46 protein-coding genes are annotated in these 57,671 nt (G+C 37.3%); 20 read left to right on the forward strand and 26 right to left on the reverse strand.

All coding sequences use genetic code 11. The annotated features are described in order from the left end of the window. Positions 1-1,399 (reverse strand): Ig-like domain-containing protein (locus AAZR93_RS20405; protein WP_434720903.1); only part of this gene is annotated, 1,399 nt, incomplete at its 3' end. A 208-nt stretch (positions 1,400-1,607) separates the two neighbouring features. Here AAZR93_RS20405 and AAZR93_RS20410 point away from each other — a divergent pair. The 6 genes from AAZR93_RS20410 to AAZR93_RS20435 are packed head-to-tail and all read left to right on the forward strand — an operon-like array spanning position 1,608 to position 7,857. Beyond that, the gene (locus tag AAZR93_RS20410; RefSeq protein ID WP_294101443.1) at positions 1,608-2,069 is read left to right on the forward strand and encodes a hypothetical protein; all 462 of its coding nucleotides are present in this window, start codon (positions 1,608-1,610) and stop codon (positions 2,067-2,069) included. Beyond that, complete coding sequence (locus AAZR93_RS20415; protein WP_434720904.1) at positions 2,020-2,937, forward strand: hypothetical protein; 918 nt, start codon at positions 2,020-2,022, stop codon at positions 2,935-2,937. Before AAZR93_RS20410 ends, AAZR93_RS20415 begins: the two co-directional genes overlap by 50 nt. Positions 2,938-2,940: 3 nt before the next feature. After that, entirely contained in the window at positions 2,941-4,164 is a 1,224-nt protein-coding gene (locus AAZR93_RS20420) for a TolC family protein (protein WP_434720905.1), read from the forward strand. Beyond that, entirely contained in the window at positions 4,154-5,404 is a 1,251-nt protein-coding gene (locus AAZR93_RS20425) for an HlyD family efflux transporter periplasmic adaptor subunit (protein ID WP_434720906.1), read from the forward strand. The genes AAZR93_RS20420 and AAZR93_RS20425 overlap by 11 nt, the downstream gene beginning before the upstream one ends. Before the next feature lie 4 nt (positions 5,405-5,408). Then, positions 5,409-5,885 carry a hypothetical protein gene (locus tag AAZR93_RS20430; RefSeq protein ID WP_336428609.1) on the forward strand — a complete coding sequence of 159 codons (477 nt, stop codon included), beginning with the start codon at positions 5,409-5,411 and terminating at the stop codon, positions 5,883-5,885. Next, positions 5,872-7,857 carry an ATP-binding cassette domain-containing protein gene (locus AAZR93_RS20435; protein WP_434720907.1) on the forward strand — a complete coding sequence of 662 codons (1,986 nt, stop codon included), beginning with the start codon at positions 5,872-5,874 and terminating at the stop codon, positions 7,855-7,857. The genes AAZR93_RS20430 and AAZR93_RS20435 overlap by 14 nt, the downstream gene beginning before the upstream one ends. An 84-nt stretch (positions 7,858-7,941) precedes the next feature. On the opposite strand, the gene gntU is transcribed toward AAZR93_RS20435, so the two are convergent. From gntU to gntR, 3 genes are all read right to left on the reverse strand, one after another. Next, the gene (gntU, locus tag AAZR93_RS20440; RefSeq protein WP_294101424.1) at positions 7,942-9,300 is read right to left on the reverse strand and encodes a gluconate transporter; all 1,359 of its coding nucleotides are present in this window, start codon (positions 9,298-9,300) and stop codon (positions 7,942-7,944) included. Positions 9,301-9,302: 2 nt separating this feature from the next. Continuing rightward, a complete protein-coding gene (gene gntK / locus AAZR93_RS20445; protein WP_336428606.1) occupies positions 9,303-9,839 on the reverse strand; it encodes a gluconokinase in 537 nt (178 codons plus the stop codon). A 435-nt stretch (positions 9,840-10,274) separates the two neighbouring features. Continuing rightward, entirely contained in the window at positions 10,275-11,270 is a 996-nt protein-coding gene (gene gntR, locus AAZR93_RS20450; RefSeq protein WP_434720908.1) for a gluconate operon transcriptional repressor GntR, read from the reverse strand. 202 nt (positions 11,271-11,472) lie between these two features. On the opposite strand from gntR, the gene AAZR93_RS20455 reads away from it, so the two are divergent. The 8 genes from AAZR93_RS20455 (at position 11,473) to AAZR93_RS20490 (ending at position 20,049) form a co-directional block, all read left to right on the forward strand. Continuing rightward, positions 11,473-12,528, forward strand: coding sequence for an ABC transporter substrate-binding protein (locus AAZR93_RS20455; RefSeq protein ID WP_336428603.1), 1,056 nt, complete (start codon positions 11,473-11,475; stop codon positions 12,526-12,528). Further along, positions 12,525-13,529: a FecCD family ABC transporter permease gene (locus AAZR93_RS20460; protein WP_336428601.1), complete on the forward strand. Its 1,005-nt coding sequence runs from the start codon at positions 12,525-12,527 to the stop codon at positions 13,527-13,529. Before AAZR93_RS20455 ends, AAZR93_RS20460 begins: the two co-directional genes overlap by 4 nt. Further along, on the forward strand, positions 13,526-14,305 hold the full coding sequence (locus tag AAZR93_RS20465) for an ABC transporter ATP-binding protein (protein ID WP_434720909.1): 780 nt from the start codon (positions 13,526-13,528) through the stop codon (positions 14,303-14,305). The genes AAZR93_RS20460 and AAZR93_RS20465 overlap by 4 nt, the downstream gene beginning before the upstream one ends. Further along, positions 14,305-15,123 carry a class I SAM-dependent methyltransferase gene (locus AAZR93_RS20470; RefSeq protein WP_434720933.1) on the forward strand — a complete coding sequence of 273 codons (819 nt, stop codon included), beginning with the start codon at positions 14,305-14,307 and terminating at the stop codon, positions 15,121-15,123. The genes AAZR93_RS20465 and AAZR93_RS20470 overlap by 1 nt, the downstream gene beginning before the upstream one ends. Then, positions 15,120-15,965: a ModD protein gene (modD, locus tag AAZR93_RS20475; protein ID WP_294101414.1), complete on the forward strand. Its 846-nt coding sequence runs from the start codon at positions 15,120-15,122 to the stop codon at positions 15,963-15,965. Before AAZR93_RS20470 ends, modD begins: the two co-directional genes overlap by 4 nt. A 134-nt stretch (positions 15,966-16,099) precedes the next feature. After that, the gene (locus AAZR93_RS20480; protein ID WP_434720910.1) at positions 16,100-18,109 is read left to right on the forward strand and encodes a TonB-dependent receptor plug domain-containing protein; all 2,010 of its coding nucleotides are present in this window, start codon (positions 16,100-16,102) and stop codon (positions 18,107-18,109) included. A gap of 461 nt (positions 18,110-18,570) precedes the next feature. Beyond that, positions 18,571-19,569: a winged helix-turn-helix domain-containing protein gene (locus tag AAZR93_RS20485; RefSeq protein WP_294101412.1), complete on the forward strand. Its 999-nt coding sequence runs from the start codon at positions 18,571-18,573 to the stop codon at positions 19,567-19,569. Next, positions 19,570-20,049: a FidL-like protein gene (locus AAZR93_RS20490; RefSeq protein WP_434720911.1), complete on the forward strand. Its 480-nt coding sequence runs from the start codon at positions 19,570-19,572 to the stop codon at positions 20,047-20,049. Between the two features lie 104 nt (positions 20,050-20,153). Here the strand turns inward: AAZR93_RS20490 and AAZR93_RS20495 are convergent, their stop codons facing one another. The 7 genes from AAZR93_RS20495 to AAZR93_RS20525 all read right to left on the reverse strand — a co-directional run bounded on the left by AAZR93_RS20495 (position 20,154) and on the right by AAZR93_RS20525 (position 26,563). Next, the gene (locus tag AAZR93_RS20495; RefSeq protein WP_434720912.1) at positions 20,154-21,011 is read right to left on the reverse strand and encodes an MrpH family fimbial adhesin; all 858 of its coding nucleotides are present in this window, start codon (positions 21,009-21,011) and stop codon (positions 20,154-20,156) included. A gap of 65 nt (positions 21,012-21,076) precedes the next feature. Next, positions 21,077-21,607 (reverse strand): fimbrial protein, encoded by a 531-nt coding sequence (locus tag AAZR93_RS20500; RefSeq protein WP_434720913.1) that lies wholly within the window; start codon positions 21,605-21,607, stop codon positions 21,077-21,079. Continuing rightward, the gene (locus tag AAZR93_RS20505; protein ID WP_434720914.1) at positions 21,607-22,098 is read right to left on the reverse strand and encodes a fimbrial protein; all 492 of its coding nucleotides are present in this window, start codon (positions 22,096-22,098) and stop codon (positions 21,607-21,609) included. The genes AAZR93_RS20500 and AAZR93_RS20505 overlap by 1 nt, the downstream gene beginning before the upstream one ends. An 11-nt stretch (positions 22,099-22,109) precedes the next feature. Further along, a complete protein-coding gene (locus AAZR93_RS20510) occupies positions 22,110-22,601 on the reverse strand; it encodes a fimbrial protein (RefSeq protein WP_434720915.1) in 492 nt (163 codons plus the stop codon). 10 nt (positions 22,602-22,611) lie between these two features. Then, on the reverse strand, positions 22,612-23,349 hold the full coding sequence (locus tag AAZR93_RS20515) for a fimbria/pilus periplasmic chaperone (protein ID WP_434720916.1): 738 nt from the start codon (positions 23,347-23,349) through the stop codon (positions 22,612-22,614). Positions 23,350-23,382: 33 nt separating this feature from the next. After that, a complete protein-coding gene (locus tag AAZR93_RS20520; protein ID WP_434720917.1) occupies positions 23,383-25,872 on the reverse strand; it encodes a fimbria/pilus outer membrane usher protein in 2,490 nt (829 codons plus the stop codon). A 97-nt stretch (positions 25,873-25,969) separates the two neighbouring features. Then, on the reverse strand, positions 25,970-26,563 hold the full coding sequence (locus AAZR93_RS20525; RefSeq protein ID WP_294101398.1) for a fimbrial protein: 594 nt from the start codon (positions 26,561-26,563) through the stop codon (positions 25,970-25,972). A gap of 969 nt (positions 26,564-27,532) precedes the next feature. Between AAZR93_RS20525 and zur the strand changes: the two genes are divergently transcribed. Next, positions 27,533-28,048 (forward strand): zinc uptake transcriptional repressor Zur, encoded by a 516-nt coding sequence (zur, locus tag AAZR93_RS20530; protein WP_434720918.1) that lies wholly within the window; start codon positions 27,533-27,535, stop codon positions 28,046-28,048. A gap of 272 nt (positions 28,049-28,320) precedes the next feature. Here zur and lexA read toward each other — a convergent pair whose 3' ends face one another. Next, a complete protein-coding gene (gene lexA / locus AAZR93_RS20535; protein WP_434720919.1) occupies positions 28,321-28,938 on the reverse strand; it encodes a transcriptional repressor LexA in 618 nt (205 codons plus the stop codon). Positions 28,939-29,074: 136 nt separating this feature from the next. Beyond that, the gene (locus AAZR93_RS20540) at positions 29,075-29,449 is read right to left on the reverse strand and encodes a diacylglycerol kinase (RefSeq protein ID WP_434720920.1); all 375 of its coding nucleotides are present in this window, start codon (positions 29,447-29,449) and stop codon (positions 29,075-29,077) included. 126 nt (positions 29,450-29,575) lie between these two features. On the opposite strand from AAZR93_RS20540, the gene plsB reads away from it, so the two are divergent. Beyond that, positions 29,576-32,092 (forward strand): glycerol-3-phosphate 1-O-acyltransferase PlsB, encoded by a 2,517-nt coding sequence (gene plsB, locus AAZR93_RS20545; RefSeq protein ID WP_434720921.1) that lies wholly within the window; start codon positions 29,576-29,578, stop codon positions 32,090-32,092. A 105-nt stretch (positions 32,093-32,197) separates the two neighbouring features. Here the strand turns inward: plsB and ubiA are convergent, their stop codons facing one another. The 3 genes from ubiA to pgi form a co-directional block, all read right to left on the reverse strand. Then, positions 32,198-33,052 (reverse strand): 4-hydroxybenzoate octaprenyltransferase, encoded by an 855-nt coding sequence (ubiA, locus tag AAZR93_RS20550; protein WP_434720922.1) that lies wholly within the window; start codon positions 33,050-33,052, stop codon positions 32,198-32,200. A gap of 36 nt (positions 33,053-33,088) precedes the next feature. Further along, the gene (gene ubiC, locus AAZR93_RS20555) at positions 33,089-33,610 is read right to left on the reverse strand and encodes a chorismate lyase (RefSeq protein WP_294101383.1); all 522 of its coding nucleotides are present in this window, start codon (positions 33,608-33,610) and stop codon (positions 33,089-33,091) included. Positions 33,611-33,856: 246 nt separating this feature from the next. After that, positions 33,857-35,503 (reverse strand): glucose-6-phosphate isomerase, encoded by a 1,647-nt coding sequence (gene pgi / locus AAZR93_RS20560; protein ID WP_434720923.1) that lies wholly within the window; start codon positions 35,501-35,503, stop codon positions 33,857-33,859. Between the two features lie 354 nt (positions 35,504-35,857). On the opposite strand from pgi, the gene lysC reads away from it, so the two are divergent. Continuing rightward, positions 35,858-37,234, forward strand: a complete 1,377-nt coding sequence (lysC, locus tag AAZR93_RS20565) for a lysine-sensitive aspartokinase 3 (protein WP_434720924.1) — start codon at positions 35,858-35,860, stop codon at positions 37,232-37,234. Between the two features lie 142 nt (positions 37,235-37,376). Here the strand turns inward: lysC and AAZR93_RS20570 are convergent, their stop codons facing one another. The 3 genes from AAZR93_RS20570 to metH form a co-directional block, all read right to left on the reverse strand. Further along, complete coding sequence (locus AAZR93_RS20570) at positions 37,377-38,855, reverse strand: tetratricopeptide repeat protein (protein ID WP_434720925.1); 1,479 nt, start codon at positions 38,853-38,855, stop codon at positions 37,377-37,379. 205 nt (positions 38,856-39,060) lie between these two features. After that, a complete protein-coding gene (locus AAZR93_RS20575) occupies positions 39,061-39,651 on the reverse strand; it encodes a hypothetical protein (RefSeq protein WP_294350028.1) in 591 nt (196 codons plus the stop codon). Positions 39,652-39,718: 67 nt separating this feature from the next. Beyond that, positions 39,719-43,405, reverse strand: a complete 3,687-nt coding sequence (gene metH / locus AAZR93_RS20580; RefSeq protein ID WP_434720926.1) for a methionine synthase — start codon at positions 43,403-43,405, stop codon at positions 39,719-39,721. Positions 43,406-43,614: 209 nt separating this feature from the next. On the opposite strand from metH, the gene iclR reads away from it, so the two are divergent. Next, the gene (iclR, locus tag AAZR93_RS20585) at positions 43,615-44,445 is read left to right on the forward strand and encodes a glyoxylate bypass operon transcriptional repressor IclR (RefSeq protein WP_294101364.1); all 831 of its coding nucleotides are present in this window, start codon (positions 43,615-43,617) and stop codon (positions 44,443-44,445) included. 63 nt (positions 44,446-44,508) lie between these two features. Here the strand turns inward: iclR and AAZR93_RS20590 are convergent, their stop codons facing one another. The 3 genes from AAZR93_RS20590 to AAZR93_RS20600 all read right to left on the reverse strand — a co-directional run bounded on the left by AAZR93_RS20590 (position 44,509) and on the right by AAZR93_RS20600 (position 47,448). After that, positions 44,509-45,402 carry an N-acetylmuramoyl-L-alanine amidase gene (locus AAZR93_RS20590; protein ID WP_434720927.1) on the reverse strand — a complete coding sequence of 298 codons (894 nt, stop codon included), beginning with the start codon at positions 45,400-45,402 and terminating at the stop codon, positions 44,509-44,511. A gap of 537 nt (positions 45,403-45,939) precedes the next feature. Continuing rightward, positions 45,940-46,209: a helix-turn-helix domain-containing protein gene (locus AAZR93_RS20595; RefSeq protein ID WP_294101358.1), complete on the reverse strand. Its 270-nt coding sequence runs from the start codon at positions 46,207-46,209 to the stop codon at positions 45,940-45,942. A 447-nt stretch (positions 46,210-46,656) separates the two neighbouring features. Next, entirely contained in the window at positions 46,657-47,448 is a 792-nt protein-coding gene (locus AAZR93_RS20600) for an N-acetylmuramoyl-L-alanine amidase-like domain-containing protein (RefSeq protein ID WP_434720928.1), read from the reverse strand. Between the two features lie 341 nt (positions 47,449-47,789). Here AAZR93_RS20600 and edd point away from each other — a divergent pair, with 341 nt between their 5' ends. Together edd and AAZR93_RS20610 are read left to right on the forward strand one after the other, a co-directional pair. After that, the gene (gene edd / locus AAZR93_RS20605) at positions 47,790-49,640 is read left to right on the forward strand and encodes a phosphogluconate dehydratase (protein ID WP_434720929.1); all 1,851 of its coding nucleotides are present in this window, start codon (positions 47,790-47,792) and stop codon (positions 49,638-49,640) included. Positions 49,641-49,664: 24 nt separating this feature from the next. Beyond that, positions 49,665-50,306: a bifunctional 4-hydroxy-2-oxoglutarate aldolase/2-dehydro-3-deoxy-phosphogluconate aldolase gene (locus AAZR93_RS20610; RefSeq protein WP_294350019.1), complete on the forward strand. Its 642-nt coding sequence runs from the start codon at positions 49,665-49,667 to the stop codon at positions 50,304-50,306. 504 nt (positions 50,307-50,810) lie between these two features. On the opposite strand, the gene aceK is transcribed toward AAZR93_RS20610, so the two are convergent. The 4 genes from aceK to metA form a co-directional block, all read right to left on the reverse strand. Beyond that, positions 50,811-52,550 (reverse strand): bifunctional isocitrate dehydrogenase kinase/phosphatase, encoded by a 1,740-nt coding sequence (gene aceK / locus AAZR93_RS20615; RefSeq protein ID WP_434720930.1) that lies wholly within the window; start codon positions 52,548-52,550, stop codon positions 50,811-50,813. Between the two features lie 111 nt (positions 52,551-52,661). Then, positions 52,662-53,969, reverse strand: a complete 1,308-nt coding sequence (gene aceA, locus AAZR93_RS20620; RefSeq protein ID WP_294101347.1) for an isocitrate lyase — start codon at positions 53,967-53,969, stop codon at positions 52,662-52,664. Between the two features lie 56 nt (positions 53,970-54,025). Next, complete coding sequence (gene aceB, locus AAZR93_RS20625) at positions 54,026-55,624, reverse strand: malate synthase A (RefSeq protein ID WP_434720931.1); 1,599 nt, start codon at positions 55,622-55,624, stop codon at positions 54,026-54,028. A 365-nt stretch (positions 55,625-55,989) separates the two neighbouring features. After that, on the reverse strand, positions 55,990-56,919 hold the full coding sequence (gene metA / locus AAZR93_RS20630) for a homoserine O-succinyltransferase MetA (RefSeq protein WP_434720932.1): 930 nt from the start codon (positions 56,917-56,919) through the stop codon (positions 55,990-55,992). Positions 56,920-57,671 lie beyond the last annotated feature (752 nt).

The raw sequence follows: 57,671 nt of genomic DNA on the forward strand, positions 1-57,671 counted from the left end.
AAGAATGTGCGCCCTGCCCAAGTGGGGTTTGAATATCTATCGACCAATTCCCCTTTTCATCCGCGATGGTCGAGTAAACTTGACCGCCAATGGTGATTTGAATATCAGCATGCGCTTCCGAGTGCCCTGATAATGTCGGGGTGGTTTGATGAGTGAGAAAGTCGGGTCGACCATTTAGTTGCAGGGTTGTCGGCAACAATGTCGTTTTAATCTGCACGGACTCAGTTAATGTTTTGCTGTTGCCGGCCACATCCGTAGCCGTTACTTGATATATTGCCTCTCCATCTACCAGTGGCTTTTCAACACTAATGCGCCATATACCTTGCGTATCCGTAATTGTCTGTAATGTTTGCCCTGCAATGGTTAATGTAACTCGACTACCCGCTTCTGTTTTTCCTGAAAAAGTAGGGAGCTTATTATTGGTTAATTTATCCCCTAAAACGCCACTATCCGAATGCTCATCTAAACAAACAAAAAGGCTATCTAACCGCGTATCAACCGTAAATTTGCCGCTCACCGTAACGGGTTTATCCACTCCGTTTGATGCCATCAGTGTATATTCATAGAGATCATCTTTTAAAGGGTGGATCATCTTTAGTGACCAATTACCATCTTTATCTGCTTTGATAGGGTATTTCACGCCATTAATCGATAAGTGAGCCTGGCTATCGGGAGAAACAATTCCGATAAATGTTGGGGTGCTAGTACTCGAAATATTGTCGTTTTTTTTCCCAGACTCTTCGCTTAATTCCCCTCGAATAAAAGCCTGAATCTTTGGATTAACGATCAATGGAGTGATAGGTGAATTATTTGCAGGTTGAGAAGAAGATGATGATGAAGAAGAATTGCCTTGGGTGGTCGTGAGTACAGAGGGCGAAGAAAAAGAGATATCATTTGAGGTATCTTGATTTTGTTTTTCTGATTTTTGATTTAATTGTTTTTTCACTTCCGTTAATTTTGTAAGTGACGAGCTCAATAATGCCTCTTGTTCAGCTTTTTCTGATGACAGCATATGAAGTGTTTGCTCGAGTTTTTGGTTCTGTTGATTTAGCTCTGCCAGCTTATCCCCAAATACTTTCTGTTCGTTAACCCCTTCATCATTATTATTTGACATATTCTGGCTATCAGCAAACTCAACAGTATCACTCGTAAACTGCTCTTTGATATAAACCGCATCAGCACCGACATTTAATGTTATAGATGATAAAATTTCATCTTGTGAAAGAATAGTCCCTTGCTCAGTCGATAAGCTCATATTACCTAAAATAATTTCAGACAATCCATTTTTAATAACTTCAATGGAGCCGTCAGGCTTCGTTACGATTAAATCAAGCCCCTGTACTTTAAATTTTTTAATTTCTATATTTTTTGATTCAATCGAGCCAATTTCATTAATCATATTCTATTTCATTATGTTAAAAGTGGATTATTCAGCTAATAATAGTTAGCCGTCATCAATGAAATTATTATATACCTTTAATTAACGATAATATTTCAGCTAACAGAAATTGGTCTGATACTCCTTTCTTTTGAGCTTAAACTCAAGTGAGTTAATTTAAATAGCGATTATAATATAAACCTAAATTAATAATGGCATTGAAACTATAATGATAGAAGAAGATGATGATGACAGCTCAGATGAAGAACTAGCACCTATGGTTGATGGGTTAAGTGGAACGCTATGTATCATAATTTTAGTCTCCATGGTATTTATTTTTAGCGGAATGAAAACCGCAGAAACCTATATTAATTATGGTGAATTAAGATTTGAAGAGACTCAAATAGACCTACAAAAAAAACGAATTTATTTCAAGGGGGGAATTCATTTATCAAACAGTGAAATATCCTTGCTAAACAATGAAATAATAAAATCAAAGAATGAAAAAATAATAATAAGCAGTTATATAAATGATCGAATAAGCCACAGCAAAGAAAAAAGCACCTATAACCTTCTTTATATGGCATCACTAATTAAAAATTTGGGAATTAATAAGGAAGTTGTTCTAAAACAAGGAACAAGTGAATATTGCCCAGGTTGGAACTCATGTATTTATTGGGATTATAAATAAAATGTATTATCTTGGACTATTTTTTTATGCCGCAACACTTCTCGCTTGTTTTTTATTACAATCAGTACGAGAAATGATTCAGCAATGTTTACTACTCGCTCCAGAAATAAGCTACACTATGATTGGAATTTATATTTACCCTCTCATTATTTTTTTATTTCATCGCTTATGTAATAAAAATAAGCAAAGTAACTATATACTCCTTTCAAACCAAACAAAGCTATCCGCATCGGTAACTGTGTCATTAGGATTAATCGGTACTTTTATTGGATTAACAGGGATGATCACTGCTATTTCAGCATCACTTGGAGGGGATGGAGATATTTCAGAGAAAATGAATGCCATGATTTCATCTATCTCTATGGCGCTTAATTCAATGTCTTTTGCATTCTTAACATCCATTCTTGGCGTCTCTATTTCAGTATTGCTACTAGTAAGTTTGAATTTCTTTCACTTTTTCTATCAAAAAGAAAGTAAAAAAATAAAAGAAAAAACAGCAACATATACAGAAGAGCTCAATAATATCCAAGAAACACTGAATACATTACAAAAAGTGAATATAAATATAGCGCAAAAAGTGATTTCCACATCTGAAAATAACGATCTAGCTAGTGAAATTTCAGAACATCTCTTAACTTTATGCACCACAGCACAACAAAATTTATCGGTTTTAAAATCAATAAAAACGGCTGATGACGACTGGAAAATAAAATTAGCCACCTATTTATTGGAAGAACAAATAACTCGAAAAACGGAGAATGAAAAAATATCAGAGGAAATGTCAAGAATTGAACACACCACGCAATGGCTAAAAGAAAACACCATTGAAAGCAGAAAAAAATTATTAACACTATTATCAATGGAGTAGCACATGCGTACTAAGAATATCACTTTAGGGTTATTATTTGGCCTATTATCATCAAGTTATAGTATAGCTACTCAGGATGTTGAAAGCTTTCACTCCTTCATTAATCGTGTATTAGAAAACTCAAACCCGATCAAAATAAAAACATTAGAGTTGGAAGCTGAAAACCTCAAAGCCAAACAGACAGATTATTATTACCTTCCGAAAATATCAGCTTCAGGAAAAATAAAAAATAGTGATAGCAGTGTAAGTAACAACATTACTGCAACTTCGTTGGTATATGATAGTACATTAAGTCATCGCTTCAATGAAAAAAACCTAAGATTAAAAGTTTCAGAGCTATCACTAAATAAAGAAAAAGAAGAGCTTTATGCATCTACAACTAATAATCTAATTGGAATTTATTATCTCAATGAGCTAACTAAAACAACAGCTAATCTAAATAGTGATGCTAAAAATATTTTCAAGCTAATTACTCATCGATATAAAAGTGGTATAGCTAAATACAGTGATGTAGAACAGGCTTCTTTGTTAATCCAACGAATTGAAGCAGAACTACAAAATATAGAAAGAGAAATTGAACAATATAAATCAAATGTTGAACTTTCATCGGGAATTATTTTTCCGCCTGAAGGTGTTAAAATTCCAAAAGTCTTACTAAAAAACCTAGAATCTACCATTATTGATAGTGAGAATACTCAGCAAAATACCGAATATAATATGCTACGTATGCAAGCTGATACCATGAGAGAAAATGCTTATCAGCAAAACTCTTTCTTTAATGTTAGTCTCATCGCCGAAGAACGGTATCTTGATCAAACCAGAAATCGTAACGAGTCTTACATGGGCATGGAGGTAAAGTTAAACGTTTTTGATATAGATAAAGTACTCAATGAAAAATCTCAACTAAAATTATATGAAGCAACAAAAACTAAAGCTGATTATAAATATAAGGAATCAGCCGCAAAAATTAAAAATCTAAAATTGATATCTAATTCAAATACAGCAGAGTTATCCGGATTGCAACAGCAACGTAAAACGATGCATTCTATTATTAAAAGTCAAAAAAGAGAATATGAAATATCGCAATCTTCTTTCTATGAAATGGTAAATACTTTATTTGATATGCTAACAATGGAGAAACGCATTGCTGAACTTATGATCGAAGATATGAAAAATAAGATGGAATACATCCATTTAACAGGGAAATTAATCGAAATTGAAAATTAATTTTAAAAAACCGTATCAATTATCTAAAAAAGTAAAAATACTAATTGGTATAACATCTATATTTATCGGTTATATACTATTAGCTAAAATTGAAATTTCTTCACCAGGGGAAGGTATCATCTCTGGGGTATCAAATAGATTAGAGATAGTAAGCCCTGCATCTGGATTTATCAATCAATTTAATATTAAAACAGGGGATAAGGTAAATAAAGACCAAATTTTATTTTCCTATACAAATTTAGATGTATTTCATCAAGAAAAAACATTAACTAATTTAGTCGATTTTTCTAATGAGCAAATTAATGAGTTAGAAGAAAACAAAAATTTGTTGAATAAAATTCTTGATGGGGAAATTAGTAATGAGTCTGAATATTTTTCAGTCTCAAGTAGCTTAAAAAGCAAAAAATTAAGTGCATACAGAGAATTATATGAATATATTCTATTACATATGGAAGTAAACAATTTAAGAGCTAAATATATTGCACAAATTAAAGAATCAAGTGAATTAGAAAATCAAATTAATATTTTGAAAAAAAAAGAGATTCTACTAAAAAATGCACATGCTCCTGAAATTGAAAAATTGAATAACAATGCAGATATCAGTAGAACGAATGCCCTTATGACAACTGGCGAATTAAATTCTCAAGGATTATTACGAGAAATCGCACTGTCCGAAAAAAAATATACTGCTCGTCTTATCAATGAGATTCAAGAAAATGAAACTCAGCTCAATAGACTCAAAAAAGAGAAATTAGAAAATAGTGGGCAGATGGAACTATTGAGAAATAAGATAAGGGCAAACAGTGTGTTATCGCCAGCCAATGGTATTGTATTAAGCATTGAAAAAGATTTAGAAAAAGGCTCATATGTTGAAGCATCAAATTTAATAATGGTTATTAAAAAACAACAAAATGCTAGAGTTATTGAAGGTAAAATACTGGCAAAATACCGTCCTTTTATTACACTTCAGCTCTCTGCAAAAATAGTTGTGAATTCCCCTGGATTTAAAAAAATCATTCACGGAAAAGTGACTAAAATTAGTGCTGACTCCTTTAATGACCGTGAAAAAATGAATCAAGAACGTTTTTATTCCGTACAAATTACACCAGAGCAGGATACGATGATCTTGCCGGAACACGATGGCTTGCCTGTCATGATCTATATATCAAGTAAAAAAATCTCTGTTCTTAATTATTTAACCGCATTAATTAGCGATAACATTACATTTAACGTTTGGTGACCCCATGCTAGGTTTTATCTCTGCATTATCCGCTGCTGTGGCAACCATGACCTTATTGATGGCGGTACTTCTTGCCAATGTATTATCGAGCACCATGGCTGCCGAACAAAATAAAGGAAAAGCTACATTGATGGGAATTGAAGACGATAAACTAGAAGATTCCACAGAAATCAATAATAGCAATAACGATAGTAATAGCCGTAATTATGGAGGTGGCAACGGTAATAGCATGATAAAATCATTAACATTTAGCCATGATACATTAAAGCTAATTGATAATAATAAAGTTAAATCTATTGATGTCTATTGCAGCTATGGCAATAATATATCTTTAGATGCCGCGATGACTTACACCATTTATAATACGATCTTAATTAAAAAAAACACACCGAACATTTCGATTAAAGCCTTAAAACCTGTTGAAGATAGTGACGGTGTTAATGCTTGCTTCCTTAAAAGTGAAGAAAATGAAAGAAAGTAATTTCCATGATATAATTAACCAATACTTTAAGATATTAGGAGAGCCTTTTACCACTCCTGCAATTTCGTATGATAATAAATATATTCTGAATCATATCAACGAGTTTATTGATAACGATTTCTTTACTTATCAATATATCCAAATTATTGATTTCAGTGAGAAAAAACTACCTTTACTCTTCATTATGGAGATAAAAGATGGAAAATATATTATCATCAAAAATCAAAGTGGTCAGTTGACTAACTTAACAACCGAACTAGCTATAACACCACAACTAATTGAAAGTAAAAATTTATTTTCATTTTCTTCTCATGAAAAAAAACTTAGTGAAGATAGTATATATCAATCGCTACTCAACCTAACACCAAAGTCTAGTTTATTCTCATTACCTTTAATTGTGTTTGCGCTGCTACTGCCATTATACTCAAACCTTTTTAACTCTCGGTTAGTCTATAGCGAATCTGTAAGTTCTTTATTGTATATCAGTTTTATTTTCATTTTCGTTATTGGCTTAGAATTTTTTATCAAACATATTATTCACGAACAAAACATTAAAAAAATAAAGCTTAACATTGGTATTTTTAATCGCTATTTTGTCAATTTATTAAAACAGGCTAGCTGTAAAAGTGCCTCCATAAAAATCAGAACAACAGAAGCCTCTATTTTACAATTATGGGAAATCAAGCCTCAAATAATTTATGATGTTGGATTAGCCATTTTATTTTCCTTTTGTATTATTGGCATGTTAGGCCTATATTCGCTATTACTACTCGCCTACTATGCAGGGTTTATTTTTCTATGTTTGCACATTCGTTTTCGTTCATATAAAAATATGTTACGCGCTAATAGTCTTAACTATGAAAAATCAGCAATGTACTACTCCTTAGAACAAAAAAAGCACGAGCTTTGTTTTGCTAATAATACTCATTTTAAACAATATATTAATGTAAAAACTAATGAAGATGAAAAAATAAAATTAAAGCTTAACGAAGCTAATCATCATTGGATGGAAGTTATCAAGGTAAATACATTTTTGTCCATGATAGTCATGTATATAGCCAGCTATTTGGCTATCGGAGATGGTAGTTTAAGCTTAGCTTCGGTGATTGCTGTTATGATAATTAATGGTCGTCTTTCAAGTTCCATTACAGGCGCTATTAACCGCTTATTTATGGTAAAAACACATCTATTTCACATTAAATCGAGCATTAATCAATTAACAACTAACCCACGGGTCCACTTCAAAGTTAATGGCATAACAACAGATTCTGTGGCGCATTTCAGTGCAAAAAATCTTACGATTAACATTAACGGTAAGACCATTATTAATCAGCTCGATATTGAAGCTCATTCAGGCGATATTATTGGTATTACGGGTGTCTCTGGATCGGGAAAAACATCATTAATAAAAGCACTTTGTGGCACATCAGCACACTCATCAGGTGATATTACGATCAATGATGTCAATATCGATGAAATTTCTCAGTGCTTTTTCGCAGAAAAAGTTTCCTACCACAGTGGTGTCTCGACATTTATTCATGGCAGTATCCGTGATAATTTTAATTTCCACGGTGTTTTTGATAATTCGATGATTATTCATATCACCAAGTTATGTTGCCCAACCTTACCCATTAGTAAAGAAACTTTGGATGATACCTTAATTAATGATGTCGCCGCCTCTACTGGTGAAAAGCAAAAATTACAGCTTGCACTTACATTACTCAAGAAACCAGAAATTATCTTTCTCGATGAGTCTACTTCATTTATGGCATCCCATGATGCACTCGAATTTCTTAATTTAATGAAAAAAGAATTTGAACTAGATAATGCGATTATTTTCTTTTCTACCCACGACGTAGGATTAACGCCATTTTTTACACGGCATATTGCGTTATCCTCATGCAACGTTAAATCCATTAATATTGCACAACGGTACAATGAAATTATTATTCCTAAAATCACCCTAGGGTAATAAGCAAAAAACGCCTACTTAACAGTAGGCGTTCTAATTTAAAGAGTTTAACTCAGCTAATTTTTAATACTCTCTAGAACAGGGTTATAAGAATGCAAAGAAAATCATTCCCACAATCGCCCCCGTAGTACCTAAAATAGTTTCCATTACAGTCCAAGTTTTTAATGTTTGAGCCTCAGTTGCACCTGTAAATTTACCAAACAACCAAAACCCTGAGTCATTAACATGACTGAGGATCAAAGATCCACCCGAAATACAAATAGCTAAAGCCGCTAACTGAGCACCAGAATAACCTAGCTCACTAATCACAGGTAAAACTAAACCGACCGTCGTTAAACAAGCCACAGTCGCAGATCCTTGGATGACACGGACAGCCCCCGCTAATACAAAACACGCGATAGCAATTGGTAAACCTGCACCAATCAACGAATCCCCTAACGCAGGGCCTACGCCGGAGTCCACTAAAATTTGTTTAAATACGCCACCAGCACCGGTAACAAGCAGGATAATACCAGCAGGTTGAATTGCAGCTGAACAAATCTCCATTACTTTTTCTTTGTTCAAGCCGTAACGGAATCCCAAACCATAGATAGCTAACAAACAAGCTAATAATAATGCAGTAAATGGATGACCAATAAACTCTAGCCAATGTTCTAGATTTGAACCTTTCTCAACTAAATGTGTACCAATCGTTTTTAAGCCAACTAACACGAGTGGGAATAGCACTAAACATAAGCTGAATGCAAAACTCGGCATTCTACCTTGTTCTGTTTTTGGTGCCTGATAATCCGCAGGAATATCAATATGAACAAATTTACTGATAAAACTACCGAAAAAAGGACCCGCTAAAATCATACTTGGGATCGCAGCGCAAAGACCAATTAAGATCATCCAACCATAATCAGCACCCATTTGTGAGGCCACCAACATAGGCGTTGGTCCCGGCAATAGGAATGCCGCAGCCGCCGCAACCCCAGCAAATAGTGGTATCGCAAGGCGAACAACGTTGTGACCCGTACGATTTGCTACCGCAAAAACAACACCAATCAATAAAACAATTGCCACATCGAAAAAAAGTGGTAATGCACAAATTAATCCAGCCACACCGACCGCATAGTGCGCTCGCTTCTCACCAAAAAGATTCAGAAGCTTATTTGCTACCTGATCAAGCGCACCAGTCTCATGTAAAATCTTACCAAACATAGCACCGAGTGCGACAACAATAGCCAGAAAACCGAGTGTACCTGCCATGCCTTTTTGCATTGTTTCAGTGATATCTTGTACTGGCATACCGGAAAATAGACCCGCACCGATAGAGACTATCATTAATGCAACAAATGCATGTAAACGCGCGTACATCACTAAAAATAAAAGTAAAACGACCGAACCTACAGCGGTCAATACCAATGTCATGGTGCTTAATGTTTCAACAGTTGTGTTCATGGTCAGCCCTCAGTCATAACATGACGAATTGCAGAGCAGGTGTTCGCAATCACATCTTCTAAAGATGGACGAATATCAACAGCATGAACATCTGTTTCTTCTGCACTTGGTTCTTGTAACGTATCAAATTGGGATTTCAACATTTCAGGTTTAAAAAAATGCCCTTTACGCGCTTTCAATCTCTCTTCGATGACAATCGCATCACCTTTCAAGTAGATAAAATAAAGATTTTTATTATCTTCTCGTAAAATATCGCGATAACTTTTTTTCAACGCAGAACAAACTACTAAAGAAACTGCATTGGTTCTTTGCATCGCGAAAATCGCGCTATTAAGCGCAACTAACCAAGGTTTACGGTCATCATCATTTAATGCCTGTCCTGACGCCATTTTTAAGATATTCGTTTTAGGATGCAAAAAATCGCCATCTAAAAAAGCCGCATTTAATTGTTGTGCGACACCGTTAGCAACCGCGGATTTACCGCTACCCGATACCCCCATTAAGACAAATGTATAGTTTTGATTTTGGGTATCACTCATAGGAAACTCCTCAGGTATTAAAATGGTCTTATCTATTTTTATTTATAAACCGATACAAATGTTACCGGTAACAAGTTACGGGTAACATTATCATCAGTAGGGCATTATTTAGCAATTAAATTGGCGAAGAAAAAAACAGTTCTGTGATAGTTATCGCAATAATATAGAGGATGCCAAGATATGCGTTTTTAACAATTTGAAGTTCAACAAATAAAGCTATCGTAAATAATTCACGCCACAACGCGAAATATGACGGATAAAACTACCCTAAGTAATATGAATTAATAATTCATATTATAACCTGATCTTTATCCTAAATAATTCATGTTCTAGCTAGGCGCCAATCGAGCTAATCTCTGGGAACATACATAAGTATGTGACTAGAGTTAGCGAGTGCAGGCAACAACGCTACAGCGCGAAGTATGACGGATAAAATTAGATGCTTTCGCCTGTTAGAAGAAAAAACCCCACATCAAAATGCGTCGCCGCCACCTTCTTACCTGACATTCTAGCCAACAGCATTTCCGCTGCTTTGCGACCCATTTGGTCACGAGGGGTTAAAATACTGGCGAGCTTTGGCGTCATAACTTGGCCGACATCATGGCCGTGAAAGCCTGATATTGCTAGATCCTTCGGAACATTTATACCTAAGCGTTGGCATTCAAAAATTGCCCCGATTGCAAGGTCATCATTGGTACAAAATAGCCCATCGGTATCGGGATACTTTTCTTTGCAACTGTGTAGTAACTGCGCGCCCAACGAATAAGAAGAACTCTCTTGCGTCATCACATTACGCGGCTCAAGCTTGGCATCAAGCATCGCTTGTTCATAACCTTTTAGACGAATAAAGGTTCTTTCATCATAACGTGCACCTATATAAACCACTTTTCGACAACCACGAGCAATCATGGCATGCGTCATTTGGCGAGATGCTTCAAAATTATCAATCCCTACCGCAATGTCTAAACAAGGAGAGACGCTATCCATGATTTCGACAACAGGAATACCTGCGGTTTTTAACATCCGAAGTGTGCGGTCGGTATGCGTTCGCTCTGCTAAAATAACGCCATCAATATTATAAGAAAGTAACGATGTTAAACGTTCTTCTTCTTTTTCTGGCAGATAACCATAGTGAGCCAACATTGTTTGATAACCATGTTTGTCGGTAACAGCTTCAATTCCGCGGATCACTTCCGCAAAGACTTGGTTAGTCAATGAAGGAAGCAATACTCCAATGGCATGGCTAGTTGCATTGGATAAAATATCGGGCGCTTTATTCGGAATATAACCAAGTTCATCAACTGCTTGGGCAATTTTACCACGCAGTGATTCAGAAACTTGTTCAGGGTTTCGTAAAAAGCGACTCACAGTCATTTTGGTGATACCGACACGATCGGCAACATCCTGCAAAGAGGGTCTTCTATTCTTCATATATCCAATATAATCAACAATGCACCATTTCTATCGCTATGGTCTGCTATCTTTTTCCGGATAGCAATCTTTGTTCCTGATTTACATCACATAACTGTCGATTTTTTCTAACAACCCCACTTTTATAGTTGACTCTCAGCCATGACTCCGTTAATTTTCGCGCTATATACCAATAAATACAGCGCAATGATAATCACGTACTATGGCAATCAATCGAAGACACTTTATTAAGTCCTGCGTTACCCTTAGCGCATTTTACTGCTTACCTAGTTTTGCCAAAACGCATAGCAAAATCGAAGAAGCTTTCTTTGGTAAGCGCCCTATTTCTATTGAAATTCAGCGTGTTATCAGTGCGGGACCTCCATCTGACTTGCTTCTTTTCGCTCTCGCCCCTGAAAAAATGGTTGGGTTTTCCTCTATTTCACTGAAAAAAGGCGATACAGGGTTCTTTGCTCAGCAATGGCTTAATCTTCCCATTTATGGTCGACTAGCAGGGCGTGGCAGCACACTTTCCCTAGAAAAATTATTGTCTTACCGTCCAGATTTAATTATTGATACTGGCAATATTGATGAAACTTACCGTTCTCAAGCACAAAAGGTCGCAAAACAGACTGGTGTTCCTTATTTATTAATCGCGGGTAGTTTGCAAGATTCCCCGCAGCAATTACGCCAGCTCGGTGAGATACTCGGCGTGGAGCCGCAAGCTGAAAAGCTCAGTTTCCTTGCCGAGCAGTATTTATCTGATGCCACTCAATTTGCACAACAGAATCAATTGCCTAAAACTGAGCAAACTAAACCCCTCAGTTTTTATCTTGCAAGAGGGGCGAAAGGGTTACAAACAGGCACTAAAGGCTCAATTCATACTGAAGCAATTGAAATCCTCGGGTTACGCAATGTTGCCGACATCCCTGGTTTTAGTGGGCTCACTGAAGTTTCTATGGAACAGCTGTATGACTGGAACCCTGACATCATTATAACTCAATATAATGAAGCCGTTGAATTCATCAACACCTCATCACTATGGACAGGTTTGAATGCCATCAAATCTCGTCAACTATATGTCTTTAGTGGCGTTCCTTTTGGTTGGATTGATGGCCCTCCTGGCATAAATCGTCTTTTAGGTATGCGCAGGTTACAAAGCCATTTTGATAAAAAAATCCAAGAAACAATTCGGCAAGATATTCAGCAATTTTATGACTTATTTTACCATTCACTACTGACTGATGCACAAATAACCCAGCTAATGGAAATGTCATGAATGGCACAGTAAAACGCCTATTGCTGCTGATTATTTTACTTATCAGCCTCACTATTGCACTGACAAATGGCAAATATTCGCTCTCCCTTGAAGAGCTATATCATTTATTTACCAATGAGTTTACTGCATCAGCCACAAGTGATGACCCGCGCAACGGAACCGTTTTTTGGCAAATTCGTTTTCCGCGCACACTTGCGGCCATTTTAATTGGTGGCGGATTGGCGATTGCTGGAGCGGCTTATCAAGGTATGTTTCGTAACCCGCTGGTCTCACCGGATATTTTAGGGGTTTCAGCAGGTGCAGGCGTGGGGGCGGTGATTGGCATTTTCTTTGGTCAATCCTTAATTTATATCCAACTCGCTGCATTCGTTGGTGGGCTTATTACTGTTGCTCTGGTTTGCTTTATTGCTCGATTTGCCCGTCAACATGACCCTATTTTGTCGCTTGTTTTAGTCGGTGTCGCTATCAGCGCCCTTTGTGGCTCCGCGATTTCACTGATGAAAATATTAGCCGATCCTTATACCCAACTTCCTTCAATTACTTTTTGGTTATTAGGGGGATTATCTTCAATTACCCAAGAAGATTTGATTGCGGTTTTACCTCTAATGGTTATTGGTATCATTCCATTGCTTTTATTACGCTGGCGAATGAATTTACTCAGCTTATCCGATGAAGAAGCCAAAAGCCTCGGGGTTAATGTGAGCTTAATCCGCGCAGTATTTATCGTTTCTGCCACACTAATTACCGCCAGTGCCGTTTCTATTGCCGGTATCATTGGTTGGATAGGATTGATCGTGCCACACATCACCAGAATGATAGTGGGTGCTAACTTTCGCTATCAGCTGCCCGCATCAATGATTATTGGTGCAATCATGTTGCTTATTACCGATACACTGGCTCGCACCATTGCTTCGATAGAGCTTCCGCTCGGAATTTTGACCTCCGCTGTCGGCGCCCCCTTCTTTTTAGCTATTTTATTGCAAACAAGGCGGGTTAAATGACGATTCTATCCCTTAAAAATGTCTCTATTGGCTATCATCACCAAGCCATTATTGAGGGAATTAATCTTACGTTGCCCAAAGGTGCGATTACTTGCCTATTGGGTGCTAACGGTTGCGGAAAAACCACATTAATGAAGACCATTTTAGGCCTTCTTCCTGCCATTTGTGGTGATATTTATTTAAAAAATAAATCAATTAATTCGCTAAAACAGCTAGACATCGCGAAAGTGATTGCTTACGTACCTCAAGCTCACGATACCCCATTTACGTTCACCGTTATTGATATGGTGGTTATGGGACTTACGCCGCATATTTCTTTATTTTCACTACCCGGCGAGAAAGAGAAAACCTTAGCCATCCAACAACTCAATAAGTTAGGTATCGAACACCTCTCTTCACGCCTATATAGCACACTTAGTGGGGGTGAAAAACAACTCGTATTGATTGCTAGAGCCTTAATCCAAAACCCATTATTGTTGATTATGGATGAGCCAGCAGCAAGCCTCGACTTTGGTAACCAAATTCGCCTACTCAAGCAAATAGAACAATTAAAAGCCCATGGCATCACCATATTTATGTCCACCCATCACCCGCAGCACGCTGCGGCCATTGCTGATAATGTTATTTTGCTTGATAAACACCAACAAGCTAGACAAGGTACATCAAAAAGTATGTTAACACTCACTAACTTGTCAGCACTCTATTCAGTGGATGAGCAAAGTATCATGGCTCATTTCCAGCTTCCATCAACCTTGATTTGTGAAGGCCAAAAATGATGTTAATTCACCAGTTAAATTTTGCACACATGTACCAACAACATATGCAGCAAGCTCAGCGCTCGCGTAAAGAACCTGAACATTGGGATAAAAAAGCGCAGCAAATGGCACAAAATTGTGCCAATCCAAATGATCCTTATTTATTACGTTTTCGTGAATTGATGGACTTTACTGGCGCACAAACTTTATTGGATGTGGGTTGTGGACCCGGTTCAGTGAGCTTATGTCTCGCAAACCAATTTCAATCAGTTATGGGTATCGACTACAGCGGTGGCATGATTGAAATGGCTCAACAGCGCGCAAACGAAATGGATATCCATAATGCGAGCTTTAAGAAATTAGCATGGGAAGACAGCTGGGAAGCGCTCCCGAAATTTGATATCGCCGTCGCTTCACGCTCAACATTGGTTGATGACTTAAAAACAGCGTTATTAAAACTTAACCGTCAGACTAATTTACGGGTTTACACCACCCACACGGTCAATCCAACCTTTATTGATGAAAATATTATTCGCGAAATTGGCCGTGAAGTTATTAGGCTCCCCACTTATATTTATGCCGTGAATATTCTGCATCAGCTAGGTATTCATGCCCGCGTCGATTTTATTAAAAATCCCACTAAAAGTGGCTTCGACAGCTTTGCCGCTTTTGCCGATAGCGTAAATTGGTCGTTAAAAAACCTTACCGCTGAGGAAACTGAAAAACTCCGCCATTATTACGATGCGCAAACTGCTTCAGGCAAACAAATCCCCTACCCATCTCGTGATTGGGCAATGGTCTCTTGGGACGTTATTAATGAATCGGAACTCACCTTATGATTTATTTACCTGACTCATTAATTGACCAACTGCTCTTGGATGATATTCAGTATGGGGATCTCACAACCCGTTCCCTTGGATTGCATTCACAACAAGGCACCATGACATTTACCTCAAAAGAAGGCGGCTGTGTGAGTGGCATTGCGATTGCTGAACGCATGTTGGCAAAACTTGGTATCAGTACCCAATGCTTCTTTCAAGATGGTCAAATTGTCGAGCCTCAAAGCCTGTTGATCCGTGCGTCAGGTACCGTTGAAGCTCTGCACCAAGGCTGGAAAGCAGTACAAAATATACTAGAATGGTGTGGTGGCATCAGCCACTATACCCATCAAATGGTCAATATTTTAAAGCAATATCAACCTGATGGACAATTAGCTTGTACTCGTAAAACTATCCCTAATACCAAACCTCTTGCACTCACTGCAATTATTGCAGGTGGCGCCATCATACATAGGGCTGGCAGTGCAGAAAGTATTTTGCTGTTTACTAATCATCGAAATTGCTTAACGGAACCAAATGATTGGCGGTCTCATATACAAACTTTAAAAACAGCCGCACCAGAAAAACAAATTATTGTTGAAGCAGATAATCGCGAGCAAGCGGTGTTAGCTATTGAAGCTGGAGCCGATATTATTCAATTAGATAAGTTGCCTACAAAGCAAATTGAGCAATTACAATCGATTATCCGAGCCCAGAATAAATCATGCCGTCTTTCGATTGCTGGCGGTATCAATCTACAAACTATCGCTGAGTATGCACAGACAGGCGTTTCTCTGTTAGTAACTTCAGCCCCTTACTATGCTGCGCCGAGAGATATAAAAGTTCATATATTCAAACAATAATTACTAAAACACCATTTGAAAAAATAGCCTAGCTAACAGAGCTGGTTATTTTTTCATTTATTTAAACGCACAACTCGTTATATATAAAATTATACATCGATATCATAAGTAAAAAACAAAACTGGAAATCAATAATGAAAATAAAACAAATAACCTATTTAGTCGGGATGGCTTTATTCACAGCACAAGGTCATGCTGCAAGTGATGTAAAGACCGAAACAAATCGTGATGTCATGTCGGTGTGGAGTACCCCTCTCGCAGCTGACGCAAATGTCATCACTGAATCTAAAATGAAACAGCTTAATAAAACAAACGTTGCACAAGCGCTAAGTACCTTGCCGGGTGTGGCTATCCAAAAATCAGGGAATCGCAATGAAACCCAAGTGAATGTCCGTGGTTTTGATAGCCGCCAAGTTCCAATATTTTTCGACGGCATCCCAACCTACGTACCTTATGACGGTACGCTTGACCTTGGTCGTTTCATGACCAGTGAGTTATCCAGTGTGGAACTTTCTACTGGCTATACCTCATTGCTACAAGGGCCAAATTTAATGGGCGGTGCAATTAACTTAACCACAGCGACGCCTAAAAAACCATTTGAAGCTGACATCAGCCTCAATCAAGGCTTCGCTCGCGGTGCAGACAATGCGCATAACGTCAGCGCACGTCTGGGTGGGCGTAATGACCTCGGTTTTATCCAAGTCAGCGGTAGCCAATACAAACAACGCTTTATGGGACTTCCAAGTAGCGAAAATAATAATCCATTAGCCGGCAGCGATGGCCGACGTACCAATTCAGCCACAGATGACAAGCGCTTAATGTTAAAAATGGGCTGGACACCTCGCGAAACAGACGAATATGTAGTCACCTACATCAAACAAGACGGTGATAAAAATAGCGCTCCTGATGTAAACAACACCAAGCAACAAATTTGGCAATGGCCTGCATATGATAAAGAAAGTATTTACTTCAATGGAACAACTCAGATCACAAACGACATCGCACTGCAAAGCCGCTTGTATCACGATTCATTTAAAAATACCTTACACCAATACAAATCAGTAAAAGATTACAAAAATGGTACCTATAACTACAGTCGTTATGATGACTACAGCAATGGTGCCGATATGCGAGTTGATTTCACTGTACGTGAACTGGATATGCTGTCATTTGCAGGACATTGGAAAGAAGATGTTCACCGCTCTCGTAGTAACAAAGTTGTCCCTTTTGACCGCTATAAAGACCAAACTTGGTCAGTGGCGACAGAATACCAATGGGTTGCAACCGACAAACTCGATATTATCGGAGGAATTGGCTATGACTGGCGTAGTAGCGATGATGGCAGACGCTATCTATATAATAAAAACAATATCGTCACGGGTGTTGAAACCTACGATGATAACCGTCAACGTGCCTTCAATTGGGAAGTTATGGCCCGCTATCACTTAGAAAATGATGATACTGTACAATTTTCTGTATCAGATAGAAGTCGCTTCCCAACCCAGAAAGAACGCTACACGACTAATAAGATGAAAAACAATGATAGCTTTATCATTAACCCACATCTTGATGCTGAACGAGCACTTACCTATGATTTAACCTATAAAGGTCACATATCTCCACTATGGTCATACACCACCAGTGCTTACTATAACCAAGTTACAGATGCCATTATGGCCCATCACATCGGTGATAACCCCAAAGGTGGCGATTTACTACAAAATCGTAATAGTGGAAAAGTTAATTATGCTGGAATTGATGTAGGCACGACAGGTCAATTTACGGATTGGTTGGAAGCGGGCTTAAACTACAGTTATATTCACGCAGATCCAAAGCATGACAGCGTCCGTCACGTCTCCGAGTTACCCACTCATAAAGCCTTCGCATGGATTAAATTCACACCTTATGAACCACTTAGCATAACCGTGACTGAAGAAGCAAGAAGCTGGGCATTCAATTATATTGATAGTGAAGACAAAGTTCGCGGATTTTCAAAAACAGATTTGCGTTTAGATTATAATTTAGGTCATGGCTTATCTGTTAATACCTCAGCGAACAACTTATTTGATAAATCATATGAATATACTGATGGATATATTGAAGAAGGCCGAAACTATTGGCTAGGTTTAGAATATAAATACTAAAGCTTAATTAAGATAGGTAAGGATTCTTTTCCTTACCTATCAGTACACATAATAGAGAAAAACATTATTAAAATAATAGAAATGATGTAAACAAGAAATAAAGCAAGTACAATTACCTAGGATTATTCCCATAATCAACATTTCAAACGAAAATACTAGCCATTTATAGATTATTATATCTTTCTCACCCAGAACGCAATCAATCGCATCAATTAAAAGCTAACAATAGCAAAATATATAGATTAAAATAACACTAAACCATTCAATTCAATAAATTTGCTACTAGTCTACAAAAAAGCTCATCGCTCAATACTTGCAGTTAATCGGTTCCCTATTTAGACTATATAAATAACAATAAAATATAAAAATTAATTTATCAAAAAATAAAATTTAACTTAAACTGAGCACTAGGTTTTAGTGACTCTGCTATGCCATTTTAAATTAGAGAGCACACAAAATTTATGATTGAAGAACATGATTACACTATCGATAATAAATTTGTTTTTGAACAAAAAACAAGTCGTATCTACCTGAAAGATGACCAAAATCAAAACATTGAATTATCAAAACCTGCCGCTCGATTATTTAATGAGATTATTTTATTAAATATGAAAAAAGGAATTGCAACTCGAGATGAGCTTCTCACAAATGTATGGGAAGAATATGGACTTGTCGGCTCAAATAATAATTTAAACACTTATATCAGCGAGATACGAAAAAAACTCGAAATTGTGGGTATTGATCCTAAATCTATTGTCACTGTCCCTAAAAAAGGATTTCGTATTGATAGCCATCTCTCTAAATTTGAGATGGAAGATAGTGATAACACAATTCTATGTGAAGAATTTAATACCCAGCATGATGATAAATTAGATTTTTATGATAATCTTCCACCCCCTCCACTATTAAAAGCAGAGACACCCCCCGTACATTTATTGATTGAACCTGAAACACATAATGCGGAACAAAATCCTACAGAACAAAAAATCATAGAAAATCAATCTATTAAAATTAAAAACGCCTCACATGAAAGTATTGAAAACGACAATATTTTTTCTGATGATAAACAACACGTCATCATAAACAGTAACAAGAAAAAAATAGCCCGAGCTCTATTATTAAGCTTTTCAATAATAGTGATTTTAACTTCAATTTATATGTTATTCGATTCACCAGTAGAGGATAATATTGTAGGGAAAAGTTATCTTACTGTAAGTAAAAGAGATAATTGTATAATACAAACCCCGACTGACATGGTAGGAAAAACAACAAGCGATAATATAAATTTTGTTAATAAAAAATTAGAAAAATATAATATATCTTGTGATGAACCAAAACGCGTTATTATTTTATCTGATTTAAACTATACTTACTCATTTGATAAAAATATTGCTATCAGTATCTGTAAAGAAAAAAACAATAAATATGATTGTGTATCAATTAATGACCAGAGAATTTAAATGAAAAAATATATTGCCGCATCCATTATTGTTGTCACCACTGCTTTAGTTTCAGCTGCCGTCGTCAATAAAAGAAATGACAATATAAAAATTTGTCATTCTGAAGTTGTGTGGATTAAAGATAATGGCACGCCAAACGGCATCAGTTTAAAGTCAAAAATGAGTATACTGACATCCAATGATAATCAAGGCAGAATCAATGTTTACGGCTATATTAAAGATAAAGATGCAACCTACCGATTAGATAGAGCAATTTACTTTAATTATCAACCTGTTGATAAAAAAGGTAACTATGCAGTTAATTTCACCTCTTCATCAATTACAACCTCTGATAATACTCCCGATGATTTATTCTCAAACTTCATTCAATTAGAACAAGATAAAATAAAGTACTATGTCAACATTACAAAAATGGAAGACAATATTTATATTCTAAAAGATGAAGCTTATTCTTCTTTTACATGTCATGTAGAAAAATAACATCAAAATAAATTGAAAAAAAAGCCTACCAACAATTACGTTTAAGTAGGCAAAACCGTCAACATGGGAAAACGGATGAATACAAAACTTTTCTGCTGACTAGATCATGGAATAGTCATAACGAGGGTAATACGACCACTAAATTTACCAGGTGCTACTGAGCCACTTGTTCTTAATATAGATTTAACTATTATTGGCGTACCTCTGTTAGCTTGAGCGGAGACAAGAACACCAACTGATGCAGGTTGATCATTAAGCGTAACCATAGACTGCAATTCATTATTAGGACGTAAACTCACATAATTTTGCTGTAAGTTTGAAGATACTCTCACGCCCATATCCTTATTACACATAATACTAAACATACTTGATACCGTATTACCATTGAGTTCATCTGCATTTAAACTGCCATGGTCCAGCTCAAGTGTATTATTTCCGACGGAAGCAAAATAACATTTACCCGCAGGTGGTGGTGCAATACCACAAATTCCTCCTGGTAACATTTTAGCGCTACCCTGACGTTGTTTTCTTGCAACGAAAATCCCAACACACTCATCTGTTGTAATCGCTCCACTATGTTGACTCGATCCTTTTTTAGGGAAAGTTAACCCACATCTGTCTCTTGCATCGCCAATAATAGCTTCCATTGTCTTGTAGGTTGCAAAATTAATATGACAATCCCAATCTATTCGAGAAGCAACACCGCCTTTGTCTTTACCTGAGTGCAAATGATTTATCGTAAAGTAACAATTTTTAGCACCAGCACTCCCTAGTAGAGCGACACAGGGATTCCCCTCCGTTGGGGAACTTGCCTTCCAATAATCAAATTGATAATGGTAAACGTTCTCATTGTGTTTTAATTCCTCAACTTCTTCCACGTAAGAAAAATAAGTTGAAGCGTAGCTAAAGAAAGTGATAAAAAATAACGGTACAAATAGTAGTTGCTGTATTCTTTTTCCCATTTCAGTTCTCTTTTTATTTAGTTAAACATCTAATTCCAACACGACATGGAATGTTGAGAATGAAATCATTCATATTCAAATAAAAAAGTTGCTGTGGCGACAATATGCCCAGCTTTAATTTGCTTATTGCTAATGGACTCTGGTGTTGCCTTTAAAAAGGTATTAAATTTCAGTTCATTTTTCCCTGCTTGAATTAACGGTAGCAAAGAAGAAAACTGATTAATTTTAACGGCTGTTCCATCGACTAACTCAACACCAATGCCTAAACCTTGATTATCAGCACCACTTAATGCTAAAAAACCTGATAGTTGATTATGTTCAGAACCTGAAAATTTAACTTTCATTTTCTTGGCAATAGTTAAATCACAGTTAGACAAAACTAGAGTAAGTTCCTTTCTTGGAAACTGAAAGCTAGAGTCATAAATATCTAACAATCGAATATCGCCAAAATCGACTTCCACATTCTTATCTGCGGGCATCACGACACAAGGTGCATTAACCAACGATCCTTTCACTTTGACATTATTGGTGGCGGCTAAAGAGAAATGACTTGCAAGAAATCCGAATAGCGCAATAAACAAAATTTTACTTTTCATTATTGATACTCCACAAGTAATGTGGCATTGGCGACAAAATCACCCGTATTTAATTCGCTGTTACCATTTTTAACTAATACGGCCCAAAGAATACCTGGAGAGCTTGGGTTAATTAGATATTTTTTGCCAAGGTCTAATTCTTTATCCGCTAATTGAAACTTAACCGCTAAATTATCAACACCTGTACTTAATCCATTAATATCAAAAGTGCTTTTAACACCATTAAGCATTAAATACATCGCCCAGTTATTTTTGTTTTCTTCACATTGAATCTGATAATTAACTTGACGTTTTTGATCGTTACCTTGAATTGATTTTATTGAAACATTGCCAAAATCAACTTCAATTTCTTTGCCATCATCAATACGACATGGTGGTGGTGTAATCAAATTACCTTTAATTGTAATAGCAGTTTCGTTATCTTTTGCTAAAGAGACAAATGATAAAAGTATCAATAAGACTGTACCAACAATGTTAGTCATGTTTTGCATATATCTCACCCTTATTGATATTCAACTTTAAGTGTTGCATTGGCGGTAAAGCTTTTTGCAGGCAACTCGGCACCACTTTTTTTAACTAAAACAGCAGCTAATGCAGGAGGATTAGCAAAACTAAAACTACGCCTACTCTTAAGTGGAAAATCATTAGTATCCGCTTTAAAAAGTACACCTAATTCATTCACACTGGTTTTTAATAAACGCTGATCAAACGTTGCTGCTACTCCGTCAACGAAAATATTAAGCTTAGGCTTGCTACCATCCTTGCAGGTAACAGTATAGTCAAATGGTTGTTTATAAAATTCATCTTGGACACGTGTTGTCATAACATCACCAAAATCAATTTCAATTGTCTGCCCACCATTAATTGAACATGGTCTTGCTAATACTTCCCCTTTGACCTCAACATATAAAAACCCTGAGAATCCAAATGCACTAGTGGCATTTAAGGCCAGTAAAAACAAACATACCTGAGTTAATTTCTTAATGGGCATCATAACGTCAACCTTATTTTCTCGGTATCACAGTGCACTCAGTTGCACCACAGTTGAATTTCAAATCAACGGTGCCACCAAAATCATTGAGATAAACTAAAGTAGGCGATGCACCAATATCACCTGCAGATTTTCCTAAACTTATTTCACCACGAGGCGGAACCATAATAGGTTCAAAGTTTTCAGTATCCGTAGCGCCTTTTTTCAATTTAGTTATCGATAAAAAGAAAGGTGATGGGTTTTTAACAATATAATTGCCACCTTGCTTCGCAATTTTTATATCATTTTCCTGAGGGATAATATCCATTCTTTCTTTTATCGAAATGGCAGAAGGACGATAAAAAAGTTTAATTTTAGTTTGCAAAGCAATTTGCAAAACATTGGCTTTATCACTACGCGGTGGTATTTCTCGTACATTTAAGAAATAAACACTTTCCCTATCTTTTGGTAGTTGTGCAACCGCAGGAATAGCTTGAATTTTAATCTGACTCTTTGAATTAGCTTCCAAACGATGAACCGGAGGCGTAACAATAAAAGGTGAATTTACTTTTTCGTCTTTATCATTTTCTATCCATGTTTGCGCTAAATATGGGCTTGTTTTGTGTTCATTGGTTAAGCCAACACTCACAGATTTATCATTTTCATTATAAATAACACGTGTTCTATCGAGTGCAATCGCTGAATAAGCAGATTGAACAAGTAAAGAAGTACTTATTACTGTTATTATTCTGACTTTATTTAAAAGTTTCATATTTTCACCGTTGACGTTAAAACATATTTATAATTATCGACATGGCAGTAATATAGTATTTGCCATTGTACTATCTATTTTTTCAGGCAGTTGAATATGGCATGTGGTTTTATCACCCCAATTCACTTCAAGCGCATCTGATGGGTTAATACCCGCTAAATAAACAAATCCATTATCTGAAACAATCCCTACTTCAACCTTTTTATCATTCACAACTGAAGCACCAAATGGTGGATAACTATTATCTGCAAGACTGATTGTCCCTAATAATTTTTCACCTTGTATCACATTAAATTTGCGATAACCGATGGCACCTTCAGTTAATGTTGCATACTGTGTTGACTGTATTGCTTCTGCGTTATCTGGCACATTTTTTAAATCAATTTTTAAGTTATTACGATTATAATCCATAACACTGGTTATCACCGCTTTACCATACCGATTTGTTTTTACTGGTGTCACACCATTTTGAATAGGGATGCCTTCAATTCCATTTGTATCAACTAAAATTCTTGAGCCGCCGCTAATCGAATTATTACGATGTAGTGCACCACCTTCTGGGGTCATCGTAAAACCACCTTTTAACTGCATGGATAGCGTTGATTGGTTATCTTGAATATAGGTTCCGTTGACATTCACCTGAGTTGTATCCCCATCATAGTTATACATACCTGATGTGGTGATTTTTTCTTTATCCCAAGTCCCTGTTGAAACAGAATAAGAGCTACGATTATCAATACGATTATAGTAATTTACATTATTGCTATGGTTGTTACCGCTATAAGATCCTGAGTAACTAATACTGGAGTCATTATTTTCTAGTGGTAAATTTAAATTTAAATAAATACCATCATCATCACTATCGCGTGATTTGGTTTTATAAGCCGTCAAACTTAAGCTAATATTTTTCATCTTACCGAAATCAAAATAATTAGAAATTGTCACGTTATACTGATTCGTCGAAGCTCTATTCCAAAAAGTTTGATGCGAATAATTTAAATACATATTGGTATTATAATCAGGGAATGCCGTACCAAATATAATTGTATATAACTCTTTACCACTATCAACCGTATCACCATTATAGCGACGACTAATAAACTGGCTCATATTCATATAGTTTCGTTCGGAGAACCGATAGCCCGCAAAAGTAATTTGACTGTTAATTTCATCAAACTGCTTGGAGTAAGTTAAATTATATGAATTACCTGTTAGTGTTCGGTTATTATCTAAACTCCCCATTACAGCTCGAGATATATTCAAGTTCGCAGATAGCACACCAAATGGGGCAAGATCACGACCAAAACCAATTGCCATATTTTGGTAGTCAGACGACCCTAAAATACCGCCATAAAACGTTGTATTATTTGTTGCACCCCATGATAAGGAACCTAAGCTAAATGCCGGACCTTGAGTGCTATGCTCACCTTTACTTGGCTTACCAACAACAAATTGATAAATAAGCTGTCCTGGGCGCGTTAATGTACCCAATCGAGAGGTCTCTACCTGATAATTTGTAGTACTACCATCTTGTTCTTGAATAGTGACATCCAAAGTACCGCCACCAAACGAGTTTACATCCTGAATACGAAATGGTCCCGGACTCACTTCAGATTGATAAACTATGCGGCCATCCTGCCTAACAATAATAGTTGCGTTAGTCTTAGCTACACCCGCAATTTCTGGTGCATAACCTTGTAAACGCGGTGGCAACATAGATTCATTAGTTTCTAAACTGGCACCAATATAACGAATACTGTCAAACAACGTTGAGGATAAGTATTGCTCACCAATGGTTAAGCGTGAATTCAATGCACGGATAGCGCGATATAAATAAAGTTGGTTCCAAGCCCATGACTGGTTACCTTTATTTAAATCACCTTGTTGAGCTTGCCAATCTGCTCTTAGGCGCCATGCACCAAGGTTAGCACCCATGGTACCTGTTGCTGTTACGCCAGATTCCGTTCCTTTATCACCTTTTTGTTTATTCACTACACGGCCTGTAGCATTGTAATCAATAAAGGCACCTAAAATACCGTCATCCCAACGAGAAGGCGGATCCCAATCAGGGTCTTGATATTCCATAAAAGCTTGGGGAATGCTAATACTCACCACATTCTTCGCTAAATCGCCTTGAATGCTCATTTCAGGAATAGTACGGATATCCAAACATTTTCCATCATTTAACCATTTTATTTTAGCGCTCCAATCATTTTTTAATCCCAATAATTCATAGATTTCGGGCGTAATACAGGCTAAAGAAACCTTATCATCGTAATTAGGATTAAAAAATATAATTGGTTGTTCAATCGCCACCTTTACACGGTTAACTTCAATAGCAAGAGAATAATTTCCAGGCGGGACGTAATTAGCATGAGAGAATTTACTGAAATCAACATTTTCTGTGCCTTCAGCTTCTAAAAAGTCTGTATTAAAATCGACAGATTCTTCAGAAAATGCAAGCATAGGCGTTAACATTAAAAGCATTAATTTTGTAATTAAATTGATTTTCATGCTTTTCATTAAATAATGCCGCCAATTAAAAACAACAAAATAAAAAATAAGCTAGAAACATATGGCGTAAATAACGCCACATGTTTCAATCTAAATAAGCTTAAGCTTATTGGTAGATGATTTTGAAGTTAGCAACAGTGTCAAAACGACCAGTAGTTGCTTTTGCATCTGCAGCTTCGTTACCTTTAACATAAGCAGCGAAATGCAAAGTTGTTTCTGAGCCATCACCATTGTTTAAAGCATAACCAGTACCAGTTCCTGGGAATTCTTTACCAAATTCAACAACTTTGTCAGAACCATTAGTGATAACAATACCTGCATTTTTCACTTTTCCGCCTAAGCCTAATAAATCACCTGTAAAGCCAGTGAAACCAGAAATAGTAGAACCTGTGAAAGTGATTTTCGCGTTTTTGTAAGTTTCAGTTGAGCAATTTTTTAATACGATATCAAAATTTTTGCTATCTGAACGGAATTGGTTAGAAGTCAGTTCATGTAAAGCAATTTCACCGAAATCAACAACTTGTTTCAAGTTATCGGCATCAATTGAGCATGGAACATCATTAATAAAGCCAATAAAACGAACTTCACCTTGTGAACTTTCAACTGTTGCAGGTACAACTGGATCTTCTGCTAATGCAACACCAGAAACACCGACACCAAAACCAAGAGCTAGAGTTAATGCTAATTTATTCAGTTTCATAAACGTTACCTTTAAATAAGTAGGAAGAAGCTTCCTCTTTACTGATTTTTATTGGTAAATAATTAAGTTCATTTACTTAATCGATTTAACCTTGAAATTATTCCAGCAATCCGACTTTGTTAATTTCACTCAGGTTAGAGGTGTATATATAAATAAGATCCATCTTATTTATCGTTTTATTAAAAAGACCAGAACTCATGAAGCCAACATTCTCATTTATAATAATTATTAAGTTTCTCTCATAATTATTGAAAATTGATATAGAACACTTAATGAGTTTTTTACATATACCGTTTGATATTTTCTGATGTCAATTCTACAACTTCGATATTTATTGTCAAAAAAGACACACGAAATGAGTTTATACAGCTTTAAATTTCAATAAAAAACACCATGCCAGAGTTACAAACTAGAAACATGATAAAATACATAAATCAAAGTAGTTATTTAGAATAATTTATATAAAACATTCTTTTTTATTTATAAAAATTTCAAAATATTTCAAAAAAACACAAAAAATAAAGCAATATTTAAATCTATATAGACAGTAAAACTTGAATTAAAATTCCAATTAAAATCAAACATCAAGACCAATAGATAAAAACAGTCGTATAATGAATACTTATAGTTTGTTTTATAAAAATTGCTCAGATAAGTCTCAATTAGAAATTGGTTCAAAACGTAACATAACATTTCTATCAAATGTTTATTAAAAGTTAAATATTTGGTGCGAATTGTTTATCGTATGTATCACCCAGATAAATAATAGATAAATAATAGATAAATAAAAAAAATATAAACTCTACCCTATATTATTTTTTATATTTCTTTCTATTTTCAAATATACTTATTATTACTTACCGTTCACCATGAGTACCCTTTGTTGCTTTCAGTCTCTATCACTAACAAAACTATGGTAAACTTGTTAGTAACAGACGTTTCAGTTTTTCAAGGTTGGGAACAAGTAAGATGAAAAAAATGAACGAAGAAATGTTGCTTGTGATGGCTGAAAGAATTTGCCAGTCAAGAGGTGTTAGATTGACACCACAACGAGAAACCGTTTTACGCCTAATAGCGAAACAGCACGGGGCTATCAGTGCCTACGACTTATTAGACCTATTACGTGAAGTTGAACCTCAAGCAAAGCCACCTACAGTTTACCGTGGCCTTGAATTTTTAATGGAACAAGGCTTTATTCATAAAATTGAATCAACAAATAGCTACGTTATTTGCCATCATGTTGACAACCCTAGTCATATTTCAGTCATGCTGATTTGTGATATCTGTGGAAGTGTCACTGAAAGTGATTGCACAACAATTGAAGCTGCGATTATTAATTTAGCAGGAGAGAATAAGTTTCATCTAAGGCATACCGTAGTAGAAAACCATGGATTATGTCATGAATGCTATGAAGTGAATGCTTGTCAAGACCATGACCATTGTGAGCATAACCATGAACAACAAGCCATTATAAAGAAGAAGTGAGTGCTGTTATAAAAATATACCGATAGAAAACGCGCCTATAACGGCATTGGTATAAGAGTGTTATTATAAAATAATTGCTATAAAACCCTTGTTGAAAAACTAAGTTCAAGATTTAAAAATTTCACTTAATATCTAGCCAACTGTTCACTTTATGTAAACTAGATATTAAAGCAATAAAAACACGCGGGCAGACGCCACTAAGAAATAACTAACATCAGAGTGAAATCTGCCAGCCAAAATTCAGATACTTAAAGCAAAACGAATACAGTCTACTAATGCCAATCACTATTACGAATCACCCCAACAGCAAGGCCTTCAATAGTAAAGTTTTGCTGACGTAAATCGATAATAATAGGTGAAAAATCAGAGTTTTCAGCCAGCAATTCAACTCGGTTACCTTGCTGCTTAAAGCGTTTTACCGTCACTTCATCTTCAATACGTGCAACCACAATCTGACCATTATGAACGTTTTGTGTTTTATGCACTGCAAGTAGGTCGCCATCCATAATACCAATATCTTTCATTGACATGCCGCTGACGCGTAACAAAAAATCAGCATGTGGTTTGAATAACTCAGGATCAACCTGATAATGACTTTCAATGTGTTCTTCTGCAAGCAAAGGTTCACCTGCTGCAACTCGGCCTATTAACGGTAAGCCAGGGTTATCATTAGCTTCTTCCATCAGCAAACGAATACCTCTGGAAGCACCAGAAACTATTTCGATTACACCTTTACGAGCTAAGGCTTTTAAGTGCTCTTCTGCCGCATTAGGTGAACGAAAACCTAGGCTTGCTGCTATTTCAGCACGTGTAGGTGGCATGCCTGTTTGCGCGATGTGATCACGCACCAGGTCATAAACCTGTTGTTGTCGAGCCGTCAGTGCTTTCATTCCGTTCCCCTGTTTGTTTATACAGTCAGACTGTGAGTATATACAGGTAAATTGAGATTTGAAACAGTTAAATCACTGAACTTAGGCATTTACTATCTATTTAGGTTCTTTTGTTATGTTTCAGGGCCTTTCAAGACTAGATGGTAAAATAACGCTGCCATAAAACAATTACCCAAACAAATAATGCTAAACCAATACTGATAAAAACAGCCGCAGAACCGATATCTTTTGCTCTACCCGAGAGTTCGTGATATTCACTCCCCACACGATCAACCACAGCCTCAATTGCGCTGTTAATCAACTCAACAATTGCTACTAACACAACAACACTGACCAATAAAATTCTATCTATATAGCTAATATCTAAATAAAAAGCGATAATAATCGCAATAATTGCTGCGACCGATTCTTGCCGAAAAGCAGCTTCATTGACCCATGCGGCTTTTAGACCTTTAAGAGAGTATCCCGCAGCTTTTATTACTCGGGTTAAACCCTTATCTTGATTCGCCATATTTATTCCTTAAAATTTGCAAACAATAATCGTTTTTTGCGGTCAAAGTGAATTCTCAGTAACAGATTTGCCAGTTGATTTCTGGTATGATTGCGAAGCATTGTTAACAAGAGGCTATAATCATTTATGTCACTATGGCGTAAAATATATTACAACATGTTGAATTTACCACTTAAATTATTGGTAAAAAGTAAACTAATTCCATCGGACCCAATTACTGAGCTGCAATTGGATACAAATAGGCCTACGCTTTATGTATTGCCATACCACTCTAAGTCCGACCTCCTAACGCTACGTCACCAATGTTTAGCCATCGGTCTACCTGACCCGTTAATTGATAATGACATCAATGGTATTAAATTACCTGCCTATGTATTTATCGATGATGGCCCACGTGTTTTCCGTTACTATTCTCCGGATCCACGTAAAGAGTCAGTGAAAATATTCCATGCTTATTTAGATTTGCATCGTAATAATCCAAATTTAGATATTCAGATGCTACCTGCATCCGTGATGTTTGGTCGCTCGCCAGGACGTGAAGGTCATACACCAACACCGCCGTTAAAGCTGCTCAATGGTATCCAGAAATTCATTGCCATTCTTTGGCTCGGGCGCGATAGTTTTGTTCGTTTATCACCGATTGTCTCAATCGGAAAAATGGCGCAAGACCACGGTACCGACACCATTATTGCCAATAAACTTGCGCGAGTTGCTCGGATCCACTATTCACGCCAACGGTTAGCCGCAGTAGGACCTAAGCTTCCTGTACGCCATGAACTGTTCAATAAACTGCTCACGTCAAAAACAATTGAAAAAGCGGTTGAAGATGAAGCGCGCAGTAAAAAAATTCCACTCAAAAAAGCGCAACAAAATGCGGTTAATATGATGGAAGAGATAGCGGCAAATTTTTCTTACGAAGCTGTTCGCTTATCGGATAGAGTCCTAAGTTGGACTTGGAACCGACTCTATCAAGGGATAAACGTTCAACATGCTGAACGAGTCCGCCAGCTTGCGCAAGATGGCCATGAAATTGTTTATGTTCCATCCCATCGTAGCCATATGGACTATTTACTGCTTTCCTATGTGCTTTATCACCAAGGGCTCGTTCCACCCCATATCGCGGCAGGTATCAACCTCAACTTTTGGCCAGCAGGACCTATTTTCCGTCGTCTAGGGGCCTTTTTTATTCGTCGCACATTCAAAGGCAATAAACTCTATTCAACAATTTTTCGTGAATATTTGAGTGAATTATTTGCCCGAGGCTATTCAATAGAATACTTCGTTGAAGGAGGTCGCTCACGTACAGGTCGCTTATTAACGCCTAAAACAGGTACGTTATCGATGACATTGCAAGCAATGCTGCGTGGAGACTCACGTCCAATCACTATTGTGCCTATTTATATTGGCTATGAACATGTGATGGAAGTCGGTACCTATGCAAAAGAGCTACGGGGCGCAGAGAAAGAAAAAGAAGGTTTCCTTTCGATGATTCGAGGTTTGCGTAAGTTACGCAACTTAGGACAAGGTTATGTCAACTTTGGACAGCCGATTTCCCTATCTCAATACCTGACTCAACGCGTACCTAATTGGCGTGATTCCATTGACCCTATTGAACCGCAACGCCCATCTTGGCTAAACCCAACAGTTGGCGCACTGGCAGATAATATCATGGTCAATATTAACAATGCCGCTGCGGCGAATGCCATTAATCTTTGTTCAACCGCTTTGCTTGCTTCGCGCCAACGTTCTTTAACCCGTGAGCAACTTATCGAACAAGTTGAGTGCTATCTGCAACTATTGCGCAATGTGCCTTATACTGCCGACGCGACTACGCCGAACAAAACGGCGGAACAGTTGCTCGAACATGCATTGCAAATGGATAAATTCGAAGTCGAAAAAGACAGTATGGGGGATATTATTATCCTCCCTCGTGAAAATGCCGTCTTAATGACATATTACCGCAACAATATCCATCACCTACTGGTATTACCTTCGTTGATTACCAGTATCGTTCTGCACCATGAGCGCATTAGTCGCAAAGATATCCATTTTCAGGTAGGGCAAATATACCCGTTCCTTAAAACTGAACTGTTTATGCGTTATGACAGTGAGTCTTTAGCAGAAACCGTGGATACCTTGATTAATGAGCTAAGTAATCAGAAACTTATCGGCTTACGTGATGACGATATGGTAGTACTGAATCCACGCCGTATTCGACCATTACAATTGTTAGCGGCAGGTGTCCGTGAAACACTACAACGCTATGCAATTACACTTTCTCTACTCAGTGCTAGCCCAGAAATAAGCCGGAACACTTTGGAAAAAGAAAGTCGTATTTTGGCTCAACGTTTATCTGTTCTTCATGGTATCAATGCACCTGAATTCTTTGATAAAGCAGTATTTTCTACACTGGTTGATACCTTAAAAGAACAAGGCTATATCGATAACGATGAAAATGACATTTTCACAGCAAATGCGAAGAAACTTTACGCCGTCATTGCCCGTTTAATGTCACCAGAAATTCGTTTAACGATTGAAAGTGTCGGCCAAACGGATGAGCTTTCTGAACCTAAAAAGATACCCGTTATTGAAAGTAAAGTTACCGAACAAACAGCTGAAGTGAAACCTGAACCAAAAGAATAACGTGATTTTTAGTCTGTTATCTTGTTAGATAATTAGAATAGCAAAAGGGTAATGCGTCATGGCATTACCCTTTTTTATTGTCCGTTTATTATCTTCCTAATACTGCTAGAAATAACTCACAACAATACCGATAAATAAAATAAGGCCGACATAGTTATTATTCAAAAAAGCTTTGAAACAAGGAGCACGTTCACGATTAACCATTAATTTTTGCTGATAAATAAACAGCGCTAACACAAAAACTAATGATATATAATAAGCCGTTCCTAAGTTTGCTAAAGAGCCTATTACAATCAATGAGCCAATCATTAAAAGCTGCAATCCACCAATAATGACCTTGTCATAACGTCCAAATAAAATTGCCGTCGATTTCACACCAATTTTTAAATCATCGTTACGGTCAACCATCGCATACTGGGTGTCATAAATAACCGACCAAAGAATATTAACTAAAAACAATAACCAACAAACTAAAGGCAGCGATTCACTGACGGCAGAAAATGACATTGGAATCGACCAACCAAATGCCGCACCTAAAACAACCTGAGGTAAATGACTAACACGCTTAACAAAAGGATATACCCACGCTAATGCAAGACCCGCGATGGATAACCAAATAGTCATTGAGTTTAAGGTCAATACCAGTAAAAACGAGAGGCCAACTAGACCCACAAATATGATTTTGGCTTCTTTTTCGGTGACATCACCACTCGGTAAAGGCCTGTGTTTTGTTCTTTCCACATGCCCATCAAAATGGCGATCGGCAAAGTCATTAATAACACAGCCAGCAGCGCGCATGAAAAATACACCTGCGGTGAAAACAATTAAGATATGCAAACTAGGTGTACTTTGAGCCGCAATCCATAGTGCCCAATACGTCGGCCACAGTAATAACAGTGAGCCAATGGGTCTATCAATACGCATTAAACGGCTGTATGCATGCCATTTACTTAGCGTCATACTTCCCTCCACTTTGTCGTGCTCCTTTCTTACTTATTATTTAATAATATATGCAGGTGATTCAGGTAAAAATATTTCTGTTAATAATAAGGGTTTATCTGACAGTCTTAGCAAGGAACGACGAACCCAACGACTCGCACTAGAGCCAATATGAATATAATCTCGAGTGAGATTATCACGACTAAATAAATAACGCCCTAATGGTACTCTGCCGATATCAACTAACTGCTGGTCATCATCGGTGAGTGTTTCTTCTGGGATAAGCGTTCTTCCTAACAACCATGGGATATTATCCCCATACATGATCACTTCTCTTAACCAATAACGCTGACTTGCCGGTAAACATTTAGCCTCTTCTGCACTCAACATTTCAGGTGACACATAGCGTTCTAAATAAGGAATCACAGTGACTTGTCGGCTATGTTGTTCAAATCGTTGAGTCATAGAGCCAAGTTCTAATAACCAATTAAGGGTATTGGCTGGCACTAATTTATCATTATCTTTATCATCCTCTGGCAACCAATGAATCGGGTGAGAGGTAAAAAGCGTTTCATCCATTACTTAAATTTCCACCATAAAATACATGGTTTAGTTATCTTATTTCTTATTAAGTAGGATATCACGTTGTTTTGCTGCAAGGTTAAAGTTAGCTAACAATTTATATAAAAAGTCACATATTCAACACGAATTGTAAAAAACAAGTTAATATAATATTAATTAATAATGAGTTAGAGATATAAATGAATCATTAATATTGAAACAGCCTGTGTTTAAACAGACTGTTTCAGCGAAAAATCTAACCCATTAACGCCAGATTTTATAGCGGTTAATCAAGCCATTTGTCGAACTATCATGACTCTCTACAGCATCACCATCTTCTAACTCAGGTAAAATACGGCTCGCCAGTTGTTTACCTAGCTCAACGCCCCATTGGTCAAAGCTGAAAATATTTAAAATAGCGCCTTGAGTGAAAATTTTATGCTCATACATAGCAATCAATGCACCCAGTGAATAAGGCGTAATCTCTTTTAACAAAATAGAATTTGTCGGTCGATTACCTTCAAATACTTTATATGGCGCAACATATTCCATCTCTGCAACATTTTTACCTTGCGCTGCAAACTCTGCATCAACAACTTCACGCGTTTTACCAAACGCTAACGCTTCTGTTTGGGCAAAAAAGTTAGAAAGCAGTTTTTCATGATGATCGCCCAACTGATTATGCGTCACTGCAGGTGCAATAAAATCACACGGGATCACTTTTGTACCTTGATGGATCAACTGATAGAAAGCATGTTGGCCATTAGTGCCAGGTTCGCCCCAAATAATTGGGCCCGTTTGATAAGAAACAGGGTTGCCATCACGATCAATATACTTACCATTTGACTCCATATTACCTTGTTGGAAATATGCCGCGAAGCGATGCATGTACTGATCGTATGGCAGAATCGCTTCAGTTTCTGTTCCAAAAAAATTGTTATACCAAATGCCAATCAGAGCCAATAACACTGGAATATTATTCTCAAGCTCTGTAGTCATAAAATGTTTATCCATAGCATAAGCACCGTCCAGTAATTGAACGAAGTTGTCATAACCTACAGATAAAATAATAGACAGGCCAATAGCTGACCACAGAGAATATCGACCACCAACCCAGTCCCAAAACTCAAACATATTGTCAGTATCAATACCGAATTTTTCCACTTGCTCCGCATTGGTTGATAACGCAACAAAGTGCTTAGCAACATGCTTTTCATCTTTTGCGATCGCCAATAACCAATCACGGGCAGAGTGCGCGTTCGTCATTGTCTCTTGTGTGGTAAATGTTTTAGAAGCAATCAAAAATAACGTGGTTTCTGGATTAATATTTTTCAATGTTTCTGCGATTTGAGTGCCATCAACATTCGACACAAAATGCATATTTAAATGATTTTTATAAGGACGTAGTGCTTCCGTTACCATGAATGGACCAAGATCAGAGCCACCAATACCAATATTCACTACATCAGTAATCGCTTTACCGGTATAACCTTTCCACTCGCCACTAATGATGCGCTGACTAAACTGGCTCATTTTTTCCAACACCGCATTGACATCTGGCATCACATCTTTGCCATCAACGTAAACAGGCGTGTTATCACGATTACGCAATGCCGTGTGTAATACTGCTCTATCTTCCGTACGATTAATTTTTTCACCATTAAACATACTTTTGATTGCATCTTGCAGCTCAGTTTCTTTGGCTAATGCAATAAGCTTATCTAACGTTTCTTGGGTAATTCTATTTTTGGAGAAATCCACCAACATTTGGTCATCAAATGTCGCTGAAAATTTAGTGAAGCGGTCTTTATCTTGGGCAAATAAATCACGCATATGAACTTCTTTCATTTGGTCGAAATGTTGTTCTAACGCACGCCATGCTGCCGTCTGGCTTGGATTAATACTTCTCATAAATAACTCTCTCCAAACAATTTTAAATAATAATAGATTGTAACCCGTCAATGAAACGAGACTTATCGGTTTTCTGCGTTCTAGTGATATTCCTCAATTATGGCCTATTTAGCCAGACCTAATTACATCTAACCCTAAATAATTCAAGCTCAGAGTCATCAACAGCTATGTGACTTGAGGTATAACGAGTATATCGAGAAAACAAATAATTAATTACCTATCATTAGAATTACTGATTTCCATCGATTCTTCATTGACTGAGCCCATAGAACCCGATATTTCTATACTTAGAGTCTAAGCGCCATTTTAAATATATAAAGCATAAGAACACGTTTATCTAAAGGGATTGAAATCATGAATACTGCCGTACCTTCACCAGACAATAGTCAGTTTGTTATCGCAAAATTTGGCGGAACTAGTGTCGCAAATTTCGACGCAATGAATAAAAGTGCCGATATTGTTCTATCCAACCGTAATGTGCGTGTAGTGGTGCTGTCTGCATCCGCAGGCATTACCAACTTACTGATAGAACTGGCTGAAGGTTGTGATGCAGATAAACGTAACGAGCTACTGCAAAAAATCAAAGAAATTCAATATGCGATCATTGATAAACTACAAACCGCAGATATTATTCGTGAAGAAGTAAATCGCTTATTAGAAAATATTGCCCATCTAGCCGACTCCGCCTCACTTGCCACATCTGATGCCCTAACAGATGAAATGGTCAGTCATGGCGAGTTGATGTCAACATTGCTATTTGTTGAGGTTTTACGTCAAAGAAATACTAACTCACAATGGTTTGATGTCCGTAAAGTGATGAGAACCGATGAAAACTTTGGTCGCGCAGAACCAGAGCTTTCCCAATTAAAAGCGTTAGCTCAACAACATTTATACCCTCACTTAGCCGATGCAGTAGTGATCACTCAAGGCTTTATTGGCCGTGACCAAAAAGGCAGAACGACTACTCTCGGCCGTGGCGGTAGCGATTATACGGCAGCACTACTTGCTGAAGTCCTAGACCTTTCTCGCGTTGACATATGGACCGACGTACCCGGAATCTATACCACAGATCCTCGTGTCGTACCGAATGCAAAACGTATTGATGAAATTGCCTTTGATGAAGCAGCTGAAATGGCCACTTTTGGGGCAAAAATTCTTCATCCAGCCACATTGCTGCCGGCCGTAAGAGCAGGTATACCTGTGTTTGTTGGCTCAAGTAAAGCACCAGAAGATGGTGGAACAATTGTATGTGATAAAACCACCAACCCGCCACAATTTAGAGCATTAGCATTACGCCGTAAACAAACACTACTCACATTACATAGCCTAAAAATGTTGCATGCGCGTGGTTTCCTTGCTGAAATTTTCACCATTTTACTACGTCATAACATCTCAGTTGACCTCATCACTACTTCTGAAGTCAGCATTGCACTCACGCTTGATACGACGGGTTCAACAGGCACTAACGGCAGCTTATTAACCAATGCCTTAATGACTGAACTATCCGCACTATGCCGTGTTGAAGTTGAAGAGAATCTTGCGTTAGTTGCCATCATCGGTAATGAACTTTCACAAGTGAATGGACTTGGTCGACAAATATTTGGTGCTTTAGAATCATTTAATATTCGCATGATAAGCTACGGCGCAAGTAGCCATAATATCTGCTTATTAGTGCCAGGGGATGATGCTGAAGAAATTGTTCGCACACTGCATAGTAATTTGTTTGAGTAATAACGATTTAGTATTCCTAAAAATATAGACGGTATTCATGACCGTCTATATTTAAGTCTGCCACTGCCTTAAAACCAAGCCAATACACAGCCTTATTGCATATTCAAATATGAGGTAATCATTATGCTAATTTTAATTCAGATTAAACTTTATTAGATTTACTTTTCATCAAAATTTTTTGTAAATCATCGGTATATTGCAATTCATTTGCTTTTACCTTTGTTTCATTTTTGAGCAATGTCAAATTCTGTTTTGCTTTAGTATTGCCTAACTTTTCTGCACGTTCAAACCACATTACAGCGCGAAAAATATTTTTATCGCCCCCAATACCTCTTGCATACATCACGGCTAAATTATTTTGAGCGTCACTGTTTTCTTTAAAAGCCGCTTTTTCCCATAACTCTCGCGCTTTACGTGGATCTTGCGAAACCCCAGTACCCGTTAAATAAAACACCGCTAATTGATTTTTTGCATCAATACTATTTTCTTCTGACAATTGGAGCCAATCGACAATATTCTTAATATCAATGTCTTTCAAACCTCCCGCTAAATAAAGCGATGCAAGCTTAAGCTGCGCCGGCGTAATATCGTCATCTGCCATACTGAGATACCATTCAACGGCTTTAGCATTATCTTGTTTTACTCCCCCCAACCCTTTTTCATAGAACTCAGCCACTTTCATGCCTGCTTCCGATGACTCATTGAGAGCAGCACGTTGATACCATGCAAAAGCTTCCACTAAATCCAGACCAACGCCATCACCATTCTCATACGCTTTTGCCATCGCTAGCTGGCCCGATGTATCGCCTTGCAAAGCCGCTCTTTTATACCAATAAATTGCTTGATAACTATTTTTTTCGATTAGAGGATGGCCTTTTTGATAAAAATCACCCATGTTTGTTTGAGCAATTGCCGAGCCCATATTGGCAGCTTGTCGATATAAATAAATGGCAGTTGCATCATCTTTTTCAAGCCCTTCACCATTCTCATACATCACGGCAAGATTATTAAAGGCTGCTGATATGCCATTTTCAGCACTTTTCTCATACCATTCACGGGCTTTTTGATAATCAACCTCGCCCCCTAAACCATCATGATAAAACATACCTAACGCAAATTGAGCGTGCGCTTGCCCTTGCTCTGCCGCTTCCGAATACCATGCCTTGGCTTGCTTATCATCTTCTTTGACCCCTAGACCACGTTCATATAAAAATCCCATGGCATATTGGCAATAGGCGTCACCTTTCTCTGCACCTTTGCGGTACCAATTTGCGGCTTCAGTGTATTTCTTCTGGTTTTGTAATAACATACCGAGGTAATAATCACCATCCGTGTTATCTAAATCAGCGACTTTTTTAAACCAACGATAGGCGATTTTATCGTCAGCCTCTAAAAACTCAGTCCCATCCATATAAGCAATGCCGATATCAATCATCGCATTCACATCGCCATTAGATGCCTGTGTCATTTTCTTTTTAAATTCAGCAGGAAAATCATTCTGTTTTGTTTGTACTAAGAGGGTCTGAGATTTTTCTTTTATTGAGTCCCCTTTTACCGATTCAGCTTGTGTAAAAGGGATATAGCTAATACACAGACTCAATAATAGATGGCGTAATTTCATCGATTTAATCCATTAACTAGAATGATGTTATTAACATAACACCTCAATAAAAAAATCATAAGGGACTCAAGCTTAAAATAATGAAATTGAGCAAGAATAGCGGATAAAAATTCAGGCAGCTAACCACTCAATACTCCAAGAGCTTAGCTGCACTGAACAGTCATATTTACAAGTAAGAAGCCAAATCAAAAATAAACACTATCGATTAATTAACTCGATAACCACCATGTTTACTGGCAAATAAATTAAACTTGCCCCATTCGATGAATATCACTTCTAGTTTTGGATGGCTAATATTACACAAGCTTGAAATCTGAGAGATCACAAAATGATTTTCTTTAATTAACTCAGGCGAAAAAGTCTCTGCAATCAATCCACTTTCTTTAGATGTCACTAACCAGCCATCATTAGTCGAAAACTTATGTACCGGTATCATCCCATCTTTAGCACTTTCTTGAGATAACAGTTTATCTTCATCTTTTTGTGCTTGATGAAAAGCCGTAATTTCCTCATCAGAAGGTAGAGGTTCTACTTTTTCTTGCTCTTCAAGAAATAAATAGATTTCTTCTGCTCTCGCCGGAGTTAACTCACTTCTTAACCATATCTGATTAAAACAGTGTTCATTGAGTGAATCATCTGTATCAAGCTTATCCATAATTTGCAAAATACTCATCATGGCGCTCACAGCATCTTCACTCAATATGAACGTTTCTGGCGCGGCACTATTTTGAATCTGATAAGGAAAAACTGACGCTGATGGTAGTTTTTCTTCAATAATAAATTCATAGCTCATCATTTGGCCCCTTTGAATGTCATAGCTATAAGATGGTGCCTAATGCATGAAAAATCAATCCACTGATCCATTAGTCCTCCGGGTCATAACCTAGATTAGGTGCTAGCCAGCGCTCAAGTTCAGTCACTAACATCCCTTTACGCTTTGCATAATCTTCGATTTGATCTTTCTGTAATTGCGCCACCGCAAAATATTTACTATCAGGATGACTAAAATACCAACCCGATACCGAGGCTCCCGGCCACATCGCAAATGAGCTCGTCAATTTCATGCCGACCTGCGTTTCAACGTCCAATAACTGCCAAATCTTTTCTTTCTCAGTATGTTCAGGACAAGCCGGATACCCTGGAGCAGGCCGTGTTCCTTGATAATTTTCACGAATGAGCTCTTCATTACTCAAATTTTCATCTGCGGCATAGCCCCAATAACGCATTCTTACTTGCTGATGTAAATATTCTGCAAATGCTTCCGCCAATCTATCTGCTAATGCTTTAAGCATAATTTTATTATAATCATCATGCTCATTTTCATATTGCTCAGCCAGCGCGTCTTCTTCTAAACCACCAGTCACGGCAAATGCACCGATATAATCGGCCTTACCACTCTCTTTAGGTGCAACAAAATCCGATAAGCAATAATTTGGAAAATCAGTTTTCAATGTTTGCTGACGTAAATTAAGCCCAACAGCCTGAACGCTATCACGCAATGAAGAGTGATAAATTTCAATATCATCCCCTACACTGTTTGCTGGAAATAAACCAAAAATACCTTTAGGCGTTAGCAGTTTTTTCTCTGCCAACATATCTAACATCTCATTGGCATCAGCTAATAACCTACGAGCTTCAGAGCCCACTATTTCATCATCTAAAATTCGTGGATATTTACCGGCCAAAGACCAAGTCATGAAAAAAGGAGTCCAATCAATATAATGGCGCAATACCTCAATAGAGGCCTCAATTTCTTGAACACCTAGGAAATTAGGTACAGGGGGCTGATAATTTGCCCAGTCAATTTTGACCGAATTCGCTCGCGCTACATCAAGAGTCACTGGTGGCGTTTTCGGTCTACGACGCCCATGTTGCTGACGGACGGTTTCATATTCGCGACGTGTACGTTCTACAAATTCTGGTTTTTTTATTTCAGAAAGTAATGCAGAAACAACCCCAACGGTACGAGAAGCGTTAGAGACATAAGTGGTTGGCCCACGAACATAATTAGGTTCAATTTTAACCGCAGTATGCGCTTTAGAAGTTGTTGCACCACCAATTAATAATGGCAACGAGAAACCTTGCCTTTCCATCTCTTTAGCGACATGCACCATTTCATCAAGAGATGGTGTAATTAACCCAGACAAACCAATAATATCGACATTTTGCTCACGGGCAGTTTTTAAAATAGTTTCGCACGGCACCATAACGCCTAAATCAATGATTTCATAATTATTACATTGTAAAACCACACCAACGATATTTTTCCCGATATCGTGTACATCGCCTTTCACTGTCGCCAGTAGGACTTTACCTGCACTGGTACTCGACTGTTTTAATTCATTAATATACGGTTCTAAATAAGCAACAGCTTGTTTCATGACTCGGGCGGATTTCACAACTTGTGGTAGGAACATTTTTCCTTCACCAAACAGGTCTCCTACCACGTTCATTCCGTTCATCAAAGAACCTTCAATGACTTCAATTGGACTTGTTGCACGTGCTCTCGCCTCTTCCGTATCTTGAACAATAAATTCAGTGATACCTTTAACCAAGGCGTACTCTAAGCGTTTTTCAACATCCCAACTTCGCCACTCTGCTTGCTGTATTTGTTGTTCTTCTGACCCTGTCGAGCGATATTTTTCCGCAAGCTCTAATAAACGCTCAGTACCATCATCCCGACGGTTTAAAATGACATCTTCAACTGCATTTTTTAACTCTGAGGGTAAATCATCATAAATGGCTAATTGCCCCGCATTTACGATCCCCATATCCATGCCATTTCGAATCGCGTAATACAAAAAAACCGCATGGATAGCTTCACGAACAGCATCATTTCCTCTAAATGAGAATGATACATTGGATACACCACCTGAAATCATCGCATACGGCAGTTGTTGCTTAATATCTTTACAGACTTCAATAAAATCAACCGCATAGTTATTATGTTCTTCGATACCCGTCGCTACCGCAAAAATATTAGGATCGAAAATAATATCTTCAGGTGGAAAACCAACGGTTTCAGTTAATATTTGATAAGCACGGCGACAAATCTCAATTTTTCGTTCACGAGTATCCGCTTGCCCAATCTCATCAAAGGCCATAACAACCATTGCAGCCCCATACTTACGTACTAATTTAGCATGTTCGATAAAAGCAGTTTCTCCTTCTTTCATCGAAATAGAGTTAACAATTCCCTTACCCTGTATACACTTAAGACCTTTTTCAATAACCTCCCATTTAGAGGAGTCAATCATAATCGGCACACGAGAAATATCAGGTTCACCGGCAATCAAGTTCAAAAATCGCACCATTGCAGCATGAGAGTCCAGCATTCCCTCATCCATATTAATATCAATAATCTGTGCGCCACTTTCAACTTGTTGACGAGCAACATCTAACGCTTCTTGATAGTTTTCTTCTTTAATTAAGCGTTTAAATTTTGCTGACCCGGTGACATTAGTACGCTCACCCACGTTAACAAATAATGATTTTTGCCCAATATTAAGTGGCTCAAGGCCCGCTAATCGACATTCAATCGGTAATTCCGGGAGCTGCCGTGGTGCCAAACCTTTGACTGCCTCAGCCATTTTTTGAATATGCAAAGGCGTGGTTCCGCAACAACCCCCGACTATATTCAAGAATCCGGCTTGCGCCCATTCATGAATTTGCGCAGCCATATTTTGTGCATCAAGATCATATTCGCCAAACGCATTAGGTAGGCCTGCATTTGGGTGAGCGCTTACATAACACTCAGAAATTCTAGATAATTCAGCAATATATTGACGTAGCTCATCAGGGCCTAATGCACAATTAAGACCAAATGATAATGGCTGTGCATGACGTAAAGAGTTATAGAAGGCTTCGGTCGTTTGCCCAGATAGCGTTCGACCTGATGCATCGGTAATAGTGCCAGAAATCATCACGGGCAAATAAATATTGAGTGCTTCAAATTCACTTTCTACCGCAAAAATAGCTGCTTTGGCGTTTAACGTATCGAAAATGGTTTCGATCATGATTAAATCAACACCACCATTAATTAAAGCGCGCGTTGATTCACGATAAGCATCCACCAGCAAATCGAAGGTCACATTTCTAAATGCAGGGTCATTAACATCGGGGGAGATCGAGGCAGTTCGGTTAGTTGGACCTAAAACACCCGCTACATAACGTGGCTGCTCTGGTGTTTTGCGCGTCCATTCATCAGCACATTCACGCGCAATCTGCGCAGCAACCTGATTAATTTCAGCGGAAAGAGCTTCCATTCGGTAATCAGCCATCGCGATTGGCGTCGAGTTAAATGTATTGGTTTCAATAATATCCGCGCCAGCTTCAAAATATTGGCTATGGATCTCACGGATAATATCCGGTTGCGTCAGTACGAGAAGATCATTATTACCTTTTAAATCGCTAGGCCAATCAGCAAATCTTTCACCACGAAATTGTTCTTCGGTTAATTTATGGCGCTGGATCATCGTTCCCATAGCACCATCGAGGACTAAGATGCGCTTCTTTAATTCTTGTTCTAATTGTTTGATTTTACTGGACACTGCACTGCCCTCCTGAAATCGGACACCCAAATAATAAGTTAAATTTTTCGCTCTCACATCCTATCACAACTTTCAGTTAGAAAATTTATCACTGTGATGAGAGTTTCTCAGGTTGCCTCCAGATTTAATTTCTCACTGATCCGATGAGTATTTTCAGGGGAAATCATTCATAATAGAAACAAAAATACATTCCAGTCAGGAGAGACTTAATGGCGACTGCACCAATTACAAAAAAATTAAAAAAGGCAAAAGGCCCTGCCAGTGGAGCTACAGCAGCAGGACAAGTCCAATCATTAAGTCGTGGACTGACACTTTTGGAATATATTTCTGAATCAACTGGTGGTATTGCATTAACCGATATCGCTCTTCAATCAGGTTTACCTAACTCAACTACTCATCGCCTACTGATGACGTTAGAACAACATGGTTTTGTACGCCAGACAGGCGATTTAGGACTGTGGGTCATCGCATCTAATGCATTTATTATCGGCAGTAGTTTTCTTGAAAGCCGCAACTTACTCGCACTTGTACATCCAATATTACGTCGTTTGATGGATGGATCTGGTGAAACGGTTAATTTAGCCATTCTCGATCGCAGTGAATACGATGCCGTGATTGTTGATCAGGTTCAATGTAATGCTTTGATGAGAATGTCGGCACCGATTGGTGGCAAGCTCCCATTACATGCATCGGGAGCAGGTAAAGCTTTTATTGCGAACCTTACCGAAGAAAAACTATTTTCGCTACTCAGTAAAAAAGGCTTACACGCCTACACGCCTCATACATTAACTAATCCTTCTGCATTAAAAGAGAATCTACAACAAGCTAAAAAACAAGGATTTTCTTATGATGATGAAGAACATGCCCTTGGTTTACGATGTATCGGAGCTTGTATTTACGATGAGCATAAAGAGGCCTTTGCTGCTATTTCAATTTCAGGCCCCCTATCTCGTATCACTGATGACCGAATTACCGAGCTCGGCGCTATGGTCATCAAAGCAGCAAAAGAAATTAGCCGTGAATATGGTGCGAACCGTTAATTAAATATTCACAGAGACTTAAATGGATCACTAAGATGATTAAACAGTTATGAAAAATGCGAACTAATCCCCATGTTGATTAGAAAAGCTTTCTTCTGACTGTTTTTTCTGCTGATATGCCTTAAATCGTGACATATCGCGATATTTTTCAATCAACGCAAATACAATAGCTTCAGTTTCTGCATCTGCATGTCCGTCAATATCTCGAGGCCGGAAATGTAACTGGAAAGCGCGAAGAGTACTTTGTGTCTCCCTATCAAGTTTTCCTGTTAATGGTATTCCAGAGTAGCCATAAAATTTTAATGCTTTTTGTAATTGTAAGATATTCGTCGGCTCATTCACATTTCGACCCGCTAAATATTTAGTGACCGTTTTAGGATCAGGCCAAGCGCCAATGCCTTGTTGTGATAGCCGCTGCCACGGAAAAGCTCTTCCTGGATCTTGTTTGCGTCGCGGAGCAACATCACTATGGCCAAGAATATTTTCTGGAGGAATATTGTAACGCCGCATAATATCTTTAACTAACGGGATAAGCGCTACAATTTGAATATCATTAAACGGAGCCCACGTTTTATTCCCTTTTTTATCATCAGAGAAACCTCCGTTCACAATCTCAATACCAATTGAGCTATCATTCATACTAGTATGATAAAGCCAACGACTATCTCCTGCATGCCACGCCTTTAACGATTCAGGAACCAATTGTAATACAATAGGTTGATTATTTTTCTGTTGCGGCTGACTTGGAATAAGATAATGAGAACTTACTTTGCCTTTTGTCAGTATCTTAATAGATTGCTCATCATCTGAAACAGTATAGTGCAGCACAACATACTGAATTCTTTCACTGGTATTTTTTGACGAGTAGCTATGGTCGAGGTAATAACCTGTTTGTGATGATGGGCTTGAACACCCAATAAGTAAGAATATAATAAATATCCCTATTCCTTTGTACATCTTATCGTACCCTATTCCATTTCTATTAGTTGTTTATTTAAACATACCGTGCTAAATAACACTATAAAAAGGTGATATACCTTAGAAAAGGGTTTTCATAAAAACATCTGATACTATTTTTATACAACAATTATATATTCACCCCTAATGACCTAAAACAGTATTAGGTGATTATTTTAAATTTATACTTGTTAATTTAAAGCCTTATACTTCTCTAGTTTAAAGAACAACTTTTCTTTAAACGTTAAAAATAAAGGCTTATTTTTCAATCTCTGTGTGATTTTTATTTTAAAGATCACAACATAAACATCCAGTTAGTAATGAGTTATAGTAACAATACTCACTTTATATTATGACGACTTAATAATATATTATCTGGCGGTTATACTGTGATTACTACGATAACTTAAGGAAAATTAAATAAGATTTCTTATCTACCCCATTACACATAACAATGGTAACTCATGTCAAGATTTCGGTTGTTATTTATAATTATACAATTTTATTTTTTAAAATTATAAAATATCGACAGGCTATTTAATCAGCAAGACATACTCCCTTTTCATACTCAACCTGTTTAGATATAAGACTCGTAATATCATCAATATCTATCTCTAAAAAAATAACAATTTCAATGAGTTTATCTAAACTTAACTTATTAATTCCAAGCTCATAACGAGAAATTTGTTGCTGACTTAAGTTAATAATTGCGGCTAACTCATTTCCCGATAAGCCTTTACCAACCCTAGCTTTACGTAAATGATTTCCTAATAATGCATAAATATTTTTTTTATCCGGTATATGCATACCTTCCCCCAAAAAAATAAAAAGAAAGACTTAGCTAGTATTATTCATTATAAAATTAATCCCTTACATTTAAAATAGTTATGAACAATCAAAAATTAAAAATTGATAGGAATCAACCTTACTTTTCAATGAAGATAAGAGACATCCGTATTATTTTTAAGAGCAATCTATTGCTTTATAAATGAATTTTCCAATCACCTTAGTTTTATAGATAAAATAAAAAATCATTTATTATTCCGATAATTTAATATTCATTTACACTTTAAATAACACCAGAAATAATTAGTAACTAATACAAATAAATTCAATACATTAAATTTAACTTATTTTTATTTTTTAAAAATAAAGATAAGTTAATCTTTAGATTATGAATAACTTATAGAAACTTATTAAACAAATGTTTTCATATGAAAATAATGACTAAAGTATTAAATAATAGGCACTCAGTTAGTTTATGTCAGAGTAATAATCTAAACTTGACCTAAAAACAATAATTCCCACTTTATCATCTAAGTAATGCCTAAGCTCTACATCACTCACTTTTAAATTATGACGTAATGATGATGCATTTCTAAATACAACTTGCTTGTTTTCTTTAATCACAATACCAACATGGGTAACATCTAACCCCTGATTTTTAGAATATATCCCAATATAATCTCCCGTTTTTAATAATTCGATTAAACCTTCATCTACATAACGTGTCGGTATGTAGTTTATTAACCTAGCCTTAACGCCTAAACCAGAAATGAATGAACCTCCATTACCTTTCCTATTTAGTTTTTTCTCAATAGGAACTGCATGTGAGCTAATCATTGTAGTGATATCAACGGCAATGGGTTTAGATTCTTGAGCCCAATCAGTAAAAAAATGGCGTCTGTTACTAAAAGTAACTTCTTGGTCTATATAACGAATATTAATAAGATTAGAAATAAATTGTTGATAATTTTCAGCACGCCTAAACGCTTCCGTGTATTCAATGAAAGTCATGCAATCCATCGCATTCAAATCCACAATTAGCCGTTCTACTGATAATGGATTCATATTCAATGTACTCTTGCTATAAGGCGTGCTTAGCAAGGTCTGTGTGATAGCTTTAGTTTTCAGCTCTTGTCGGGTATTTTGACTCTCTACTAGTACATTTTCTAAAATTGAATAAGAACCCGATGTAAAAACCACATCAGCACTGACCCAATGAGAAGCTAAAAAGATAACCACAGCACCCACACATTTATACATCGTGCTTTTTTCCTCTTTTCATTACACATATTCCTCATCGTATGACAGATCAATAGACCTTAATTTTATGAATAAATTCATCTATTCAATATGAACATTTAATAATAAAACCCAATACTATTTTAAAAAACACTAAAAATTAATTTTGATACAGATCACAGATAAGTTGGAATGATCATTTTTGTCATTGCAACATTTTCATTTTCATTCAACAATGTTACCGGTAACATTTTGAATACATTTATACCTGTATTGATTTATTAACAAATAAAATATTCATTAGTCACAACAAACACCCGTTTTGTAGACATATCATTTTTTAGTGGCATGGAGCAATTATTATGAGCAATAACAACCTTGTAGCGGAAGATTCTCCAGTTGTAAATAACGACATAATACGCATTACTCAACGTGTAATATCTCGGTCTAAGAAAACGCGAGAAGCTTATCTCAACAAAATTAAACAAGCTCGTAGCTCAACAGTACATAGAGCTGAACTTGCTTGCGGTAACCTAGCTCATGGTTTTGCTGCATGTGAAAGTAACGAAAAAACAATATTAAAAAGCCTGACCCACTCTGATATTGCCATTATCAACTCATACAACGATATGCTTTCTGCCCATCGCCCCTATGATAGGTACCCTGAACAGTTAAAAACCGCTCTACTTGAAGCTGGCGCTATTGGGCAAGTCGCCTCTGGTGTGCCTGCAATGTGTGATGGCGTGACTCAAGGACAAGATGGCATGGAGCTCTCACTGCTCAGTCGCGATGTGATTGCCATGTCAACCGCGATAGGCCTTTCTCATAATATGTTCGATGGTGCCTTATATTTAGGCATTTGCGACAAAATAGTCCCAGGCTTAATGCTTGCAGCACTGTCATTTGGCCATTTACCTGCAATATTTATTCCTGCAGGGCCAATGACCACGGGGCTACCAAACAAAGAAAAGGTACGTATCCGCCAGCTCTATGTTGAAGGGAAAGTTGATAGGAATGCGCTATTGGAAGCTGAGGCCGCGTCTTATCACGGCATAGGAACATGTACATTTTACGGCACAGCAAATTCAAACCAAATGATGATGGAAGTGATGGGGCTACACCTTCCAGGTTCATCATTTGTTCAACCAGATACCCCATTACGAACAGCATTGACGAATGCTGCTGCACACCAAATTACGCGGCTAACTGAGCAATCAGGTCACTATTTACCCGTAGGACAACTCGTTGACGAGAAAGTCATCATCAACGGTATTGTTGCACTACTTGCGACAGGTGGTTCAACTAACTTAACGATGCATCTCGTTGCAATTGCTAGAGCAGCAGGCATTATTATCAATTGGGATGATTTTTCTGATCTTTCTGCCGTCGTACCGTTGATCTGCCGCATATACCCTAACGGACAAGCAGATATCAATCAGTTTCAAGCCGCAGGCGGTGTATCACTACTCATCAGACAGTTGCTAACAAAAGGCTTATTACATCCAGATGTACATACTGTTGCAGGTTTTGGTCTCTCTCGCTACACCTTAGAACCATGGTTAAATAATGGGAAATTAGAATGGCGTGAAGGCCCAGAAACATCCTATGATAATAAGATCATTTCTGATATTAAACATCCATTTTCTCCTCATGGTGGCACTAAATTAGTCTCAGGTAATTTAGGTCGAGCAGTGATAAAAACATCAGCAGTCCCAGAAGAAAATCTAGTTATTGAAGCACCAGCTATCGTATTTAATAACCAAAATGATATTACACCTGCATTTGAATCCGGTGCGCTCAATCGTGATTGCATCATCGTTGTACGTTTTCAAGGCCCCTCCGCTAATGGGATGCCTGAACTGCATAAACTGATGCCACCCCTAGGCGTTTTAATGGATAAAGGCTACAAAGTTGCCTTAGTCACTGATGGCCGTTTATCTGGAGCATCAGGTAAAGTACCTTCTGCCATTCATGTCACACCTGAAGCTTACAATAATGGCCTTTTAGCTAAAGTAAAAGACGGTGATATTATTCGTGTAAATGCATTAACGGGCGAATTATCATTATTGGTCGATGAAAAAGACCTCATAGCCCGTCAACCTTATCAGCCAGACCTCAGTAATGAACGCATTGGCTGTGGTAGAGAATTATTTGGTGCATTAAGGCGAAACTTATCTGGCGCGGAAGAAGGCGCTTGCTGTATCGAGTTCTAATCTATTTTATTAATAGGATAACGTATGAATAATTGGAAAATGACCGCTAAAAGTGTACTTGAACAAGGCCCTGTTGTTCCTGTCATTGTCATCAATAAACTAGAACAAGCAGTGCCCTTAGCTAAAGCTTTAGTTAAAGGCGGAATTAAGGTACTTGAAGTCACATTACGTACTGAATGTGCTATTGATGCAATCCGTTTAATTGCTAAAGAAGTACCTGATGCAATTGTCGGTGCCGGTACAGTAATTAACGCTCAACAGCTTATTGCCGTGACTGAAGCTGGTGCGCAGTTTGCTATTAGCCCTGGCCTTACAGATGATTTATTAAGTGCAGCGACGCAAGGAAATATTCCTTTGATACCTGGAATTTCGACAGTATCAGAGCTCATGCTAGGTATGCGCTATGGCTTAAAAGAATTTAAATTTTTTCCTGCTGAAGCTAATGGTGGCGTTAAAGCACTAAAAGCCATCGCCGGACCATTTTCACAAGTCAAATTTTGCCCTACAGGTGGTATTTCACTTGCCAACTATCGTGACTATCTGGCCCTAGATAGCGTGTTATGTATTGGTGGCTCTTGGTTAGTACCTGAAGAGGCTCTAACCTCTGGTAACTATGAAAAAATCACTCAATTAGCACAAGAAGCAATTTTAGGGACTAAAGCCTAAACTTTAGATCATCATAATATTAGATATTTAATGATTACGTCAAAAATCATTAAATAGAGGAGTTGTTAATTTTTACAGGTCGTTTTTTTATAGAAAAACGTTTGAATTGAAAATCTTCATCTAATAATAAAAGTAATCAAGATGAGAGGTTCACCACCTAGCCCAACTAGGTAAGAGCCTCTCAATGTAGAATAAAATAAGCAAAACATTTTTTAATCAAATGGATTTCAATCAAAAATTTCTTAATCTTTAATATCAAATAATTATCACCAATAAGAATAATCACTTCCTAGCTATAATCATCATACGATAAGGTAGCATTAAAATTGAGCTCTAATCACTTAGATCACATTATGCATATCCAACAATTTAGTCGATGCCTGTCAGCTTTTAGCTAACTTACTCTCCCATACTCAGCAGATTAATTAGCTTATGAGTTTATACATGCCTAGCGCAATTGACGCCCGTCACTGACATTCATCTAACACTTTTTTATTTTCATTTTTAATCGCATACCGTCTCAGTAAAACGGTGGCAAAAACGTAATGACTCACTATAAGCAAAAACATCTTCTACATGACCATTAATAATTCTGTTTTGTAATTCTTGCCAATAATTAGCAGAAAAAAGATTATTATGGTGCTGATATAAATAATCTCTAATATTGGGATTTTGACAGATAAATGATGCAAATTCTTCGGGAAAAACATCATGTTCCCCAACGCTGTACCAAGGCTCCGCAGAGAGTTCTTGCTCAGGATACAAAGCCTCTGGAATATGACGAAAATTAACCTCGGTCATATAGCAAATTTCATCATAATCATAAAAAATTACTCGCCCATGACGCGTTACGCCAAAATTTTTAAATAACATATCGCCGGGGAAGATATTTGCTGCTGCTAGCTGCTTGATAGCACAGCCATACTCTTCAAGTACGTGATTTAGCTGTTCTTCATTCGCCTCATCCATATAAATATTAAGCGGAACCATTTTTCGTTCCATATAAAGATGACGGATCAATATCTTGTCACCAAGATCTTCTATTTTTGATGCTGCCTCTTTTTGTAATTCATTCATTAGCTCATCACTAATGAAACGTTTCTCAATAATAAAATTCTCAAATTCTTGAGTGTCAGCCATACGACCAACCCTGTCATGCTCTTTCACTAAGCGATAACACTCTTGAACCCGCTCTTTAGTCACATTTTTTTGTGGTGCAAATTCATCTTTAATTATTTTAAAAACGCGATCAAATGATGGTGATGTAAAAACCAACATAACCATACCTTTGACACCGGGTGCAATGGAAAATTGCTCACGAGAGAAATTAATATAAGCAAGATATTCACGGTAGTATTCTGTTTTACCATGTTTTTGACAACCAATTGCCATATATAATTCAGCGATAGATTTACTGGGTAAAATTTCTCGTAACCAAAAAACTAGCGCAGCTGGAAATGGCGCATAAACCATAAAATAAGAGCGAGCAAAGCCAAACACAATGCTTGCCTCATCAAATTCAATTAAGCATGTATCAATGTAAATTTTACTTTCATCATCATGATGTATAGGCAATAAAAAAGGGTGAACTTCATCATCAATATAAATTTTCCCCACTAACCAAGCGGCTTTATTTCGATAAAATAATTCATTGGCAACATGTAAGTTAATATTTTTATTTTCTATATGAGGAAATCGCCCTTTTAACGTTTCCATGATGCATTGAATATCAAAAGCTAAATCACGCCAATGTAACCTCAAAGATAAACCATTCAATATGGAAAACAGTAAACTTGATAAATTACCTTTAGACTTATATTCACGAGATAATGGGCGAGGTAAATAACGAAAACGTCTTGCAGGCTGCGAGGTAAAAATGAATAGATTCTCCTGCGTTAGTTTTCGATGCTGAAATAAACGGCAATAAACTGAATTAAAAAAACTTTCTGCAATTTCAAAACGAGGATAATCAGGCAAGAGTGTCACATAAACCTGCTTAATCTGTGACAGTCTATTCGGTGTCAAAGATTGAGCGAGTCCCATGCACTGCAATTGTGCAACAACTAAACCAACATGATGATCATAGAGTTGTATTCTTTGTTTCATCGCATACTGAACGCCATGCCAATCCGCATGTTCGAATCTCTCTTGCGCCCCAGAGGTAACTTCTAAGAATCGGCCATATTGAGCATCAAATCCTTGCAAGATAGTTTGGGCAATTATCTGTTCCGTTGCTAATGTCATTTTATCTCCCAATAAAAAAACAGGCACCGTGACGTGCCTTAAAAATAAACAGATACACCAAAACAACAGAGATTCAAAAATCAAAATAAAACCGATATCTCATCACTAAAACTAGAATTGTTCTTCTTCTGTCGATCCCGTTAATGCCGTCACAGAAGATGTTCCACCTTGGATTACTGTGGTCACTTTATCAAAATAACCAGTTCCTACCTCTTGTTGATGCGAAGAGAAGGTATAGCCTTTATTCATCGCAGCAAACTCACATTCTTGAACTTTATCAACATAATGCTTCATTCCTTCACCTCGAGAATATGCATGAGCAAGATCAAACATGTTAAACCACATGCTGTGAATACCCGCTAAGGTAATAAATTGAAAACGATATCCCATCGCGGAAAGTTCATCTTGAAAACGAGCAATCGTGGCATCATCTAAATTTTTCTTCCAATTAAACGATGGAGAGCAGTTGTAAGCCAGCAACTTACCAGGAAACTGTTCATGAATAGCTTCGGCAAATTGACGAGCCGCATCTAAATCGGGTTTTGACGTCTCACACCACACTAAATCGGCATAAGGGGCGTAGGCTAAACCACGGCTGATTGCTTGCTCAATACCTGCATTGGTACGAAAAAAACCCTCAGACGTTCGCTCACCCGTGACAAATTCAGCATCATAAGGATCACAATCAGAAGTCAATAAATCCGCTGCATCTGCATCAGTTCTTGCAATAAGAAGTGTTGGTACGCCAGAAACATCAGCCGCTAAACGTGCAGCAACTAATTTTTGAATAGCTTCTTGGGTTGGAACTAACACTTTTCCCCCCATATGACCGCACTTTTTAACCGCTGCGAGTTGATCTTCAAAGTGAACCGCTGCCGCACCTGCTTCAATCATATTTTTCATCAATTCAAATGCATTCAATACGCCACCGAATCCAGCTTCAGCATCAGCTACAATCGGTAAAAAGAAATCGATATATTCTTTATTGTCAGGTCCAATTCCATTCGACCACTGAATTTGATCTGCTCGACGAAAAGTATTATTAATTTTTTGTACTACAGACGGAACCGAATCAACAGGGTAAAGAGATTGGTCAGGATACATACTCGATGCTGTATTCGCATCCGCAGCAACCTGCCACCCAGACAAATAAACGGCTTCAATGCCAGCTTTAGCTTGCTGTAAAGCTTGCCCCCCCGTTAAGGCACCTAATGCATTTACATAACCTTTTTTAGAACCACCATTTAGTTGCGCCCAAAAGCGTTCTGCTCCTTTACGCGCCAAAGTATGCTCTGGATTCACGGAACCACGTAGTTTAATCACTTCTTCAGCCGAATAAGGGCGTGTGATGCCTTTCCAGCGGGGCTTCTTCCATTCATTTTCTAATTGAGAGATTTGCTCTAAGCGCGATGTTGTCATGGTTAATGTCCTTTATAAGAATATGTAAGGTCTATCGGATTATATTTACTGAATGATTAATCTATTAATTGGTAACCAGGTATAGTCAAAAACTCGATAAGCTCGTCTTGTGTCGTTATCCTACGCATCAAATCAGCTGCCTCACGAAAACGACCACTTTGGAAACGCTTATCACCAAGCTCTTTTTGAATAACCTGTAACTCTTCATCTAGCATTTCTTCAAATAGAAACTTAGTTACCTTTTCGCCATTAGATAAAACCTTGCCATGACGGATCCATTGCCAAATTGAAGTTCTTGATATCTCGGCTGTTGCAGCGTCTTCCATCAATCCGTAGATAGGCACGCAACCATTACCCGTAATCCACGACTCAATATATTGCACCGCTACTCGAATATTAGCTCGCATTCCAGCTTCCGTTCGTTCACCGGCACAAGGCTGCAATAACTGCTCTGCGGTTACTTCATCATCTGATTCACGAGATACCTGTAACTGGTTTTTATTTCCACCAAGTGCTTGATTAAAAACATCCATCACCGTATCGGCAAGTCCTGGATGCGCTATCCATGAACCATCGTGTCCATTTTTAGCTTCTAACTCTTTATCTGCTTTTACTCTAGCCAAAATTGCTTGATTCTCTTGCGCATCCTTACTAGGAATAAATGCAGACATCCCCCCCATAGCAAAAGCACCACGGCGATGACAGGTTCTAATCAACAAACGAGAATAAGCGCTTAAAAACTCTTGAGTCATAGTCACAACCTGACGATCAGGTAATACTCGGTCTGAGTGTTCTTTCAATGTTTTGATATAACTGAAAATATAATCCCAGCGGCCACAATTTAAACCCACAATGTGATGGCGCATGTGGTACAAGATTTCATCCATTTGGAATACTGCTGGCAACGTTTCTATCAATATAGTGGCTTTAATTGTCCCTCTTGGTATGTTTACCATATCCTCCGCCAAGCTAAATACATCGCTCCACCACAGGGCTTCTTGCCATGACTCCAATTTAGGAATATAAAAATACGGACCACTTCCTTTTTCTAATAAGGCTTGATAATTATTGAAAAAATAAAGTGCAAAATCGAATAACCCACCAGGGATAGGCACACCGCCAAAAAGTACATGTTTTTCATCTAAATGCAGCCCACGTACTCGTGCAATCAAAACAGCAGGATCAGATTTAAGTTGATAAACTTTCCCATTATCATTGGTATAAGAAATATCGCCTTTAATTGCATCAGTTAAATTAATTTGGCCATCAATTAATTTTTCCCATGAAGGCGAAAGAGAGTCTTCAAAATCAGCCATGAAAATTTTCACATTAGCATTCAAGGCATTAATCACCATTTTCCGTTCTACAGGGCCAGTTATTTCAACTCTACGATCTTGTAAGTCTTCAGGTATATTCTGTATTTTCCATTGTGAATTTTTAATGGAATTACATTCCGAAATAAAATCTGGCAACGCACCTGAATCAATTATTTCTTGCCTTCCGATTCTATCTTTCAGTAATTGTTCCCTACGAACAAAGAAACGGTCAACTAATTCCGATAAAAAAGCAATAGAATCAGCATGTAATACCTTTTCATCTTGACGGGTAATATCTTTTATAAATGTTAAATCAGATATAGATAACTGCTGTTCCATTGGTCAATCCTCGCTCATGGCTAACTATGAATCAAGGATAGAATTAAATTCAAAATAAATCAAAAACGATTTCCATTTTAATTAAAAAATAGATTATCTAATTGATAAATAATAAATTTAATTCAATTAAAAAATTGACTTAACATTCCTTTACTTAAAATAGAAATGTTAAATATTCGTTAAATCAAGCAATTACGAAGGGAATTTTATTTTTGATAATTTATCTTAAAAATAAAAAAGCAGCTTTTTATTAGCTGCCATAACTCGGAGGGAATTAGTTAAATCAAACTTATAAACTAGTATAATTTAATTTATAAAAATATTACCTAAGTAATAACAATTGAATTTAGAATTTAATATTGATTTCAATCTAATGTTGGTTGCATATGAGTAAGATCAAACGGTGTGATCTGGTACACAAAATAGTTTAGCCAATTTGAAAATAATAAATGCCCATGGCTACGCCAACTAACAATTGGATCTTTATTTGGATCATTATCTTTGAAATAATTACAAGGTAACTCAGGAGAGATCCCTGCATTAAAATCACGCCAATATTCTAAAGCGAGGGTATCTCCATCATATTCAGGATGCCCTGTCACAAAGGCTAAACGTTTATCTTTTGAAGCAAACAAATATGCACCAGCTTCCTGTGAGCTCGCTAGAATATCTAAATCAGTGTACTGGCGGATAAGATCTTCGGGAAAGTCAGCATAGCGTGAATGTGGTGCGTAAAATGAAGCATCAAACCCTCGAGTCAACAGCGAATATGGGGCTACTGTATCATGCTGGTAAACACCTGATAATTTCTCTTTCCTTGTCCATTTAGGTAATTCATATAAAACCTTTAGTGCAGCCTGTACAGCCCAACAAACAAATAGAGTAGATGTGACGTGCGACTTAGCCCATGCGATCACTTTTTCTATTTCTTGCCAATAAGCAACATCTTCAAATTCAACCAATCCTAAAGGAGCACCTGTAACAATTAGCCCATCAAAATTTTGGTCTTTAATATCTTCAAAGTCACAATAAAAATTATTTAAATGTTCTGTTGGCGTATTTTTAGATTCACGCTGATCAATCCGTAATAATTGAATATCAACCTGTAGCGGAGTATTTGATAATAAACGTAAAAATTGATTCTCAGTTTCAATTTTTTTTGGCATCAAATTTAATAATAAGACTTTCAAGGGGCGTATCTCCTGAAGACTAGCCCTTGTCGTGGTCATGACAAAAACATTCTCTTCACGTAAGAAATTCACTGCAGGTAGCTCGTCTGGTAAACGAATTGGCATCGTTCATCCCCTTTTATATACATTTATACGTTTAGACTTCTAGAATGCTAAATAATTTAACTAATGTTACGCACCTTGTCGAGCATTTCAAGGTCAGTTGAAAAAATTTCATACTCATAGCCTTGCCCTATTAAGAACCCGAGTATATCAAAATTATATTCAATTGATTTTATACGTTTTTTATTCATCCATGATAATTTTTGTATAAACGATTATCTTAGACTTTTTTTGTATGAGATATGGAAATAAAAGCAGTATAACGATTAGCATTGAAATCTATAGATTAAAAAACAAGTGAGCTGTTACTCACTACTTTATATTGCACATATCCATTCATAACAGATATGTACCCACATTCAAATGTAACTAACATCTTCATCCAAACGTATTAACCGATTTCTTCTGAGGGTAAAACGGCTCAGTTTTACCTGTGCATTTTGATGGAGTCATTATCAATGTTTAAACGGCCATCGACTCTCCCTCAGCGAAGGCTTGACTGTCATTGCGGTTTGTCCGCGATTCAACATTTTCGCATCGGGTTACCAAACCCCCAAACGCAAAAAAGCCACCCATTGGGTGGCTTCTCGGCTTAATTAATGTCTGGCAGTTCCCTACTATCTTCATCCAAACGTATTAAGCAGATAAATATTCATTTTTACCCTAAACAAGTGAGCTGTTACTCACTAGTTTATATTGCACATATCCATTCATAATAGATATGTACCCACATTCAAATGCAACTAACATCTTCA

It is taken from the genome of Providencia sp. Je.9.19, from assembly GCF_051129765.1.
GTDB lineage: Bacteria > Pseudomonadota > Gammaproteobacteria > Enterobacterales > Enterobacteriaceae > Providencia.

Coding starts and splice junctions, on each gene's coding strand:
- AAZR93_RS20470 (WP_434720933.1), top strand. CDS start 14,305: ATGTTAATTCACCAGTTAAATTTTGCACACATGTACCAACAACATATG.
- AAZR93_RS20600 (WP_434720928.1), bottom strand. CDS start 47,448: ATGTATAAATGTGTGGGTGCTGTGGTTATCTTTTTAGCTTCTCATTGG.
- gntU (WP_294101424.1), bottom strand. CDS start 9,300: ATGAACACAACTGTTGAAACATTAAGCACCATGACATTGGTATTGACC.
- AAZR93_RS20575 (WP_294350028.1), bottom strand. CDS start 39,651: ATGATGAGCTATGAATTTATTATTGAAGAAAAACTACCATCAGCGTCA.
- AAZR93_RS20570 (WP_434720925.1), bottom strand. CDS start 38,855: ATGAAATTACGCCATCTATTATTGAGTCTGTGTATTAGCTATATCCCT.
- AAZR93_RS20410 (WP_294101443.1), top strand. CDS start 1,608: ATGATAGAAGAAGATGATGATGACAGCTCAGATGAAGAACTAGCACCT.
- lysC (WP_434720924.1), top strand. CDS start 35,858: ATGAATACTGCCGTACCTTCACCAGACAATAGTCAGTTTGTTATCGCA.
- aceK (WP_434720930.1), bottom strand. CDS start 52,550: ATGACATTAGCAACGGAACAGATAATTGCCCAAACTATCTTGCAAGGA.
- AAZR93_RS20480 (WP_434720910.1), top strand. CDS start 16,100: ATGAAAATAAAACAAATAACCTATTTAGTCGGGATGGCTTTATTCACA.
- AAZR93_RS20495 (WP_434720912.1), bottom strand. CDS start 21,011: ATGGGAAAAAGAATACAGCAACTACTATTTGTACCGTTATTTTTTATC.
- metA (WP_434720932.1), bottom strand. CDS start 56,919: ATGCCAATTCGTTTACCAGACGAGCTACCTGCAGTGAATTTCTTACGT.
- AAZR93_RS20520 (WP_434720917.1), bottom strand. CDS start 25,872: ATGAAAAGCATGAAAATCAATTTAATTACAAAATTAATGCTTTTAATG.
- lexA (WP_434720919.1), bottom strand. CDS start 28,938: ATGAAAGCACTGACGGCTCGACAACAACAGGTTTATGACCTGGTGCGT.
- AAZR93_RS20500 (WP_434720913.1), bottom strand. CDS start 21,607: ATGAAAAGTAAAATTTTGTTTATTGCGCTATTCGGATTTCTTGCAAGT.
- AAZR93_RS20435 (WP_434720907.1), top strand. CDS start 5,872: ATGAAAGAAAGTAATTTCCATGATATAATTAACCAATACTTTAAGATA.
- modD (WP_294101414.1), top strand. CDS start 15,120: ATGATTTATTTACCTGACTCATTAATTGACCAACTGCTCTTGGATGAT.
- AAZR93_RS20610 (WP_294350019.1), top strand. CDS start 49,665: ATGAATAATTGGAAAATGACCGCTAAAAGTGTACTTGAACAAGGCCCT.
- gntK (WP_336428606.1), bottom strand. CDS start 9,839: ATGAGTGATACCCAAAATCAAAACTATACATTTGTCTTAATGGGGGTA.
- AAZR93_RS20490 (WP_434720911.1), top strand. CDS start 19,570: ATGAAAAAATATATTGCCGCATCCATTATTGTTGTCACCACTGCTTTA.
- AAZR93_RS20505 (WP_434720914.1), bottom strand. CDS start 22,098: ATGCAAAACATGACTAACATTGTTGGTACAGTCTTATTGATACTTTTA.
- edd (WP_434720929.1), top strand. CDS start 47,790: ATGAGCAATAACAACCTTGTAGCGGAAGATTCTCCAGTTGTAAATAAC.
- gntR (WP_434720908.1), bottom strand. CDS start 11,270: ATGAAGAATAGAAGACCCTCTTTGCAGGATGTTGCCGATCGTGTCGGT.
- AAZR93_RS20510 (WP_434720915.1), bottom strand. CDS start 22,601: ATGATGCCCATTAAGAAATTAACTCAGGTATGTTTGTTTTTACTGGCC.
- AAZR93_RS20430 (WP_336428609.1), top strand. CDS start 5,409: ATGCTAGGTTTTATCTCTGCATTATCCGCTGCTGTGGCAACCATGACC.
- AAZR93_RS20595 (WP_294101358.1), bottom strand. CDS start 46,209: ATGCATATACCGGATAAAAAAAATATTTATGCATTATTAGGAAATCAT.
- ubiA (WP_434720922.1), bottom strand. CDS start 33,052: ATGACGCTAAGTAAATGGCATGCATACAGCCGTTTAATGCGTATTGAT.
- AAZR93_RS20515 (WP_434720916.1), bottom strand. CDS start 23,349: ATGAAACTTTTAAATAAAGTCAGAATAATAACAGTAATAAGTACTTCT.
- pgi (WP_434720923.1), bottom strand. CDS start 35,503: ATGAGAAGTATTAATCCAAGCCAGACGGCAGCATGGCGTGCGTTAGAA.
- AAZR93_RS20540 (WP_434720920.1), bottom strand. CDS start 29,449: ATGGCGAATCAAGATAAGGGTTTAACCCGAGTAATAAAAGCTGCGGGA.
- AAZR93_RS20485 (WP_294101412.1), top strand. CDS start 18,571: ATGATTGAAGAACATGATTACACTATCGATAATAAATTTGTTTTTGAA.
- AAZR93_RS20465 (WP_434720909.1), top strand. CDS start 13,526: ATGACGATTCTATCCCTTAAAAATGTCTCTATTGGCTATCATCACCAA.
- AAZR93_RS20460 (WP_336428601.1), top strand. CDS start 12,525: ATGAATGGCACAGTAAAACGCCTATTGCTGCTGATTATTTTACTTATC.
- iclR (WP_294101364.1), top strand. CDS start 43,615: ATGGCGACTGCACCAATTACAAAAAAATTAAAAAAGGCAAAAGGCCCT.
- ubiC (WP_294101383.1), bottom strand. CDS start 33,610: ATGGATGAAACGCTTTTTACCTCTCACCCGATTCATTGGTTGCCAGAG.
- AAZR93_RS20420 (WP_434720905.1), top strand. CDS start 2,941: ATGCGTACTAAGAATATCACTTTAGGGTTATTATTTGGCCTATTATCA.
- AAZR93_RS20590 (WP_434720927.1), bottom strand. CDS start 45,402: ATGTACAAAGGAATAGGGATATTTATTATATTCTTACTTATTGGGTGT.
- plsB (WP_434720921.1), top strand. CDS start 29,576: ATGTCACTATGGCGTAAAATATATTACAACATGTTGAATTTACCACTT.
- AAZR93_RS20525 (WP_294101398.1), bottom strand. CDS start 26,563: ATGAAACTGAATAAATTAGCATTAACTCTAGCTCTTGGTTTTGGTGTC.
- AAZR93_RS20455 (WP_336428603.1), top strand. CDS start 11,473: ATGGCAATCAATCGAAGACACTTTATTAAGTCCTGCGTTACCCTTAGC.
- zur (WP_434720918.1), top strand. CDS start 27,533: ATGAAAAAAATGAACGAAGAAATGTTGCTTGTGATGGCTGAAAGAATT.
- aceA (WP_294101347.1), bottom strand. CDS start 53,969: ATGACAACATCGCGCTTAGAGCAAATCTCTCAATTAGAAAATGAATGG.
- aceB (WP_434720931.1), bottom strand. CDS start 55,624: ATGGAACAGCAGTTATCTATATCTGATTTAACATTTATAAAAGATATT.